This window comes from Pseudarthrobacter sp. NPDC058196, from assembly GCF_042882685.1.
Lineage (GTDB): Bacteria > Actinomycetota > Actinomycetes > Actinomycetales > Micrococcaceae > Arthrobacter.
In genome coordinates this window covers 225,887-281,376 of record NZ_JBHVVN010000007.1, presented here as the reverse complement: position 1 = coordinate 281,376, position 55,490 = coordinate 225,887, and the positions used below count along the sequence as shown (strand labels likewise).

Annotated in this window: 54 protein-coding genes and 1 pseudogene (2 of these 55 running past the window's edge); 27 read left to right on the top strand and 28 right to left on the bottom strand. The window is 65.8% G+C overall.

The annotated features are described in order from the left end of the window. The 5 genes in view from ACFVVC_RS12440 to ACFVVC_RS12420 are tightly spaced (each overlapping or abutting the next) and all read right to left on the bottom strand, a layout consistent with a single transcriptional unit that may run on beyond the window. Positions 1-77, bottom strand: partial view of a Gfo/Idh/MocA family protein gene (locus tag ACFVVC_RS12440; protein WP_387453391.1) — the 5' portion only. It extends 916 nt beyond the left edge of the window; 77 of the gene's 993 nt are visible here — the first part of the coding sequence; the start codon lies at positions 75-77; its stop codon lies beyond the left edge, outside the window. After that, the gene (locus ACFVVC_RS12435; protein WP_387453388.1) at positions 77-976 is read right to left on the bottom strand and encodes a sugar phosphate isomerase/epimerase family protein; all 900 of its coding nucleotides are present in this window, start codon (positions 974-976) and stop codon (positions 77-79) included. Before ACFVVC_RS12435 ends, ACFVVC_RS12440 begins: the two co-directional genes overlap by 1 nt. After that, positions 918-1,547 (bottom strand): VOC family protein, encoded by a 630-nt coding sequence (locus ACFVVC_RS12430; RefSeq protein ID WP_223994962.1) that lies wholly within the window; start codon positions 1,545-1,547, stop codon positions 918-920. The genes ACFVVC_RS12435 and ACFVVC_RS12430 overlap by 59 nt, the downstream gene beginning before the upstream one ends. Next, positions 1,544-2,539, bottom strand: a complete 996-nt coding sequence (locus ACFVVC_RS12425; protein ID WP_387453385.1) for a LacI family DNA-binding transcriptional regulator — start codon at positions 2,537-2,539, stop codon at positions 1,544-1,546. Before ACFVVC_RS12425 ends, ACFVVC_RS12430 begins: the two co-directional genes overlap by 4 nt. Further along, positions 2,532-3,518 carry a Gfo/Idh/MocA family protein gene (locus tag ACFVVC_RS12420; protein ID WP_387453382.1) on the bottom strand — a complete coding sequence of 329 codons (987 nt, stop codon included), beginning with the start codon at positions 3,516-3,518 and terminating at the stop codon, positions 2,532-2,534. Before ACFVVC_RS12420 ends, ACFVVC_RS12425 begins: the two co-directional genes overlap by 8 nt. Positions 3,519-3,654: 136 nt before the next feature. On the opposite strand from ACFVVC_RS12420, the gene ACFVVC_RS12415 reads away from it, so the two are divergent. The 8 genes and pseudogenes from ACFVVC_RS12415 to ACFVVC_RS12380 form a co-directional block, all read left to right on the top strand. Then, entirely contained in the window at positions 3,655-4,302 is a 648-nt protein-coding gene (locus ACFVVC_RS12415) for a bifunctional 4-hydroxy-2-oxoglutarate aldolase/2-dehydro-3-deoxy-phosphogluconate aldolase (RefSeq protein ID WP_223994957.1), read from the top strand. After that, positions 4,299-4,847, top strand: coding sequence for an AAA family ATPase (locus ACFVVC_RS12410; RefSeq protein WP_387453378.1), 549 nt, complete (start codon positions 4,299-4,301; stop codon positions 4,845-4,847). The genes ACFVVC_RS12415 and ACFVVC_RS12410 overlap by 4 nt, the downstream gene beginning before the upstream one ends. A 336-nt stretch (positions 4,848-5,183) precedes the next feature. Further along, the gene (locus ACFVVC_RS12405; protein ID WP_387453375.1) at positions 5,184-6,614 is read left to right on the top strand and encodes an MFS transporter; all 1,431 of its coding nucleotides are present in this window, start codon (positions 5,184-5,186) and stop codon (positions 6,612-6,614) included. Positions 6,615-6,773: 159 nt separating this feature from the next. Continuing rightward, positions 6,774-7,595, top strand: a complete 822-nt coding sequence (locus ACFVVC_RS12400; RefSeq protein ID WP_387453372.1) for a sugar phosphate isomerase/epimerase family protein — start codon at positions 6,774-6,776, stop codon at positions 7,593-7,595. A gap of 161 nt (positions 7,596-7,756) precedes the next feature. Further along, entirely contained in the window at positions 7,757-8,548 is a 792-nt protein-coding gene (locus ACFVVC_RS12395) for an SDR family NAD(P)-dependent oxidoreductase (RefSeq protein WP_387453369.1), read from the top strand. A gap of 394 nt (positions 8,549-8,942) precedes the next feature. Continuing rightward, positions 8,943-9,365, top strand: coding sequence for a DeoR/GlpR family DNA-binding transcription regulator (locus ACFVVC_RS12390; protein WP_387453366.1), 423 nt, complete (start codon positions 8,943-8,945; stop codon positions 9,363-9,365). Further along, on the top strand, positions 9,366-9,518 hold the full coding sequence (locus ACFVVC_RS12385; protein WP_387453363.1) for a hypothetical protein: 153 nt from the start codon (positions 9,366-9,368) through the stop codon (positions 9,516-9,518). 30 nt (positions 9,519-9,548) lie between these two features. Beyond that, positions 9,549-9,629, top strand: a pseudogene (locus ACFVVC_RS12380) (hypothetical protein); the annotation flags it as partial. A gap of 603 nt (positions 9,630-10,232) precedes the next feature. On the opposite strand, the gene ACFVVC_RS12375 reads toward ACFVVC_RS12380, so the two are convergent. After that, the gene (locus ACFVVC_RS12375; RefSeq protein ID WP_387453360.1) at positions 10,233-10,823 is read right to left on the bottom strand and encodes a TetR/AcrR family transcriptional regulator; all 591 of its coding nucleotides are present in this window, start codon (positions 10,821-10,823) and stop codon (positions 10,233-10,235) included. A 118-nt stretch (positions 10,824-10,941) separates the two neighbouring features. Here ACFVVC_RS12375 and ACFVVC_RS12370 point away from each other — a divergent pair, with 118 nt between their 5' ends. Further along, on the top strand, positions 10,942-12,051 hold the full coding sequence (locus ACFVVC_RS12370; protein WP_387453357.1) for an ABC transporter permease: 1,110 nt from the start codon (positions 10,942-10,944) through the stop codon (positions 12,049-12,051). Between the two features lie 149 nt (positions 12,052-12,200). Here the strand turns inward: ACFVVC_RS12370 and ACFVVC_RS12365 are convergent, their stop codons facing one another. Then, positions 12,201-12,380: a hypothetical protein gene (locus ACFVVC_RS12365; RefSeq protein ID WP_285246593.1), complete on the bottom strand. Its 180-nt coding sequence runs from the start codon at positions 12,378-12,380 to the stop codon at positions 12,201-12,203. A gap of 257 nt (positions 12,381-12,637) precedes the next feature. Here ACFVVC_RS12365 and ACFVVC_RS12360 point away from each other — a divergent pair, with 257 nt between their 5' ends. The 3 genes from ACFVVC_RS12360 (at position 12,638) to ACFVVC_RS12350 (ending at position 14,829) form a co-directional block, all read left to right on the top strand. Further along, positions 12,638-13,156, top strand: coding sequence for a hypothetical protein (locus tag ACFVVC_RS12360; protein WP_387453354.1), 519 nt, complete (start codon positions 12,638-12,640; stop codon positions 13,154-13,156). Positions 13,157-13,313: 157 nt separating this feature from the next. After that, the gene (locus ACFVVC_RS12355; protein ID WP_387453352.1) at positions 13,314-14,063 is read left to right on the top strand and encodes a hypothetical protein; all 750 of its coding nucleotides are present in this window, start codon (positions 13,314-13,316) and stop codon (positions 14,061-14,063) included. 34 nt (positions 14,064-14,097) lie between these two features. Continuing rightward, the gene (locus tag ACFVVC_RS12350) at positions 14,098-14,829 is read left to right on the top strand and encodes a class F sortase (protein ID WP_387453349.1); all 732 of its coding nucleotides are present in this window, start codon (positions 14,098-14,100) and stop codon (positions 14,827-14,829) included. Here ACFVVC_RS12350 and ACFVVC_RS12345 read toward each other — a convergent pair. Then, positions 14,804-15,172 carry a hypothetical protein gene (locus ACFVVC_RS12345; RefSeq protein WP_387453473.1) on the bottom strand — a complete coding sequence of 123 codons (369 nt, stop codon included), beginning with the start codon at positions 15,170-15,172 and terminating at the stop codon, positions 14,804-14,806. The genes ACFVVC_RS12350 and ACFVVC_RS12345 overlap by 26 nt on opposite strands. On the opposite strand from ACFVVC_RS12345, the gene ACFVVC_RS12340 reads away from it, so the two are divergent. Next, positions 15,063-15,398 carry a cupredoxin domain-containing protein gene (locus tag ACFVVC_RS12340; RefSeq protein ID WP_387453467.1) on the top strand — a complete coding sequence of 112 codons (336 nt, stop codon included), beginning with the start codon at positions 15,063-15,065 and terminating at the stop codon, positions 15,396-15,398. The genes ACFVVC_RS12345 and ACFVVC_RS12340 overlap by 110 nt on opposite strands. Positions 15,399-15,471: 73 nt before the next feature. Continuing rightward, the gene (locus ACFVVC_RS12335) at positions 15,472-16,002 is read left to right on the top strand and encodes a YbhB/YbcL family Raf kinase inhibitor-like protein (protein WP_387453346.1); all 531 of its coding nucleotides are present in this window, start codon (positions 15,472-15,474) and stop codon (positions 16,000-16,002) included. A gap of 25 nt (positions 16,003-16,027) precedes the next feature. Here ACFVVC_RS12335 and ACFVVC_RS12330 read toward each other — a convergent pair whose 3' ends face one another. The 6 genes from ACFVVC_RS12330 to ACFVVC_RS12305 all read right to left on the bottom strand — a co-directional run bounded on the left by ACFVVC_RS12330 (position 16,028) and on the right by ACFVVC_RS12305 (position 25,371). Continuing rightward, entirely contained in the window at positions 16,028-16,915 is an 888-nt protein-coding gene (locus ACFVVC_RS12330) for an SDR family NAD(P)-dependent oxidoreductase (protein WP_387453344.1), read from the bottom strand. Between the two features lie 87 nt (positions 16,916-17,002). After that, the gene (locus tag ACFVVC_RS12325) at positions 17,003-17,890 is read right to left on the bottom strand and encodes an AraC family transcriptional regulator (RefSeq protein WP_387453341.1); all 888 of its coding nucleotides are present in this window, start codon (positions 17,888-17,890) and stop codon (positions 17,003-17,005) included. A 12-nt stretch (positions 17,891-17,902) separates the two neighbouring features. Next, positions 17,903-20,257, bottom strand: a complete 2,355-nt coding sequence (locus tag ACFVVC_RS12320; RefSeq protein ID WP_387453338.1) for a beta-galactosidase — start codon at positions 20,255-20,257, stop codon at positions 17,903-17,905. Positions 20,258-20,268: 11 nt separating this feature from the next. Beyond that, positions 20,269-21,585, bottom strand: a complete 1,317-nt coding sequence (locus ACFVVC_RS12315) for a cellulase-like family protein (RefSeq protein WP_387453335.1) — start codon at positions 21,583-21,585, stop codon at positions 20,269-20,271. Further along, the gene (locus ACFVVC_RS12310; RefSeq protein WP_387453332.1) at positions 21,582-24,899 is read right to left on the bottom strand and encodes a DUF5107 domain-containing protein; all 3,318 of its coding nucleotides are present in this window, start codon (positions 24,897-24,899) and stop codon (positions 21,582-21,584) included. Before ACFVVC_RS12310 ends, ACFVVC_RS12315 begins: the two co-directional genes overlap by 4 nt. 85 nt (positions 24,900-24,984) lie before the next feature. Continuing rightward, on the bottom strand, positions 24,985-25,371 hold the full coding sequence (locus ACFVVC_RS12305) for a hypothetical protein (protein WP_387453329.1): 387 nt from the start codon (positions 25,369-25,371) through the stop codon (positions 24,985-24,987). 258 nt (positions 25,372-25,629) lie between these two features. Between ACFVVC_RS12305 and ACFVVC_RS12300 the strand changes: the two genes are divergently transcribed. The 3 genes from ACFVVC_RS12300 (at position 25,630) to ACFVVC_RS12290 (ending at position 28,978) form a co-directional block, all read left to right on the top strand. Further along, complete coding sequence (locus ACFVVC_RS12300) at positions 25,630-26,079, top strand: helix-turn-helix transcriptional regulator (protein ID WP_387453326.1); 450 nt, start codon at positions 25,630-25,632, stop codon at positions 26,077-26,079. Then, positions 26,076-26,495 (top strand): VOC family protein, encoded by a 420-nt coding sequence (locus ACFVVC_RS12295; protein WP_109044183.1) that lies wholly within the window; start codon positions 26,076-26,078, stop codon positions 26,493-26,495. The genes ACFVVC_RS12300 and ACFVVC_RS12295 overlap by 4 nt, the downstream gene beginning before the upstream one ends. A gap of 92 nt (positions 26,496-26,587) precedes the next feature. Beyond that, complete coding sequence (locus ACFVVC_RS12290) at positions 26,588-28,978, top strand: ATP-binding cassette domain-containing protein (RefSeq protein WP_387453323.1); 2,391 nt, start codon at positions 26,588-26,590, stop codon at positions 28,976-28,978. An 80-nt stretch (positions 28,979-29,058) separates the two neighbouring features. Here ACFVVC_RS12290 and ACFVVC_RS12285 read toward each other — a convergent pair whose 3' ends face one another. Further along, positions 29,059-30,030, bottom strand: a complete 972-nt coding sequence (locus ACFVVC_RS12285) for an alpha/beta hydrolase (protein WP_387453320.1) — start codon at positions 30,028-30,030, stop codon at positions 29,059-29,061. A 56-nt stretch (positions 30,031-30,086) separates the two neighbouring features. Here ACFVVC_RS12285 and ACFVVC_RS12280 point away from each other — a divergent pair, with 56 nt between their 5' ends. Beyond that, entirely contained in the window at positions 30,087-30,659 is a 573-nt protein-coding gene (locus tag ACFVVC_RS12280; RefSeq protein WP_387453317.1) for an MOSC domain-containing protein, read from the top strand. A gap of 131 nt (positions 30,660-30,790) precedes the next feature. On the opposite strand, the gene ACFVVC_RS12275 is transcribed toward ACFVVC_RS12280, so the two are convergent. The 8 genes from ACFVVC_RS12275 to ACFVVC_RS12240 form a co-directional block, all read right to left on the bottom strand. After that, complete coding sequence (locus ACFVVC_RS12275) at positions 30,791-31,771, bottom strand: cyclase family protein (RefSeq protein ID WP_387453314.1); 981 nt, start codon at positions 31,769-31,771, stop codon at positions 30,791-30,793. Then, entirely contained in the window at positions 31,768-32,025 is a 258-nt protein-coding gene (locus ACFVVC_RS12270) for a hypothetical protein (protein ID WP_387453311.1), read from the bottom strand. The genes ACFVVC_RS12275 and ACFVVC_RS12270 overlap by 4 nt, the downstream gene beginning before the upstream one ends. Positions 32,026-32,033: 8 nt before the next feature. Then, positions 32,034-33,371 carry a TRAP transporter large permease subunit gene (locus ACFVVC_RS12265; protein WP_387453308.1) on the bottom strand — a complete coding sequence of 446 codons (1,338 nt, stop codon included), beginning with the start codon at positions 33,369-33,371 and terminating at the stop codon, positions 32,034-32,036. Between the two features lie 79 nt (positions 33,372-33,450). Continuing rightward, positions 33,451-34,230, bottom strand: coding sequence for a DUF1932 domain-containing protein (locus ACFVVC_RS12260; protein WP_387453305.1), 780 nt, complete (start codon positions 34,228-34,230; stop codon positions 33,451-33,453). A 44-nt stretch (positions 34,231-34,274) separates the two neighbouring features. Then, positions 34,275-34,901 carry a methyltransferase gene (locus ACFVVC_RS12255; RefSeq protein ID WP_387453302.1) on the bottom strand — a complete coding sequence of 209 codons (627 nt, stop codon included), beginning with the start codon at positions 34,899-34,901 and terminating at the stop codon, positions 34,275-34,277. A gap of 22 nt (positions 34,902-34,923) precedes the next feature. Beyond that, complete coding sequence (locus tag ACFVVC_RS12250) at positions 34,924-35,931, bottom strand: tripartite tricarboxylate transporter substrate binding protein (RefSeq protein ID WP_387453299.1); 1,008 nt, start codon at positions 35,929-35,931, stop codon at positions 34,924-34,926. 48 nt (positions 35,932-35,979) lie between these two features. Further along, complete coding sequence (locus tag ACFVVC_RS12245; RefSeq protein WP_387453296.1) at positions 35,980-37,482, bottom strand: tripartite tricarboxylate transporter permease; 1,503 nt, start codon at positions 37,480-37,482, stop codon at positions 35,980-35,982. A 2-nt stretch (positions 37,483-37,484) separates the two neighbouring features. Further along, the gene (locus ACFVVC_RS12240; RefSeq protein WP_387453293.1) at positions 37,485-37,988 is read right to left on the bottom strand and encodes a tripartite tricarboxylate transporter TctB family protein; all 504 of its coding nucleotides are present in this window, start codon (positions 37,986-37,988) and stop codon (positions 37,485-37,487) included. 120 nt (positions 37,989-38,108) lie between these two features. Between ACFVVC_RS12240 and ACFVVC_RS12235 the strand changes: the two genes are divergently transcribed. Then, on the top strand, positions 38,109-38,909 hold the full coding sequence (locus ACFVVC_RS12235; protein WP_387453291.1) for an IclR family transcriptional regulator: 801 nt from the start codon (positions 38,109-38,111) through the stop codon (positions 38,907-38,909). A gap of 160 nt (positions 38,910-39,069) precedes the next feature. Here ACFVVC_RS12235 and ACFVVC_RS12230 read toward each other — a convergent pair whose 3' ends face one another. Both ACFVVC_RS12230 and ACFVVC_RS12225 read right to left on the bottom strand, forming a co-directional pair. After that, positions 39,070-40,428 (bottom strand): MFS transporter, encoded by a 1,359-nt coding sequence (locus ACFVVC_RS12230; protein WP_387453288.1) that lies wholly within the window; start codon positions 40,426-40,428, stop codon positions 39,070-39,072. 204 nt (positions 40,429-40,632) lie between these two features. Next, positions 40,633-41,505, bottom strand: coding sequence for an NAD(P)-dependent oxidoreductase (locus ACFVVC_RS12225; RefSeq protein WP_387453285.1), 873 nt, complete (start codon positions 41,503-41,505; stop codon positions 40,633-40,635). A gap of 139 nt (positions 41,506-41,644) precedes the next feature. Here ACFVVC_RS12225 and ACFVVC_RS12220 point away from each other — a divergent pair, with 139 nt between their 5' ends. Both ACFVVC_RS12220 and ACFVVC_RS12215 read left to right on the top strand, forming a co-directional pair. Then, positions 41,645-42,535 carry an AraC family transcriptional regulator gene (locus ACFVVC_RS12220; RefSeq protein ID WP_387453282.1) on the top strand — a complete coding sequence of 297 codons (891 nt, stop codon included), beginning with the start codon at positions 41,645-41,647 and terminating at the stop codon, positions 42,533-42,535. A gap of 130 nt (positions 42,536-42,665) precedes the next feature. Further along, positions 42,666-45,530, top strand: coding sequence for a glycoside hydrolase (locus tag ACFVVC_RS12215; protein ID WP_387453279.1), 2,865 nt, complete (start codon positions 42,666-42,668; stop codon positions 45,528-45,530). Between the two features lie 39 nt (positions 45,531-45,569). Here ACFVVC_RS12215 and ACFVVC_RS12210 read toward each other — a convergent pair whose 3' ends face one another. Next, on the bottom strand, positions 45,570-45,773 hold the full coding sequence (locus ACFVVC_RS12210; protein WP_387453276.1) for a hypothetical protein: 204 nt from the start codon (positions 45,771-45,773) through the stop codon (positions 45,570-45,572). Positions 45,774-46,077: 304 nt separating this feature from the next. Here ACFVVC_RS12210 and ACFVVC_RS12205 point away from each other — a divergent pair, with 304 nt between their 5' ends. Beyond that, entirely contained in the window at positions 46,078-47,421 is a 1,344-nt protein-coding gene (locus tag ACFVVC_RS12205) for a glycosyltransferase family 87 protein (RefSeq protein WP_387453274.1), read from the top strand. Between the two features lie 7 nt (positions 47,422-47,428). After that, on the top strand, positions 47,429-48,706 hold the full coding sequence (locus ACFVVC_RS12200; protein ID WP_387453271.1) for a glycosyltransferase 87 family protein: 1,278 nt from the start codon (positions 47,429-47,431) through the stop codon (positions 48,704-48,706). Here ACFVVC_RS12200 and mptB read toward each other — a convergent pair. Continuing rightward, a complete protein-coding gene (gene mptB, locus ACFVVC_RS12195) occupies positions 48,703-50,319 on the bottom strand; it encodes a polyprenol phosphomannose-dependent alpha 1,6 mannosyltransferase MptB (RefSeq protein WP_387453268.1) in 1,617 nt (538 codons plus the stop codon). The genes ACFVVC_RS12200 and mptB overlap by 4 nt on opposite strands. A gap of 297 nt (positions 50,320-50,616) precedes the next feature. Here mptB and ACFVVC_RS12190 point away from each other — a divergent pair, with 297 nt between their 5' ends. Both ACFVVC_RS12190 and ACFVVC_RS12185 read left to right on the top strand, forming a co-directional pair. Next, complete coding sequence (locus ACFVVC_RS12190; RefSeq protein WP_387453265.1) at positions 50,617-52,116, top strand: SulP family inorganic anion transporter; 1,500 nt, start codon at positions 50,617-50,619, stop codon at positions 52,114-52,116. A gap of 48 nt (positions 52,117-52,164) precedes the next feature. After that, positions 52,165-52,569: a DUF1003 domain-containing protein gene (locus tag ACFVVC_RS12185; protein ID WP_387453262.1), complete on the top strand. Its 405-nt coding sequence runs from the start codon at positions 52,165-52,167 to the stop codon at positions 52,567-52,569. 13 nt (positions 52,570-52,582) lie between these two features. Here ACFVVC_RS12185 and ACFVVC_RS12180 read toward each other — a convergent pair whose 3' ends face one another. Beyond that, on the bottom strand, positions 52,583-53,626 hold the full coding sequence (locus ACFVVC_RS12180) for a LacI family DNA-binding transcriptional regulator (RefSeq protein WP_387453259.1): 1,044 nt from the start codon (positions 53,624-53,626) through the stop codon (positions 52,583-52,585). Positions 53,627-53,867: 241 nt separating this feature from the next. On the opposite strand from ACFVVC_RS12180, the gene ACFVVC_RS12175 reads away from it, so the two are divergent. Together ACFVVC_RS12175 and ACFVVC_RS12170 are read left to right on the top strand one after the other, a co-directional pair. Beyond that, a complete protein-coding gene (locus ACFVVC_RS12175; protein ID WP_387453256.1) occupies positions 53,868-55,196 on the top strand; it encodes an extracellular solute-binding protein in 1,329 nt (442 codons plus the stop codon). Further along, positions 55,193-55,490, top strand: the 5' end (the start) of a protein-coding gene (locus ACFVVC_RS12170) for a carbohydrate ABC transporter permease (protein WP_387453253.1). 638 nt of this gene lie beyond the right edge of the window; the window shows 298 of its 936 coding nt (coding positions 1-298); its start codon is at positions 55,193-55,195; its stop codon lies beyond the right edge, outside the window. Before ACFVVC_RS12175 ends, ACFVVC_RS12170 begins: the two co-directional genes overlap by 4 nt.

The following is a 55,490-nucleotide window of genomic DNA, read 5'->3' as shown; positions in this document are numbered from 1 at the left end:
ACGAGGGTGGGCAACTGGGCGATGGTGGCGATGTTGCCTGCGCCGACAACTCCGACGCGGAGACGGTTGGTGTTCATTAGGAGTTCCTCACTTCGGCCAGGTCAGAAATCATTGCGCGCAGCACGGCGGCGGATTCCCTGAACCCATCCTCGGGTGCAGGCAGGTCTTGCGGGTGCCAACGGTATTCAAGCTCGATGCTCAGTACGTCGTCGTAGCCATGCTGCAGCAACGCGGCCAGGATTTGGGGCCAAGGAACGACGCCGCTGCCCACGACCCGGGACCGGACGGACCGCTCGGAGGCGTTGACCCGGGCTGTTTCCGTGGCGCGGAAAGCCGCGTTGGGATTCGTGAAGATGAGGTCCTTCACGTGCACGTGACCGATCAGGTCCCCTTGAACAGCAAAGGCCTGTTCGAACGATTCATCGTGCGTGAATGTCAGGTTTGCCTGGTCATAGAGAACGCGGACGGCAGGGTGGGCGATTTCGCGGACCAGTGCGGCGGTGTCCGCGGCGGTCTGGGTCATGGTGCCAAAGTGGTTTTCCACGCAAAGGCGGACCCCTGCCTGGTCCGCTTCAGGTGCGAGCGTTTCCAATGCCTGGCGCAGTTTCCCCCAACGTGCCGCGTGGTCGTTGTCCCCGGGGTGCCAGGAACCGGCGTAGACGCGGACCCGGTCAGCGCCGAGCAGGTGCGCGGTCTCAATCGCGCCACGGAATTCATTGATTGCTTGACGCCATTCCACATCGTCCAGTGAGTTGATGGCGGTTGTGTATGGTGTGAGACCGACGATCGGCAGGCCTTCGCCATTGGCTGCCTGCAAAGCCTCCGTGGCGGCGCGCCGGTCGCCTAACGGTAATCCGGACCTGTAGTCATCCTGGTAGATGACTTCGGCGGCGTCGAGCCCGGCGGCTCGGAAGAGTTTAAGTGCTTGGGGAACCGTGTGGTCCGGGGTGCCTAGTGTGTGACCCGCTAGCCGCATTATTCTTTGTCCTTTCAGAAGTGTTGTGGGCTGCCGTCCAGTCCGCGGGGCCGACCAGCCGGGGCGGGGCTGCGACGCGGGATCGATCCACGATTTCCATCAGCAGTCCCCATGGGGTGATGAAGTAGGTCCAGCGGTTGCCGGCCACGCGGGGGCTGTCGCCCGCGACTTCCTTGCGTTCTCCGAGCACGCGTACGCCAGGTGTTTCCTGCAGCACCGCGATCGCTTCATCAACGTCGTCCACGACGAAGCACAGGTGGTGCCCGCCGGCGTCGCAGTGCCGCGGCGGGGTATCACGCCGCTCAGCGCTGCTCCATTCGAAAAGCTCGATGTTGAGATTCGGCGGCAGGCGCAGCATGGCGAGCGTGAGCTTCGCATCTGCCGGGACCTCGAAGTTTGTTGGCATGAATTCTTCATCGGGCCCGCGCTCGGAACGGTAGAGCTCCTCGGCTCCGAGAACGTCGACGAAAAACCGGATGCCGTCCTCAAGATTCGGAACCGTCAGACCGACGTGGTCCGTGTGGCGGAGCCCTGGCAGGCGCCGGAGCGTTGAGTCCTGTCCCCGGGTCATTTGCGTGGTCCCGTGGTGGAGCCACGTACCAAGAGCTCAGGTTCGAGGACGATATGGTCCACGGAGCCGTCAAGGTTCTGTTTCTCAGCCAGTTCAATGGCAATGTGTCCCATGTCGGCGATCGGCTGTCGAACGGTCGTCAGTGGAGGGTTGAACCGGGCACCGAGAGCGAGGCCGTCGAAGCCGATGACCGACACGTCCTCCGGTACCCGTACGCCACGTTGGCCGAGCGCCGAGATGACCGCGAACGCCACCATGTCATTGGCCGCGATAATTGCCGTTGGAGGATTGTCCATCGCGAGGTAATGTTCTGCCCCGCGTGTGCCCGCATCAAGATCCGACCCGCTGTCCAGCACGACAGGTGCGCTCCCGCTCTCGGCGGACAGCTCCAAATAAGCGTCCATCCGGTCCTGGGCGGTGTGCGTTCCGGCGATACCGGAGACATAGCCGATCGACCTGTGGCCCAATGAATGAAGGTGATCCAAGGCCAGCATGATTCCGCGGCGACTGTCGACGGTGACCGTGGGGACGGCGTCGTCCCCTTCAACCCGGTCGATCACCACGACCTTGCGGCCGAAGTCGAAGCGTTTCATGGCCTCGGTGTCGACCTTAGTGGACGGGGCAACAATTCCGAAGGGGGCGTACATGGCCTGCATGGCGGTGAAGTAGCCGTCGGTTTTAGCCGGGTCCCCGTTGGTGACGCAGAGCAGCAGCTGGTAGCCGCGCTCGTCCGCTGCCTGTGTCATCGTCTTGGCAAGTTCGGCGAAAAACGGATTGGTGATGTCGGGGACGATCAGCGGGATGAAGGTACTGGTTTTCCGGCGCAGCGCCTGGGCGAGCGGACTCATTGTGTAGCCGAGTCCCTCGGCGACTCGAAGGATGTGCTCGCGTGTCTCGCTCTTCACCGCTTCAGGGCGTGAGAACGCCCGGGAGACCGTAGACCTATGGACACCAGCAGCTTTTGCCACGACGTCGATACTCAAGTCAGACATGTTCTTTTCCTCCGCGCTGGTTGTCATAGGCCCGCCAAATGGGGCGCATGACGTTTTCGAGCTGGGCCAGGGTCGTCAGGCCCCGGAATCCATCATCCAGCGTCCGGGCGACGCTCCGCACGAACGGATCGTAAAGCGGGTCGCTGTCCACATTGATCTTGTCGACCTCCGTGGTGCCGTCCAGTGCAGTGAACGTCGCTGTGCCGTCCGAATCAACGGAGGCGAATCCCGCCTCACCGACGGAGGTAAAGCTGCAGTAGCGCTTAAGCGGCGAACCAGGGAAGGCGTAGCCAACCTCCACAACGGCTTCGCGTCCGTCCGGTGTCGTGAGGATGAGACTTGCATGATCCTCAACGCCCTGGTGGTGAAGAGCCGATGAGAGCCGGGAGTCCACACGCGCCATGGTCTCACCCGTGCCCCTAAGGAACAGATCGACAAAATGTGGGCCCAGATTGGCCAGGCAACCCCCGCCAGCCTTAGCCGGATCGAGCATCCAGGGATTGGCATTGCCGCGATACCGGGCTGGCGGGCCGGCAATGAACGATGTTCGCTGGTAAGTCGGCCTGCCTGCCTTGGCAAGCCATTGCTCTGTAGGCCCACCGCGCTGGACCAACGGGACAGTGGCAGGCACGCCAGCTGCCTCGGCGGCTTTACGCACTGCGGAAAGCTCGTCAAGGGACGTGCCCAACGGCTTCTCAACGACAAACGGAATACCACGCTTGATCAGGGCAAGACACTTTTCGGCCATCCCGTCATGCGGGCCGAAGACATATGCGAGTCCGACGCCTGGGAGATCAACCAGTTTCCGCCAGTCGGCCTCAAGCGGCGCCCCCCATCCTTTCGCCAGGTCCTGCACCTGTACGCGGGATACGTCGTCGTCACCGACTCCGATGACCTCGTGTTCCTCGGCAATGGCCGGCGCGCAGAGCGGAACGTGCCAGTGGGAAGCACCCAGAATGATTGTGCGTACGTGAGTCAACCGCAATACCCCCTTGTATGAGATCGGTTGCTGAGATCGGTTGCAATAACAGTATGGATGGTGGGAAAGTTTGTCAACGACACTTCAACTTGCCCGGGCAATTACATCAACTCGTCGGGGCGCAAGAAAGGCAAACATGTACAAGAAACTTCGCACCCTGCAGACCATCGACGAATCCGGCGCCGTCCTGATCGTCCGCCTCCAGAACGCTGAGGTGGCAGAACGCGTGGCAGAAGCTGCCATCACCGGAGGCTTTCGAGCCCTTGAAATCACCCTCTCGATCCCCGGAGCCGTGGATGTCATCCGCCGTCTCGCCGCCAAGCACGGACCCAATGGAGTAGCGATCGGCGCCGGTACGGTACTGGACGAGCACTCAGCCTACGAATGCATCCGCGCCGGCGCCGAGTTCCTGGTCAGCCCTCAACTGAACCCCGCGATGATCCGTACCGCGAACCGGTACCAGATACCAACCGTCAGCGGGGCTTACACGCCGACCGAACTCGTCAACTCCGCCGAAGCCGGCGCTGACATCCTCAAGCTCTTCCCCACCGAAGCCGGAGGCATCCCCTACGTCAAATCCGTCCTTGCACCGCTCGCGCACCTGCCGATCATGCCGGCAGGCGGCGTGACCCTTGAGAACGTAGGCGAATGGTTTGCCGCTGGCGTCGCTGGTGTCGGCGTCGGCAGCTATGTGACAAAAGCATGGCAGCCGGACGGCGACTTCACCCGCGTCACCAAAGCCGCCAAGGAATTCCTGTCAGCGGTGGCAGAGGCCCGCCGATGACCGTCCCCAGCGTCTTCATCGTCATTGGCCCGGCCGGCTCAGGAAAAACGACAGTGGCCCAGAAGACGGCAAAAGACAACGACGCCACTTACCTGGACAAGGACAGGATATGCGGACGGTTTGTCGAGTTCGCCCTGAAAGTGACCGGACACGACCCCACCGACCGGGAATCCAACGACTACTATCGCGACCACCTGCTCCCCCTCGAATACGACACGCTTATGGACGTGGCTGGAGCGAACCTGCGCCTCGGCCGGTCGGTAGTGATCGATGCCCCTTTCGGCGCCTACTTTCAGGTACCCGACTTTCTGACCGGCGCGGCAGAGAAATTTCACTGGCCACCTTCGCAGACCACAGTCGTGCGGGTCAGGGTTCCCCAGAATCTTCTGCGGGAACGGCTTACCCGCCGCGGCCTGGAACGAGACCAATGGAAACTCTCGCACTGGGACGAGTACTGGTCCATCTACGGAAGCCTCGAATGCGCGTGGTCCGGGGTGGAGTACCTGGACTTCAACAACGAAACACCGCTCCCGGCAGATGCGTGACTTCCAGACCTGACCGCACCGCTTGCCTTCACAGACCCTCTGAGCGGCCCTCCTCAGGCCTGCTGCCCTACTTCTTGTCCGGCTAAGGCGGGAGGCCTGCCTCCATAGCACAGGCAGCGTGGCCGCCTGCCGGACGCCGACGGCGGGCCCAGCTTCCGGACGACCCCTTCCGCAAGACGTTGACAAGCGACTTTCATCACTCGTAAGGTTATTGCAACCGATCTCAGCAACCGATCTCATGATCGGGTCGCGAGCTGGAGAGCCGCAGTAAAGCAAGGGCCGGGCAAGCATCATGCGCCCCATATCCCATTACCCCTCCGCAGCAAATGTGAAAATATGGAGAGTTCAATGAAGACCTCAAAAGAAGCCGTTGGCAGGCCGGACACTTCGGAGTTTGCCGAAGTGTCCAAGCGTCCTCGCCGCAATGTGAATATGGTGGCAGGAACGATTGGCCACTTCGTGGAGTGGTACGACTGGTACATCTACGGGCTGCTTGCGGCGGTGTTTTCGTCCCAGATATTCCCAGGCGATTCCCCGTTCGCCTCGCTGGTGGCAGCATTGCTCACCTACGCCGTGGGGTTTGTTGTGCGACCGCTCAGTGGAGTCATCATTTCTCCGCTGGCGGACCGTTTCGGTCGCCGCCGCATCCTGACTCTGTCCATCTCCGGAATGGCGGTCGGCGCGCTGATCATCGGCCTCACACCCTCATTTGCGACCATCGGCTATGCCGCACCGATTCTTTTCCTGGTGGCACGCGTCCTCCAGGGCATCTCGGCCGGCAGTGAGGCGCAGAGTGCTATTGCCTTCATGGTTGAACACGCCCCGGCGAACCGGAGGGGCCTGTTCGGTTCATTTTCCAACACGGCGAGCGGCCTTGCGACTCTCGCAGCGACCGGCGCCGCGGCAATGGTGACGTCAGCGTTTGCCCCAGCGGACCTGGCCGCCTGGGGTTGGCGCATCCCATTCATTGCGGGCGGTATCCTCGGCGTCGTTGGCCTGATCTTGCGGTCCCGGGCCGAAGAGACTCCCGAATTTGAAGCAACTGCCCTCGTCGATCAGAAGTCCGCAGCGGCCCGTCTGATGGACCTGCTTCGGGAACATCCAAAGGCGCTGTTGCAAGCGGCAGCACTGTCTGCTCCGGCCGTAGCCTATTACACGTGGGCCACCTTCCTTCCCACCTACGCCAAGCTGACCACCGGCCGGGACCTGGCTTCCACACTGACCGGGAACGTCATTGGGCTTGCATTGCTCGTTGTTATCGTGCCGATCTGCGGCGCGCTGTCCGATCGGCTCGGCCGACGCAAGATCTTCCCCATCGTCGGCGCCATCGGCATGATCGTTCTCTTCTACCCTCTCCTGCTCCTGCTGAACCAGCCGGGGTTCGGTGTCTACGTTCTGGTATCGGCCTCGGGATGGGTGGTTCTCGGTATCTGGCAGGCTGTCTACCCGACCATTCAGGCCGAGCTGTTTCCGGCTTCAGTGCGAGTATCCGGAATTGGGTTCGCACACCAGATCGTCATCGCGGTCTTTGGCGGAACAGCGCCACTGATCGCCGCTGCGTTCGTTGGCGCCGGACAGCCCATGCTGGTCGCGGTTTACATGATTGTCGTCGTCGCCCTGTGCCTCGTCGTCTACTTCACCCTTCCGGAGACTGGCAGCCGTACCGGCCGTGCCACCGTGGCGCTGGCTGACGCTGAGGTAATTGAAGGCGAGCAGTTGCTGGTGGCTCCTTCTCATGCCACGCACGAGGCTAAGCGTTCCAGGTAGGCACGCCGGTACCACGCCGCAATGGCGGCTCGACCAGGCGACAGAGGCGTTTCCGCCCGAGCCTCGTCGAGCCGCCCGGCTCGCGCTCAGAGCCCTTTGCAGGGTTCGACATTCACGGCGCGCTGTACACAGGCGAAAAACAGAGAGAATTCCTTCACTATGAACCAAATGATCATTAACACGTTCTCCTATCTATGGTCAGCTACGGCAATTGATGCCATAGCCGAATTGACCGACCATGGGTACAGAAATTTTGAAGTTCCGATCAGCTCCCCACATTGCTGGCCGGATGAAATTACCGCCTTGGAGCGTTCGGCAACTCGCGCGAGACTTGATGAATACGGCGCAACGGTAAGGTCACTGAACGCCGGTGGATATGACATCAACTTGGCCAGCCCGGGCGCCAACATGCGTCGCAAAAGCATCGAGCACATTAAATCGGTGATTGAACTCGCTGCGGCATGGAATGTCCCCGACGTCGTGATATCCCCCGGCACAAGGCGCCCCATGATCTCACCATCACTCGAAAACACCTACGGGTGGATGTACGAGAGCATGGAGAACCTCATTCCGCTGGCCAGGCAGGCTGGCACACGACTGCTCTTCGAAAACACGCCCTATTGCTTCACCCCTACCATCCAGGACCTGGCAGGCGTTGTCAGCACTCTCAACGACGATGCAGTGAAGATTGTGTACGACGTCGCCAACGCCGCCTATATCGGAGAAGACCCCGTCGACAGCTTGCTCTCGCACCATCCATCGATCGGACTCGTGCACATTTCCGATACCGGCACCGAAACCTGGGGTCACGATCCAATCGGCACCGGAGTGATCGACTGGAAAGGATTAGGCAAAGCCGTAAGAGAAACCTGCGGCGTCAATAACGTCGTCCTTGAGATCATTCGCGAAGAAAACCCCGTGCAGGAATTCAATAAGGCCGTGCAGGATCTCAAAAATCAAGGCTGGGATCTGGGATCCTAACCCAAAGCCAAAGTTGCGGCCAGCCAGTCAATGTTTGTCTAACCATAGTGACATCAGTTTCCACTGCCACTTCTATGGGAAAGTCAGCCGGCTGTACAGGCCGAGACCCTTCTTCAGTCAAACGAATTCATGTGAACCCCCAAGTAAAAGGAATGTATGCAATGAAAGCTTTGGTAAGCGGCGGAAGCAGCGGCATAGGTGCGGCTACGTGCCTGAGAATCGCAGAAGCAGCCCTGGCCCGCGGTGAGCACCCAATGATTGCCGTGGCTGGACACGAATCGAACAACAGCCAAGACGAAGTCGTTCGTTCAATCCAGTCCATGGGTGGTACCGCCATCGCACTGGCGGGCGATCTCAGCGACCCCGACGTGCCACATCAACTCGTCCAGGCTGCTGTAACTGAATTCGGCGGCCTGGACGCGTTGGTAGCAAACGCCGGAATCGCCAACCCTGCAGCGCTCTGCGACGTATCACTTGAGGACTGGGACAACATGTTCTCCGTAAACCTCCGCGGCCCATGGCTCCTGGCCAAAGCAAGCTACCCGCACTTGAAGCAGAGCCAGGGCGCCGCTTGCTTTACCTCTTCCATGTCTGGCCAGCTACCCCACGCCGGATCCGGGGCCTACAGCCCGAGCAAGGCTGCATTGACGATGCTGGCCCAAACACTCGCGCTGGAATGGGCACCTGACGGGATCCGAGTAAATGTGGTATCCCCCGGCATGACTCACACGCGGATGACCGAAAAAATGTACGCTGATCCGCAAATCAAAAAGGCAAGGGAAAATATCATCCCGCTGGGGCGAATTGGCGATCCGATGGACATCGCCAACGTGATCGAATTCCTTGTGAGTCCGCTATCCGGTTATGTCACCAGCCAAGACATCTGTGTCGACGGTGGCTTCTCCAAGTCGATTCTTAGCCATATACCTGGTCGACCCAGCTCCAAATCCTGACGCCCGATCTGAATCGGCACCTCGAGAAGTGGACGTAAGCGCCGCCGCACCGGGGAAGACCAACGCTGCGGTGACCTCACCCAATCCGCCCGACGACCGCGCACCCTCGTGAGCGCCACGGGGGCCGTCCAGCGAGGTGATAATCCTGGAGACCGTCTGACAATTCGTTGGGTGCGGGTTACGAGTGAGCCCCCGGGGCGTGTCGCGTCAGCAGTTGCCTTCCGACGCTCGGTGGTCGTGGGTTGTTGCCTCGGCCTACAGCCGCAACGGCCTCCGACTCTCTGAGACCCGGGACTGGTCCAGGACTTCATTTACAGGTATCGCGTGGACTTCGGTTGAACGCCGCCGCAACCGATTCAACTATCAATGCGGCGCAGCACTTGAAAAAGAGAACGTGGCGCACGAGGAGCCCGACGTGAATCAAACAGGCATACCCCTTATCCCGGAGCAGCGACGTCAGGAAATTCTGCGGCTCCTGCGGCGGGAAGGTGTGCTCAGCATCCGCAGCCTCACGAACTACATGAACGTTTCCCACATGACCGTCCGCCGCGATGTCACTGCGCTGGAAGGTTCGGGACAAGTCCTCTCGGTACAAGGCGGGGTTCGTCTGGCGGAGCGGACAGGCCACGCCTCTCCCAAGAAGCTGGAGTCCAGGGCCCAACCCGAACTGCCCCTCAAGCAGGCCATTGCCCAACTAGCTGCCCGGCACATCGAGGACGGCATGGTCGTCTTCCTCGACGCAGGCACGACCTGCCTGTCGGTGGCGCCCCACCTCGGCGCACGCAAGAATCTCACGGTCGTTACCAACAACTTCTAGGTGGTTCCCAGCCTCTTCACCCACCCGCAGATCGAGGTCATTCACGTTGGGGGCGCCGTCGATCCATCCAACGGTTCCAGCGAGGGACGCATGGCAGCCGACGCAATCAAGGGCATCAATATCGATTTGTTCTTTCCCAGCACCGGAACCTGAAACTTGTCCCGAGGGGTCACAACGCCATCAATGAACAAAGCGGTAGTCAAAGTAGCCGCCCTCCAATCCTCCACCGCCTGCTTCCTTTCGGCAGACAGCACAAAGTTTGGAACGGTCTCGAAATTCCGGGTGGCCGCAATCGAGAATCTAAACGCAGTCGTCACCGATGAACAGCTCCCCCAGAAGATTAAGGACGACATCGTCGATCTCGGCGTTGCGGTCCATGTGGCCCCGACTGCGCACGCACAGCCTTTCGTAGGCGAGACCCTACGAAAGGGGTTATCAACATAGGGCACACCCCAACCGGACGTCAGGCAGGAACGAAACATGCGTCTGTATAGGGTCCAATCCGGCTCTCTCTGACAGGTCGCCCGCAGGGTCCTAGGCCCTAAACTGACGATTCGCATATCGAACTTCGTCGCAAACAAAGCCATCGAACCGCCCGCCACCAGCTCTCCGGCGCAGCGCCACGGCCTCCCTGCAGCGCCCGCACAACTCGCTGGATGGAAGCCGCAGGGCCAATGGTCACCGAGGGCGACTGCCGGCTGCGGCTCATGGAGCGGGATGGCACCAACGAGACTGCAACCGATACGACCGGCCGGGCAACCGGACGGCAAGGCTAAGACCCAGCCTGAGGAACTGGACAGACAACAAATGGGCCGGCCGTATCCCGCAACCCACGGCACCCCATCGCGGCGACCGCCAGGTGTTTTGCTAGAGAGCGGCGAGGAGGGTTCGGGCGGAGTCGAGGTATGCCGTTTCGGCATCCTCTCCGGCAAGGGCCGACTGGATGGCACAGCCCTGGATCAGGCCCATGACTGCCGGGGCAAGGCGTCGGGCCTGTAACTCCGCGTCTTCGGAGGGGCGGGAGGCACGCATCCACGCCTCCAAATAGGTCTCTATGTGCCCCCGAATTTGGTTAAGGATGCTGCGCGCCACCTCTCCAAGGCGCTCGTTGCGGACGGCTTCGCCCCACACCTGGACAGCGACCCCGGGGAAGAAGTCCATCCGCATCAGTCCGGCCATGAGCGCCACGATGGCCTGGTCGGGCGGCGGGACCGAGCCGTGCCCGTCAAGTCCCTCGAGCGCCCCCATCCGCTCGGCGAAAACCCGCCGGCCCGCATCAACAATCAGTTCCTCTTTGCTCCGGTAGTACACGTACACGGCACCAGCCGAGAGGCCCGCTGCCGCGATGATGTCCCCCATCGAGACGTTCGAGAAACCTTTCTCCGCCACGCACTCCAGCGCGGCCTGCTGGATGCGCTCCCGCATGGCAAGCCGGTGTTCTTCACTCACTTTCGGCATGGGTACATGCTACGACAAAAAGAAAACGAATGATCATTCTTGACGATTCAGCCCGGTAGATCCAAAATGAAGAACAAACATTCTTTTTCACCTTTGCACCTCGAAGGGCAGCAACTCCATGTCCACACTCATTGAACGCAGCCAGGCTCCCGGCCACCGGCAGGACCCCACGTCGGGCACTCACACCCCATGGCCGCACGCGCTGCGCACCGCCTTGCTCGCCGCAGCTGCCGTCTGCATCGTCCTGCTGGCCTTCTCCTGGCCGAGCGTCACGGCAAAGGTCCAGAACCTTCCCATCGCGGCGGTGGGAAGCCCAGACCAGATTTCCCAAATCACCGCCAAGGCTCCCGCCGGGAGCCTCAACGTGCGCACGGCTTCAAGCCGCGATGAGGCTGTAAAGCTCATCGAACAGCGCGAGGTGTACGGCGCGATTGTCCTGGGTGCTTCACCGGAGATCCTCGTCGCCAGCGCAGGCAGCCCGGTCGCATCGCAGGCACTGACCCAGGTGGGCGCCCAGATGCAGGCCCAGATCCAGAGCCAGGCAATCGCCAAGCTGCAGGAAGCCCTCACCCAGGCGGCAGCGAAGGCGCAGGGTGGCCAAACGGGGCAGGCCCAGCAAGGCGCACCGGTCACGGTCCCCCAGGTAACCATGACCGACGTCGTACCCCTTTCGCCTGACGACGCGCGCGGCACCGGACTTGCCGTTGCAGGCCTCCCACTGGCGATGGGCGGCATGATCGGGGGCGCGCTCATTTCGCTCCTCGTCTCGGGGACATGGCGACGACTCGGGGCGATCCTCGCCTACGGCGTTATCGCAGGAGCTGGGCTCGCCGGAATCCTGCAGGCCTGGTTCCACACCCTCCAAGGCAGCTACTGGACGAATGCAGGCGCGATCGGACTGGGAATCGTTGCAACGGCCGCCATCATCGTGGGCCTCAATGCACTCATCGGGCAGCCCGGCATCGCGATTGGTGCGATCATCACCCTCTTCATCGGGAATCCACTTTCCTCACTGACCCAACCCAAGGAGTTCCTCCCCGCACCATGGGGTGACGTCGGCCAATGGCTGGTCCCCGGCGCCTCCGGGACGCTTCTGCGCGACCTCTCCTACTTCCCCGATGCTGCCACCGCGTTCCCGTGGCTCGTACTGGCCGGCTGGGCCGCTGCCGGGGCGGTCCTGATCGCCGTAGGCCACTTTCGCAACGCTCCGGCCATCGCCGACATCTAGAACCGCCCACCCTGGCGTTGTAACGAAACCGGTTGAGTCAGAAGATTCAGGGTGGCGATCGTCTTTACCGGCCGCGATCCTATTGCAGTGGCGTCACAAGCCGGGCTCAATGGTTGCCCCGTAGAACGCCGGATGCACAACTCGTGCGACTATTCGGAACCGTCGTCTGCTGCTTCAAGATGTTTGGCCATGGCTTCAACTGCCTGGTTCCACCGTAGGGTGAGAGCTTGTCTGCTCAGTGGTTCGAACATGCCGGTCAGGACTTTCTCCAGCGCATCATAAGCGGCGTCTTTGACGCGTTCCTGAGCCGCCGGGCTGTAATAGTTCATACCAATGATTCGAGACCCCATCCGTAAAGGATGGCCGCTCGGGCCACCGGCCGGGGACCCGTCCGCGGAGGCGGCGGGGACGAATCACCAGTTGCAAGGGCGATACCGTATCGGCCAGAACCTTTTGGAGGGGCGTTCTCGTGACGCGACGACTAACCAAGGCGCCACCATCGCCCTCACGCCGTCCTATGATGACGGTGGTTGCAGCCGTGTCGATGTTCGCGTTGACAGGATGCGGTGCGGGCCCGGGTAATCCCGTGCCTGGTCCAGGTACGTCGGCAGCTGCCTCAGCCGGGGCAAGCTCCTCAGCAGCCGCAGCGCCCTCCGATATTCCCGCTGCGGACGCTGGTGGGCCATCGGCGGCTGCGTTGATGGTCTGCGGGGACGAAACCCGGGGCAATATCAGCCGGATCCTGGCCCTTCCCTCCGTTCCAGGGACCACGGCCTCCTGGGCGGACAAAATCTACACCTGCACCTACGCACTTCCCGCCGGGCCCCTCGTACTTTCGGTCAAAGAAGCAGCGGACCCGGATACCGCCCGAGCCGGCTTTCAGGACCTGCAGCAGACCACACCGGCGTCCGCACCGATCGAAGGATTGGCCAACCTCGGATTCCCGGCATTCCAAACGCCCGCCTCTGCCGTTTTCACGAAAGACAACTTTGTGTTGACCGTGGACGCGGCGGCGCTGCCGGAATCAGTGGGACCAAACCGAGTCACGCGGGCCGCGTTCGCGTACCAGGTGGCGACGACAGTACTTGCCTGCTGGTCCGAATAGCACCGCATTCCCCGGCAGGAACTCCATGGCCGCCTGTTGGGGAGAAGAGTTTCCCGGCAGTGACCAATCCGTGATCTGGGCCACAACGAATTGCTGAAGTCACAGTCATGGGCGTGCCCATCAGGGGAGCGTTCACTGTCAACGAAGGAAACACGTCATGAAGAAATCCGCTTTCCTGATTGCCCCGGTCCTGGCCCTGGGCGCCCTCGCGCTCTCCACCAGCCCGGCCCTCGCCGCAGACAACACGATGTACCAGGCAAACCTCGCAGCTATCAACGGCAGTAATGCCTCTGGAACCGTCATGATCACCGTCAACGGCGACCAGGCCACCGTGACAGAGAAGGTTTCCGGTCTCGCTGCGATGTTCAACGGCAGCCCCTACCCGCACGTCCAGCACATCCATATCGGTGCCAAGGGAACTTGCCCGGACATGTCAGCTGATACCAGCAAGGACGGCGTTATCAGCACCACCGAAGGCGCCCCCTTCTACGGCGGGATCGGTGCCACCTTGTCTACCAGCGGTGACACCAGCCCCGCTGCCGGGACCGACCTGAAGGTCGCCGGGATGGGCGCCTCCTACACCTACAACCGGACCTTCACGCTGGACGCGAAGACTGCTGATTCACTCAAGGCCGGGACCGCCGTCGTCGTCGTCCATGGCCTGGACCCGGCAACGCTGCCCGCCGCCGCGCAAAAAGAACCCAGCGATCTGGTCCCGTCCCTGCCCCTGGCCGCTACCTCGCCGGCCCTCTGCGGGACGCTGAAGGCAATGCCTGCCGGCGCCCCGGGCACCGGCATCACCGCCCCGGCCCCGGCCGGCCCGGACCTGGGCCTCCTCGCCGCCGGTGGCGGCCTCGTCCTGGCAGCCGGCGGAGCATACGCCCTCCGCAAGAAGATCGCAGCCTAAGGCCTGAGAAGGCAGACGGAATTTCAGGGCTCTGATGGGATCTGAAGCGAGCAGCCGCCGCGGACGCTTTATTGCTTCCGCGGCGGCCGCGCTGCTCCTGGCCGGCGGCATCACCACCATCGGCCTGGGCCTGCACGCCGCCCCACCCAGCCCCTCTCCAACGAGCAGGGTGACGGCTACGGCACCGTCTCCCGACCCGACCATTCAGACGCCGGCTGCGTCGCAGGCGGCTGTGGATCCGGCAGCGACCGGCTCGACCCTGCGGACAACGCTTCCTGCGCCGCCGGACGCCGCCCTGCCGGCCTCCGTCCCGGTCCGGGTCCAGGTCCCCTCCATCGGGGTCGATGCAGGCCTGATCCCGCTGGGCAAGCAGGCGAACGGCGAGATCCAGACCCCCACCGGTGAACCCGGCTCTCCCGGCGGCTGGTACCAGGACTCACCCACTCCCGGCCAAACGGGGTCCGCGATAATCCTTGGCCACGTGAACGCCACCAACAGCGATGTCGGGCTGTTCTACCGGCTTCACGAAGTCTCCCCGGGCCAGGACATCACCATCACCCGCGCAGACCACACAGCTGCCGTGTTCACCGTGGACAAGGTCGATGTCTACCGCAAAGCCACGTTCCCCACGATCGAGGTCTACCAAAACGCGGACCGCCCCGAAGTCCGGCTCATCACTTGCGGCGGCTACAACCCCGCCACGAGGGAATACCTGGACAACACCGTCGTATACGCACACCTCACCTCCAGCCACCCCGCATCCTGATGCCAGCACCGCCCGCCCGCTCACGGTCGGCCTCGGTCCCGGGCCTTCCGATGCCGATCCCAAAGGCCAACTCCATGAAGACCATCAAGACCAGCCAACGCCTCACCCTGACCCTGATAGGCGCAGCGACGATCATCGGGGCCAGCGCGTGCGGAACCACCAGCAGCGGCACAGGTTCGTCGCCGGCGTCGTCAACAGTGGCCGGGTCCGCCAGCGCCTCCATGGATCCAGGCATGAACATGGGCGCCTCCCCAATGGCATCGACAACACCGTCGTCAATGGGAGGGGCCACTGGCACCTCAAGCGGCTCCGCCGGGACGGCGGCCGAGAGGACGATCCACATCAAATCATTCGCATACACCGGCGCGGACAGTGTCCCGGCAGGATCGACGGTGACAGTGATGAACATGGACAACGTGGCCCACACCGTGACCGCGGACGACGGATCCTTCGATGCAGTCGTCAAAGCCGGGACCAGGACAACCTTCACCGCCCCGGCAAAGCCGGGCACCTACACCTACCACTGCACCTACCACTCCGACATGCACGGAACACTGAACATCAAATGAGCCACAGCTTGCCCTATCGCGGGGCCCTAAGCATACTGATGAAACACCACTGAATTAGTGCGACAGGAGACACATGAAGCTCGAACAGGACCCTTATTCCCGCCTGCCTCAACTTCCAGAGTTCACGCTGTCCAGCACAGACATTTCCGACGGCGAGACGCTTCCTGTTGCGCAAGCGAGCGGCAAAATGGGAATTCAGGGAGGCAAAGACCAGTCCCCCCAGCTCGCTTGGGAAGGATACCCTCCGGAAACCCGCAGCTTCGCGGTCACCGTATTCGACCCCGACGCTCCCACCGGCAGCGGGTTCTGGCACTGGGCGGCGTTTAATCTTCCGGTATCCACCACGACCTTGCCCTCGGGTGCGGCGGATTCCGGGTTGCCGGCCGGCGCCGTGCAGTTGGCCAACGACGCCGGCATGCGCGGTTTTGTGGGGGCTGCTCCCCCGCCGGGGCACGGCGTGCACCACTATCACGTCGTCGTTCACGCCGTTGACGTCGAACAACTGGACATTCCGGCCGATGCCAGCCCTGCCTACCTCGGTTTCAACCTCTTTACCCACGCCGTAGCGCGGGCCCGAATAGTGGCAACCTTCGAACAGCCCTAGCAGGGGGCCGGGCGAACGAAACAAGTCACCCTTGTGGGGCAGCCACCCAGCCCGCGGTCAGGCCGGTGACCCGGCTGCCGTCCAGGTCGGCCAGTTTGGTGGCCACGAAGTCGTGCGCCCAGGACGAGGTCTGGATCCGGAAGGCGGGCTCAGCGCCCTCCATGGTGGCCAGCACCACCGCTGCAACATCCGCCGGTTGCTGCGCGCTGCTGCTGGCGAACTGTGCGCTGGTTCGTTCCAGGTAGGCCGAGATGGCAGGGGTGTAGGAGCCGGCCGTTTCCAGCAGGGCGGGGACATCGATCCCGGCGTTCGCCACGAAGTTGCTTGACACCGCACCGGGTTCAATGACGTGCACCCCGACGCCAACGGTCCGTGCCACGGGTTGCAGGCTTTCCAGGAATCCTTCAACGGCGAATTTGGCGGCGCAATAGGCTTCGTTGAAGGGCTGGCCCACTATGCCGCCCACCGAACTGATGGTTACGACGCGTCCGCCGCTCTCACGCAGGTGCGGCAGGGCGGCGCGGGTCAGGGCCACCACGCCAAAGAAGTTGACTTCCATGGCGCTGCGGAAATCCTCCATGCCCAGCATTTCCACCGTACCCACCGCCGCACTTCCGGCGTTGTTGACCAGAACGTCCAGCCGGCCGTAGGAACTGATGCAGTACGCAATCTCACGGTCGATGTCCGCCGTGTCCGTGACGTCAAGCCGACGAATGTCCAGGGATACTTCTGCCTCATCGGCCGCGGCCCGAAGCGCGTCCGCGCGCTGCAGGTCGCGCATGGTGGCAATGGTGGTCCAGCCAGCCCGCGCGGCCTCCACCGCAGTGGCAAGGCCTATCCCCGTGGACGTTCCGGTAATCAGCACCACACCCTTGGCCGGCGTAGGTGACGGGGCAACGTTCTGTTCGCTCACGGGCGCTCCTTGGTGCTGCTGGTGCTTGGGCCATTGGATGCCTTCAGTTTCTCCGGCGTCCCCGGATCCAGCAAGGTGCAGGCTGCCTTACCCCTTCCGCTCCGCCCTGTACGCGCTGGGGCTGACCCCGTGCAGCCTGCGGAACTGGCGGGAGAAGTAGAACTGGTCCTGCAGCCCCACCTCGCGGCCCACCTGCGCGATAGTCAGGTCCGTGGTATCCAGCAGGTGCCGCGCCCGCGCCATTTTCAGGGCCGTGTGGTGTGCCAGCACTCCCCCGCCGGTCGCCTGCCGGAACAGCTTGCTTAGGTGCGACGACGAAACACCCACCAGCGCGGCCAGGTCAGCCAGCCGGATGGCACCGTCCGCCCGCTCCTCCAGGTAGTTCATGGCCTGCTGCAGCGGCGTCCCCTTCTCCGGAACGCGGCGGTCCACGGCCAACGTGGCCAGCAGCTTCCACGCCGTCCCTGCCGTGGCCATCAGGCGGGTGGGAGACTGGTCCTTCTCCAGGGCGCTGATGATCTCATCCAGCATCGCCGTCAGCCGGTCTGCCGCCACCACCGGAACAATGCACCGGCCCGGCCGGACCCCGGCGCCCTCAACCAGCTCCGCCGCATCCGTTCCGCGGACGTGGCACCACCAGATCGTCCATGGATCATCCGCGGCAGCACCGTACGCATGGGCCTCACCCGTACCGCCGGGAAGGACGACGGCGGTCCCCTTGCCAACGTCGGTCCGCGCACCGGCGGTTTCCACCCACCCGCGCCCGTCAACGCAGAGGATGACGATCGTTTCGTCCGCACCTTGCGGCCGGTAGCGGCCGTGGTCCGCGGCGGCGGGAAACAATCCTGCGTCGGTGACTATCAGGCGCCGGGTGATGGGACGGTGGAGGGCTTCGAGGACCAGGGGCCGGGGAACCACAACCAGCCGCTGGTTCTGGAATCCATGCGCCCGTTCCACTTCCGTCCCCTCCGTCACGAAACGTCCATACTACGACGGCGGGAGGGCTCGGCCCAGGTCTTCCCGCCAATCGGACCAGCACACCAGCTGCACCCTTTCAACGGCAAGCAAGTCCCCCGATGTGGCGTCCCGCAGGCGCTGGGCCGCGGCGGGCAGCCCCACCTCTGCATCCTTGGAAAGCGGCAGGACCTGGAGCAAGACTTTCGAGCCGGCGCGGATGCCGGCATCGCCGGTGTCGATGACCCACGCCGATCCGTCCCAGAAGCGGTCGGCCACCACCCGGCCGTCCACGAGCAGCCGGGCAACGTCACCCGCCCAGGTGACCTCCAGCTCGGTGGGCGCACCGCCGGTGGCGACGTCCGTCGTCGGAAGTTCAAGCCTGTACTCCGCGGAGAGCTCCGCCATCGCTTCCCGGCCCGGCGCGGCAGCCCGGCCCGCCAGCGAGCCGAAGGACGCCGGAATGGCGGCAGCAGCGCGGACCGGCACCAGGGGAACGTCGCGGCGGGCAGATGCCCTCAGCTGCACCGCGGCAGGCACAGCTTCAAACCGCCCGGTTTCGCTTGCATACCGCCGGACCAAGGGCACGCCCAGCGAGCGGCCCGCCAGCAAGCCGCCGGCGTCCATCCAGACCGGTTCGGCGGACAGCACCAGCTCCCGGCCGCGCGGCGTCTCCAGCACCCACGCCTGGTCCGCCAAGGAAGCAGGGAGGACCAGGATCTTCAGGGAACCACCGGAACACCTCGCCGTCAACGGAGCCAGGGAGGGGCGGACAGCCCAGGTATTCCCGCCGAGCGGAGCAGCCTCGCCTTCCAGGACCGTTCCCGCCGGCAGGCACAGCCGCGGTTCGATGTCCGCTTCTGCGGCGAGCACCAGCATCGGCGATCCCCCCGGATCGAGGACTGTCAGCGCGGACGCCGTGGCCCAAAGCAACCGGACGCCCCCAACCTCCAGGTTCACCGGCCAGGCGGCGATGGTGCCTGCGGGGATATCGACGGGCACGTCCGGAACCGTCACCGGCCCATCAGCCAGGCCAAGGCGGAACTGCGCACCACTATATGCCGGAAGCGGTATATGCGGCTGGTGCCAGGTGAGGAATACAAAGCCGGACGTCCCGTCGGAGCGCAACGCCCAGCGCAGCGTCTCCGTGTCCTCCACCCCGGACGGCTCCCGGTCCGGCAGGGTGGACGGCATCGGCGCCAGGAGCTCCCCGAACGCGGCGAGGAACGCGTGCTGCCGGCGCAGCAGGGCAAAGCCCGGCGCCAGCCTGCCGGATGCGCCGATGGGCGCATGGAAGTCGTAATCGAATTCCGGGAGGTCGTTCGGGTAGCCCGTCGCCTGGGACTCCTGCAGGCCGGCCGCGGGGTTCGTCCCGCCGGCGAACATGTAATAGCCCTGCCAGCCGGAGCCGCTGCCGATCTTGTTGTTGGCCACGGCCGCCACATCCTTGTCCCTTGGCCATGGCCGCCGTTGATAGGCCGTGGCCATGCCGCCGGCCAGCTCGCAGGTGGCCGCCGGATAAAGGTCGGAGGTGGACCGGGGCGGCCCGGCATCGCTTCCCGACAGGTGTTCGCGGAGGTCGGCCCCGATGCCGGGATCGTCCCACTGGTGGCTGAAGAAGTAGTGCTGGCGGAACGTCGGATCCCACGGCGCGCCGGCATCCACCCAGAATCCGTCCCCGTAACCGCCGAAGACCGGCAGCACGTCGGCCTCGGGGAGGTCCGCCCCGCCCCACGCGGTCGCGGTCCAGAGGGGGGCGCTGAGCCCGGCCGCCCGGGCCAGCTCCTTCAACCTGGAAAGATGGGCCGGCTGGTCGTAGAGCTCGTTTTCCAACTGGATGCCAATCACGTTGCTGTCCGGCCCGCACAAGCCGCGCAGTTCGGCCCCCAGCCGGTTGTACCAGCGCTCCACCATGGCCAGGTAGGCGGGATCATTGGTGCGGTGGCGGACGGGGGCCGCCTGGACCCAGTCCGGAAAGCCGCCGTTGCGGACCTCGCCGTGGGCCCAGGGCCCGATGCGCAGGACGACGTCCAGGTCCAGCGCAGCACAGAGCCGGACGAACGCCGCGACGTCGAGGTTGCCGTCAAAGCGCGGATCACCTTCCACCGGCTCGTGGTGGATCCAGAAGACGTAGCAGGCCACCACGGTGATACCGCCGGCTTTCATCAGGCGGAGCCTGTCCTCCCAGCGGTTCCTGGGCAGCCGGCTGAAGTGGATTTCCCCGGAGACCGGGATGGCCGGGCGTCCGCCACACTCCAGGTAGTGGTTGGTGACCCGCCACCTGCCGTGCGGATCCTCGGTGTTGCTCATGGCCGGCCGCAACAAGGCATTGCTGTGCGGCCGGTGGGTGGCGGTCAGGAGGTCAAGGGCCGTGTTCGGGGAGGGCATGGCGGCGTCTTTCAGGTCACGGGTGCGGTACGGATCAGGTGGTTCATGCGGCGCTGCCAGTCTTCGTCAGCCCACAGGGGGTGGTGCGGCGCAGCGTTGGAGCACAGCACCATGCCCCACACGCCGCGCTCCAGGGCGGTGCGGATGCCGTGTTCGGCGAGGTCGCGGCCCACCGGCCCCTCCTCGAAGGTGCCCAGCAGCGGTGTGTAGCCGATCCAGCCCTCGGCCACCACCGCAGGAACGTCCTTCCAGCGGGCCCACGCGGCGATGGCGGTCACCCGCGATTCAATCTCGCGCCGCATCACTTCCCGGTAGGGCCCGTATTCGTTGTACAGCCAGGTGTCCCACGCATCGGGATCGATCCAGTCGTAGCCGTAGATCATCTGGCCGGTGACCACGGTGGCTCGGTACTTCCATTCGGCCAGGCGGCCATACTCCGCAACCGACGGAGCACCAGGCTTCAGCAAAGCCCGCAGTGCCAGGTTGGGAAACCCGCGGCTCCCTTCGGAACGGATGTCGATCTGCTCCTGGAGGGCGTCCAGCACCCCGTAGCTGTACACGTGGAACTGCGCCGCGCCCAGGCCACCGGGCAGGGTATGCATGGCAAGGTGCGGCGGCTTGCCGTAGCTGGCCGTGATCAACAGGTCCGGATGCAGCGAGCGCAGCCGCTCCACCTCACCACTGCCGTTGGCGAGCGCCGGGAGGATGGAGAAGTCCACCTCGTTGTGCAGTTCCACCATGGCGATGCGGTCCCGGTGCCCGGCATCTGACACCTCGCCGATCAGCCGGTCCCAGGCGTCGGCCAGGACACGGTACCGGTCTTCCAGCGGGACGGCGTCGATGGCTTCGAACCATTCCGGCGATTCTGCAAAGGCGGGTGACTGCTGGTACTCCCAGCTGGCCAGGATCACCACCAGCCCGTGCCGTGCGGCGGCCTCGAACAGGTCCAGGAGCCGGGTCCGCAGGTTAATCCGGTACCCGCCGGGAACGTCATACCAGCGTGTCCCCCTGCCGTATATCCCGCCGTCGGGCGCCGTTCCCAGTCCTTCGATCATTAGGTCCTCCGCGAGCGCCTCCAGCCCCAGCCCGCCATGGAGCAGCAGCGGCGCAGCGCAGATGCGGACGGCGTTGTATCCGAGCCCGGCAGCCCGTGCGCAGGCGGCGTCCAGGTCCGCGTAGGGTCCGTCCGCCTCGGCGCGGGTGTACCAGGAGAAGTCCCAGAGGCTGATGGCCAGGCGGGGCGGAAGGTGCGACGGCGGTGCGCCCGTCAGGGAGCGCGTGTCGCCCAGCACCGTGCCGGACCCGAGATAGCGGGGTGCTTCCGTCACAGGGCACCGGTTCCTTCCAGCTGCGGGCTGCGGGTCAGCAGGCGGCCCCGCCCGGCTAACTCCCGGAGTGATGCAGCCGCCGTGCGGCGGGACGCCGCGGTATCGGTGGCGAACAGCAACAGTTCCGGCAGCGACGTAGCGAAGTAGTCGGGCGCGGCGGGGGCTGCTTCCAGTTCGTCGGCCCGTTCCTCCAGCCGGCGCCATACGTCTTCGGCGTCGCCACCCCTGCCCAGGCGGGACATGGCGACGCCGCGCCAGTAGTCGGCCGGGCCGGCCGGGCCGGGGTCGACGGCCAGGGGGCCAGCCTGCCGGCAGGCCCGAGTCCAGGCCTCCACCGCAGCCTGAGTGTCCCCGGAACGTTCCAGCGCATCGCCGAGGGCCACGGAGCGTTCAGCCATGCTGTCCCGCGGATGCCGGCCTTCGCCCAGGTTCGCGGGCGCTTCGATGCCCGTGCGCAGCAAGGTGGCGGCCGCCGTCGGGTCCTGCTCCATCAACGTCCGCGCATGCTGCACAACTGCCCGGTCGTACGCGGCGAGCACCAGGCCCTCGCCCCCCTCGAACGGCTGGAACGTGCGGGATCCCAGGAGCGTCAGGGCGTCCTGCGGCCGCCCCACGTCGGTCAGCAGGTTGGCGTAGAGCACGGCAAGATCATCCCGCGCCAGGACGGCCGGTCCATGCTGTTCGATGGCGGCGAGCCGCTCCTTCGCAGGCAGCCCGCGGAGCTCCGACAGGACGGACCGTTCGAAGACGAGCCGCGCGTCATCCGGGCTTAGTTCCAGGGCCCGGGCAAAATACGCATCAGCGGCGGCGGGGTCGCCACCGGTATTAACCGTGGCCAGCGCAGCATTGCGCCACACCACGGGATCGGTGGACCCGTGGATCATCGCTTTCTGCAGGTGGCCCAGCGCATCCTTGGTCCGTTCCGCGTCAAGCAGCCAGCAACCCAGCAGCCCGTGCGCCACGGGATCACGCGGGTCGGCTTCGAGGGCCCGGTGCAGCGCATCGAACTCGTCCAGGCCGTACGGGAAGGCGTGGGTGGTGTCCGCCCGCCGCGCCTTTGCCCGTTGCGCGGCGGCCTCCTGCGGGTCCAGCAGTTCTTCCAGCCACCCGGCGCGCAGGTAGTGGCGGAGGGGCGCGGAATTGCCGAAGGCCGGATCAGCACCTGCAGGCGGCGCGCTCTCGGTCAGGTCCAGGGCGAGCTGCCACTGGCCTGCGCGGGCCAGCCAGCAGGCGACGGCCAGGCCGGTCTTGGGGTCTGCGACGTCAAGGGTTCCGGCGAGCGCGAGGGCCACGGGATCGAGTGGATCCGCGGCCAGGATGTCCTGCAGCAGCCGGGCGCTGTCAGCCGTGCGGCCCAGGTTTTCCAGGGCCAGGTAGCGGAGATGCCTGGCTTCCGGGCTGGTTGATTCCAAGGCCAGCGCGGCATCGGCATGGCGGAGCCCGGTGGCCGGCTCACCTTCCCGGAGGGCCAGCCGGGCCAAGGCCAGGCGGGCAGGGTGCGCCCAGGCCCTGTCCCAGGCGGCCTTCCCGAAGCGTTCACGGGCCTCATCGAGCCGGCCCGTTCGTTCCAGGACCAGGCCCAGCCGGTAGCTTGCCTCCCCGCTGGGAGGGTTCAGGTTGCGGCCGGTCAGCCGGTCCAGGGCGGTTTCAAGGAGTTTCCGGGCCCCGGCATAGGCCCCGGTCCGGTACTGGGTGGCGGCAAGGGCGGTTGCGGCGCGGGAATCCCCGGGGTCCCGGCGGAGCATCTCCTCAAGGTAAGGCTGGGGCCTCCTGGTGGGGTGCCGGTTTTGGGCCAGGTGGGTCGCGGTGACATGGAGCTCGTCAGGGCTTTCGATCTCCCGCGGAGGCGCGGGTTCGGTGGCTGCCCAGGGCTCCGCGGGACGGTCCGTTGGTTGCCGTGGGGTCCAGCTAATGAGTTCCCTGGCGCCGTCCATGACGCGGAGGGTGAGGTCCGTTTCCTTGGCCGGGGCGGGCAGCTGAACCGTGGCGGTGAAGGGCCGGTCCGGGGACAGTCCGGCGGTCCACGTGTGGAGGGTTTCGCAGTGCAGGGCCAGGACCACCGTGGCATTTTCCGTATGGCCCGTGCCGGCAACACCCACCGTGGCGGTCCGGCCGGCGTCGTCAAGGGAAAGCGCGACGGCGGCCTCCAGGTTCGCCTGGTGCGCCGGGCCGATGTGCCGGATGGGGTACCAGTACTGGCTGAAGGTGCGCGTCTCGCCGGGGGCGAGGTAGCTGAAGTCCGGCTGGTTGTCGGTAAAGATGCCGGCCATCAGCTCGACGTACGGGCCGTCGTCGTCCGTTAGATGCTTGTCCCAGGTCTTGCCCACGGAACCGTTCCCCCACGTCCACTGTTTCTTGCCCGGCGCAATGCTGCGGTCCGCCCAATGGACGAAGCCGGCTTCGGCGTCGTGGTCGTATCCGCCGAAGAAGCTGTCAGCCGTGTCTGTGACCATGTAGGACGTAGGGACGGGGATGTTGGCGTAGAAATCGAGCCGGTCGGCATCCGGGGTTGCGTGCTGTCCGGCGAGCGCGGGGTAGTCCACGCCGTAGTAGGGCCGGTCGGCGAGGGGGAAGGCCGTGATGGCGCGACGCGCATGGTCCGCCACGTGGGACACGTCGGTGGGGAAGAAGGACTGGTAGTTCCCGTGCACGCGGGCGGCGGCGTTCGCCCACCACAGGAAGGTTTGGGGCTCGTCAGTGCGGTTGTGGAGCCGGGCCTCCACCTCGACCAGCGAACTGCCTGGCCGGAGGCGGACGCCATGGGTTCCGCGCATCCGCTGCAACGGGTCCAGGTCCGTGTGCCAGGCGGTGACGCTGCCGTCGCCGGCATGCTCCACGGCGGTTTCCACCGGCAGGAACGTGCCGGGCCGGTGGTGCTGGGGCCAGTTGAATTCCACCCCGCCGGAGATCCAGGGCCCGGCCAGTCCCACCAGCCCGGGCTTGATCACGTTGTTCCGGTAGAAGAAGTCGTAGCCTGCGGTTTTGTCATATCCCACGTGGATGCGGCCGCCGATTTCGGGCAGCAGCATCAGGCGGACGTACTGGTTTTCCAAGTGGATGGCCTGCCACAGCCTGGGCTTCTTCACCGGATCGATCCTGTCGATGAAGGGCATGGGGTACACCTTGCCGCTGGAACCCTGGTACACCCTCCGGTCAAGGAACAGCGGATACCGGTCCGGCTCCCCTGGCGCGTAGGTGTCGATAAGGACGGGTTCGCGCCAGCAGGCCACGCCGCCCGCATCAAGGATGTGCTGCTGGTCCTGCGGCGCATTGGGCAGCACAATCCTGCCCGGCCGGGTAAGTTCGTTGGTCACCCCCCAAGGCTATGAAGTGGCCGCGGGCGGTGACCATGGCAAAAACGCGCGGCTATATGGACGATCGTGTACGCACCCGATGCGCCTACAGCGCCAGCCGCGCTCCGTCCCCGGCGGGATGTACCGACGGGATGACCGGCAGGGACCCGGTAAGGGCTTCCACCACAGCGAGCTGGCCGGTGCCGTCGGGAATCCCCGGGTACTGGACCTGCGCCGGTTCGAGGGAGGGGCCGGGGTCTTCCTGCCGCATCCGGACCAGCGCCACCGCGGAGATCAGGAACCAGGCCACGTTCGTGACGACGGACGGCCATGCCCCGTGCAGGGTTCCGTTGATGATGAAGGCAACGGAACCGAACAGGTTGGCCGCCTGGAAGCCTTTGCCCGCCTTCAGCCAGCCCATGGAAACGGCCAGGTACGCACTGAGTATCGCAACCGCGCCTGCCCAGCCGGCAATTTCCCACAGCAGTTCCATGGCGTCCTTCCAAGGTGGTGCCTGCGCAGTATCCGGGCAGGGCTCAAGATGGTGAATCAAGGTTTGGTTTCGCCGCGTGCCGGCCCCGCAGGACCGCCCACATCCAGCTCTGCGTTGCCTCAAGCCCTGTTCGGGCGAGGACCTCATACGCTGGCCGGCGGCATAATCATACCCCGCACCCCGGGGCACTTTTGACGCCCGGTTCCCCTCCGCCGCGGAGGGTGGACAAGACCACCGCGGCGTAGCACGATCGGAGCTGTGACCAGCAGTCCAGCCGCCGATCCCTACCTCCGGGAACTCACCCAACTCCGCCGCGTCAAGGACCGGATGGACCGGGAGTACGCGCAGCCGCTGGACGTCGAATCCCTCGCCAGGGACGTGCACATGTCCGCCGGCCACTTCAGCCGCCGATTCAAGCTCGCCTACGGGGAATCCCCCTACAGCTACCTCATGACCCGCCGCATTGAACGCGCCATGGCGCTTCTCCGCATGGGGAACCTCAGCGTGACGGACGTGTGCTTCGCCGTCGGCTGTTCCTCGCTGGGGACGTTCAGCACCCGCTTCAGCGAACTGGTGGGGATGCCGCCCAGCGTCTACAAGCAGGAGGCGGCGCACTCGACGGCGGGGATCCCCGCATGCGTGGCGAAGCAGGTCACCAGACCGGTCAGGAATAGAGAAGCGCCAGCCCCTGAGCCGTTACTAGCATGACTGCCATGGACATCAACATTTCCTCAACCTTCCTTCCCGCCACCGATCCTGACGCCTCGCTGGCGTTCTACCGCGACGCCCTGGGCTTCGAAATCCGCAACGACGTTGGCAGGGGCACCATGCGGTGGATCACCGTGGGACCTGCCGGCCAGAAGGACGTTTCCATCGTCCTGCATCCGCCGGCGGTGGACCCCGGCATCACCGACGACGAGCGCCGCACCATCGCCGAAATGATGGCCAAAGGCACCTACGCCACGATCGTCCTCTCGTCCCCGGACGTGGATGCGGCGTTCGCCAAGGTCGAAGCCACCGGGGCTGACGTCGTCCAGGAACCCATCGACCAGCCCTACGGAATCCGCGACTGCGCCTTCCGCGACCCGGCGGGCAACACCGTGCGCATCAACCAGCAGCCTTAGGCATATAACCAGCAACGTATATAACGGACGACGCCGCGGGAGGCTGCCAGCGCAGCCTCCCCGCAGTGCCGCCCAGGACACAGGGGGACACCTTGAGCACCGACACCAGCACCGACCCCGGGCACACCGGAATGCATCTGGCCGACAGCCACGACCTCATCCGGGTGCAGGGCGCACGGGAAAACAACCTCAAGGACGTCAGCCTTGAGCTGCCCAAGCGGCGGCTCACCGCGTTCACGGGAGTATCCGGGTCGGGCAAGAGCTCCCTGGTATTCGCCACCATCGCCGCCGAATCGCAGCGCATGATCAACGAGACCTACAGTGCGTTCGTGCAAGGCTTCATGCCCAGCCTCGCCCGGCCGGATGTGGACCGGCTGGAGGGGCTGACGACGGCGATCATCGTGGACCAGGAGCGGATGGGCGCCAACCCGCGGTCCACTGTGGGTACCGCCACGGATGCCAACGCCATGCTGCGGATCCTGTTCAGCCGGCTGGGCCAGCCCTACGTCGGGCCGCCCACTGCCTTTTCCTTCAACGTGCCCACCCGCAAGGCCAGCGGCGTCATGAGCACCGAAAAGGGCGGCCGGGTGGAAAAGAGCGTGGTCCGCCAGGTGACCTACCTGGGCGGCATGTGCCCGAGGTGCGAGGGCATGGGCAACGTCAGCGACATCGACCGGACCGCCCTGTACGACGATTCGAAGTCCCTGGCCGAGGGCGCCCTCACCGTCCCGGGCTACTCCATGGACGGCTGGTACGGCCGGCTGTTCGAGGGCATGGGCCTGCCCATGGACAAACCGATCGCAGCGTTCACGGCGAAGCAGTTGGACACGATGCTGTACGCCGAGCCCACCAAGATCAAGGTGGAGGGCGTCAACCTCACCTTCGAAGGCATCATCCCCAAGATCCAGAAGTCCATGCTGTCCAAGGACGTGGAGGCCATGCAGCCGCACGTGAAGCGGTTCGTGGAGCGGGCGGTCACGTTCGCCACCTGCCCGGACTGCGGCGGCACGCGCCTCACGCCGGAGGTGCTCGACTCGCGGATCAACGGCAAGAACATCGCGGACCTGTGCACCATGCAGATCAGCGACCTCGCGCAGTGGATCCGCGGCCTGGACGAGCCCACGGTGCGCCCGCTGCTCGCCGGGCTGCGGGACCTCCTGGACTCCTTCGCGGAGATCGGCCTGGGCTACCTGTCGCTGGACCGCCCGGCCGGCACCCTGTCCGGCGGCGAGGCACAACGGACCAAGATGATCCGGCACCTGGGCTCATCCCTCACCGACGTCACCTATGTCTTCGACGAGCCCAGCATCGGCCTGCACCCGCACGACATCGAGCGGATGAACACGCTCCTGCTGCAGCTGCGGGACAAAGGCAACACCGTCCTGGTGGTGGAGCACAAACCGGAGATGATCGCGATCGCCGACCACGTCGTCGACCTCGGTCCGGGCGCCGGCGCCGGCGGCGGCGAGATCGTCTACGAGGGCGACGTCGACGGGTTGCGTGCCAGCGGCACCATCACCGGGCGGCACCTGGGTGACAAGTCCCGGCTGAAGGACTCCGTCCGGGCGGCCCGGGGCGCGCTGGAGGTGCGCGGCGCCTCCACCAACAACCTGCGCGACGTGGACGTCGACGTGCCCCTGGGCGTGCTGTGCGTGGTGACGGGTGTGGCGGGGTCCGGCAAGAGCTCCCTGATCCACGGCTCACTGGCGAAGCGTGACGGGGTGATCGTCATTGACCAGGGCGCCATCAAGGGGTCCCGGCGCAGCAATCCGGCCACCTACACCGGGCTGCTGGAACCGATCCGCAAAGCCTTCGCCAAGGCCAACGGGGTCAAGCCCGCACTGTTCAGCTCAAACTCCGAGGGCGCCTGCCCCACCTGCAATGGAGCCGGCGTGATCTTCACCGAACTCGGCGTCATGGCCACGGTGGAGTCCACCTGCGAGGAATGTGAGGGCCGCCGGTTCCAGGCCGCCGTCCTGGAGTACACCCTGGGCGGGAAGAATATCGCCGACGTCCTGGACCTGTCCGTGGACGCGGCGCTGGCGTACTTTGCCGACGGCGAGGCCAGGACGCCCGCGGCGCACAAGGTCCTGGAGCGGCTTGCCGACGTCGGGCTGGGCTACATCACCCTGGGCCAGCCACTGACCACGCTGTCCGGCGGCGAGCGCCAGCGGCTCAAGCTCGCCTCGCAGATGGCCGAGGCCGGGGAGATCTACATCCTGGACGAACCCACGGTGGGCCTGCACCTTGCCGACGTCGAGCAGCTCCTTGGCCTGCTGGACCGGCTGGTTGACTCCGGGAAGTCCGTCATCGTCATCGAGCACCATCAGGCGGTCATGGCGCACGCGGACTGGATCATCGACATCGGACCGGGAGCCGGGCACGACGGCGGCTCGATCGTTTTTGAGGGTACGCCGGCGGATCTGGTGGCCGGCCGGGCCACGCTCACCGGGCAGCACCTGGCGGCATACGTCGGAGCTTGATCCGGGCGGTGCCGGTGGTTGAGCGCCGGCGGTTGCGCCGGCCGGTGCTCGGGCATGCCGGTGGTTGAGCTTGTCGAAACCTAGCTTCGCTGGAGCTGCCCAAGGAAGGACACAGTAGCTGCCGCGATCTGCTGCTGCGCGGCCTGCCGGCTGATGCCGGGTTCGCCGTCGCCGGGCTGTGCCCCGTAGTCGCCAAAGAACGCGTGCACCCCGCCCTGGACCGCGGCGAACTCCGTATCCACGGGGACGAGGTCCCGGGATGCCTGGATCTTGGCGGGGGTGCTGAGTCCGTCCTGGCTGCCGGAGACGGACAGGACGGCCAGGCCGGTCCGCCCGCGCAGGGATTCGATCGGGTAGGAAGCGTAGAGAACCAGCCCGCTGACATCGGTGTTGGCCAGGGCGAAGGACGACGCTGATACCCCGCCGAGCGAGTGGCCGCCCACCGCCCACGTCCTGATGTCCGGGTTGTCGGCCATGGCGCTCCTGGCCTGGCTCCCGTCCAGCAGGCTGAGCCCCAGCGGTTCCTTCAGGATGACCACCCGGTACCCGGCCCCCACGGCGGGGGCCAGGATGTCCTGGTACGCCTTGGCGTCCACCCGGGCACCCGGGTAGAAAACCAATCCCCTGGTGGCAGTCCTGCCCTCCGGTGACATGGTGATGGCGGTGGCTGACTCGGTGACGGCGAGGTCCGACGTCGGGCCCGCCTCCGCTGCCTGGCCCGGCTGGTAGGCGAAGGGGCTAAGCCAGGCCAGGCCACCTGCGAGCGCCAACACGGCGATCCTGCCCGCCCAGGCGCCCACGGTCCGGACACGGGAGCGGGGCCGCGGAACGTCACGGCGCAGCCACAGCAGGATGGCCCAGAGGACACCCGCTGCAGCAGCAGCCAGCAGGATGCCCGGCAGCAGGGGGTGTCCGCCCAGGACCGCGGGATTGCCGGCAAGCATCCACGCGGGAACCACCATCAGGGCGGCGGCACAGGCCACCGACGCCCAGAAGAGAACGGTCCTGTGCCTGGCGGGCAGAACCCGGGCTGCGGCTGGTGAGGTATCCATGGGTCTGATCTTTCCACCGGGCGGCCGGATTGCGGTGAACGGCATACGCTGGCGGTATGGCTGAAAGCTTCCGGTACGACGTCGAGATCCTGCACCTGCTGGTGTCTCCCGCGCACGCCTACTTCGGCCGTGCCCGGGACGGTGCCGCCGATGTTCCCACCGAAGATGCTGCGCAGGCTGAGGTGGTGGCCGGGAAGGGCCTCGTGGGCGACCGGTTCTTCGGCAAGGCCGCCCACATGGACGCCGCGGTGACGCTGTTCGCCGTCGAATCCCTTGAGGCGATCGCCGCCGAGCTGGGCTCGCAGCCGTTCGATCCCCTGCTGACCCGGCGGAACGTGGTGCTCCGCGGGGCGCAGTTGGCGCCGCTGCTGGGGCAGGATTTTGCGCTGGAGTCTGGCGGTTCTTCGGTGACCCTGCACGGCGGCCGGCATGCCCAGCCCTGCGCGTGGATGGACGGGATGCTCGCCCCGGGCGCCCACCCGGCCATGCGGGGCCGCGGCGGCATCCGGTGCCGGGCCGTGACCGGCGGGTTCCTGCACCGGGGGCCCGCCGTGCTGGTCAGTCCAGTGCCGCTGGATCCGGGCCGGGCCGGGGAGTCAAGTTTCCTCCGGCCGTCGCGGCTTCCCTAGTAACGCGTACGACGGCGTCACGCACGGCACGCTTTCGGCCCACCATAGGTGGGGAAGCCCCGGAAACCCGGGGGGCCGCCGTCGTGCGCTGCCCAAGAGCGTGCCCCGCGTGACGCGGGTGCGGCCTCAGCTCACATGATGGCGGTTGCGTTGGCCGGCGATCCGGTGCCCCCGGTGATGTTCAGCGGCTTGATGGTGATGAAGGCATCCCACGTGGCCGTGCTGCGCATGTGCCGCGCCAGGGGCCCGAGCCGCCACAGCTCCCCGAGCGGCATGCCGAGCTTGGCCAGGAGCTGCTGGTGCATCATGCCGTGGTCGTTGAAGGCGGATTCCCGGTAGGGGCTGTCCGGGACGGCGGGGAGGCATTCCACGGCGAAGGTGTCGGCGGCGACGACGGCAAACCGGCTGTCCCAAGCCCAGGCCACGAACTCCTGCGACTGCGCCACGCCCGTTGCCTTCCGGCTCTCACGGAGGCTCTGCTTCTCGTCCGGATCCAGGGCAACGAACCACTCGCACCATCCGGTGTGGAGCAGGAGGACGTCACCGGGCCGGGTGCTGACCGACTGAGCCGCCAGGGCTGCATGGATCAGGTCCAGGGTGAGTGGCTCCCCGCCGGCGTGGTCGATCGGTTCGCCGGTGCCGTCCCGGTACCCCGCCAGGTCCACCAGGACCCCTCGTCCGGCGATTGGCTGCTCCGCCCATTCCTGGATGCCAAGGTCCGGCGTGCCCTCGGTGATGAGCTCATCCGCCGTGCCGTTGTAGAAGCCAACATCATCCGCCCGCCGGTGCCGGAGCCCGTCGATCTGGCTGGATCCCTGGAGGTAGTAACCGTCCAGGTAGTCGTCACGGTGGGCGGGATGCGAGGAGTAGATGGTGTGCCGGGGCGCGCCGCGCTTGAGTGACATCCCGGGGTCAAAGGCATCTGCCGGGTAGTCCAGGCCGAACACGGTCCCGCTCCTGATGCTGTGCCGGGCCTCCAGGATCGTGTCCGGGGTGGTGAAGGACGGGGTTCCCCGCGTCGCCTCCGAAAAGAGTCCCCAGGAGGTGCCCGACAGTTCGGCCGCCCTGCCGAGGAGCTCGGCGAACTGCGGATAGGTTTGGTCTCCGGTCATCGGGCGTTGGCTTCCTGCTGATGCTGCGACGGCTTCCTCGGACGTCCATAGCTGAGCAGGAAACCGGCCACGGCGCACACGGACGCCGCGATGCAGATAACCGGCTTGATGGATGCATTGAAGAACTCGAGCCAGGCGTTTTGCCCGGCCACAAGGCCCACGGCCTGGCCGGCGACGAACAGGACGCCTCCGACCAGGAGTGCTGCGAGGGTGGCGGCGAAGACGATTTCGGTGATCCTTCGGGGTGTTTGCATGGTTTTCCTTAGATGGGCAGGACGCCGAGGATGATCAGCACGCCGATGACCAGCAGGGGCAGCGCATAGTGGGTGAGCAGGCGGGCAAAGGTCTTGATGGGGTTGACGTCCGCGATGCCGCAGGCAACATAGAGCGGTGCACCCCCGGGCGGGACCGCCGCCTCGCAGGAGGAGAACACCAGGACGGCAACAGCCGCGGTGGTGGCCGGGACACCCGCGGCGACAAGGGCTGCGACGCCGACCGTTCCCACGGCGGCCATCGTTGCCGTGGCGGACAGCGGGGCTGCGACGGCGACGACGATCAACCCGATCAGGATGGCGAGGAGCCAGAGCGGCAGGTTCATTCCGTTCAGCAGCGCCGTCATCTGCTTGGGCAGGCCGGTAGCGGCCAACGCATTTGCTCCCGCGAACGCGAACAACACCGTCACCCCGACGATTCCAAAGCGCGGTGCCGAGCTCTTCAACAGGTCGTTCCACCCGCGGCCGGTGCGGGGCAGTTGCCTCCGGCCCAACAGTGCGCCGGTGATGAGCAGGACAACCGGGATCCAGACGATCACGCTGACGGACTTGCTGACGTCCCCGCCGGTCCAGTCGGAGAGGGTGGAGGTGAGGAACCCGGAGGTGATCGCCAGGGGGATGGCGACGACGACGAACAGCAGGAGGGTGGCCCAGCCTTGGCCGAAGGCGGCCCGGACGGACATCCGGTGGGCAGGATCCAGCGGTGCCATGCCGCTCTTCCTGATCAGCAGCCAGGTGACGATGAGCCTGTGCAGGAAGCACCACAGGCCGCCGAAGAGCAGGGGCAGGACAAGGGCGTTGATGTTCAACAGGGGACCCACCGTGGCCGAACCGACCAGGACGAACATGGAGGCGCTGAACGGGAAGGTAATGCCCATTCCCGCATTGCCGGCCACGAGGGTTGCGGCCGCCGGCTTGTCGAGCTTGGACTTCTCCATCCAGGGGATGGTCACCGAGCCGACGGTGGCGGCGATGGCGGCCTGGTTGTGGACCACTCCGCCCAGGCCGGCCGAGGCAACGGTGGAGACCCAGGCCGGCCCGCCCTTGACACCCCCGATGAGCGAATTGAGCAGGTCGATCAGCCGGTCCAGGACGCCGCCCTTATCCAGCAGGTAGCCCATGAAGACGAACGCCATGGTGGCGTAGACGATCTCGTCGGTCGCTGCCGAATAGAGCGCCGCCCAGCCAACCTGCGCCGCGGCGGCACCGGTGAACGGAAGCACCACCAGGAAGCCCAGGATCATGGCCTCACCCACGCTGCGCTTGATGGCCGTAGTCCAGAGAAGGATGACCGCAAGGTAGGCGCCGAGTGCCCAGATGCCGATCATGCTGCTGCTCCTGTCGGCCGAATGCCGTTTGCTGTTGAAATCACGTATTTCCCGTTCCTGATTGTGCCCTGCTGCGCTGTCAGCGCAAGGCAGGTTCCGTCGCCTGGGCCATGCGGGCAAGGGCGGCGGCGGAGGCGGTGGTCATCTCTGCCGGGACGCCGAGGTCCGAGAGGTAGCTTGCGGTGTCCTGCATCTCCTTGGAGCGGCGGACGGCGTGCTTGGCGCTTCCGGTGAGGAACCTGTCGATGACAGCCTGGCCGTCGCCCGCCAGCTGGTTCGTGATCTGGGCCCGGATCCAGTCCTCCAGGCCGGCTGCCTTCCCGGCCGTGACCGCTTCAACCACCACGGACGCCAGGCCCTTCATGAGGACGCTGCGGAGCAGCTTGTGGGCCATCGCCGCCCCAGGCTCGCCGTCGGCGATTTCCACCTGCACGCCGAGGGGTCGCAGCAGGTCCGCAACGGCCTGGGCTCCTGGACCGCTCACCATGAGCGGGGTCTTTTCCCCCAGCGCGGAGACGGGTCCAAGGATGGCGACGTCGGCAAAGCCGGCTTTGCTGGGAAGCTGTCCAAGTTCCTGCATGACGCCCGGGGAGGATGATGTGAAGTCGGCGTAGACGCTGCCGGCGCCAAGGACCGGCAGGCATTCCTGTGCCACGCTGCGTGCGGCGGCGGCGCCGGTCATCACCAGGACGATGTCAGCCCCCGTGCATGCTTCGGCCGTGGTGGACGCCCGGGTGACGCCATCCGGAGTCGTAGGTGCCAGGGGGTCGAACCCGGTGACCTGGTGGCCCGCAGCTGCGAGCGCTGCGGCGTAGGTGGCTCCGGCTTCGCCGAGGCCGATGACGGTGCAGGCTGTCATGGTTTGCTCAGTTCCTTCTCGTGACGATCTGGTGGTGGTGCGGTTCAGTTGCGGGCGGCGACGATTGCCTGGCGTCGGTTTGTTTCGTCAGCGAAGACTGCTTCGGCGGCTTCGGCGACGGCGGCGGCCTGGTCCCGGGGGATGACCACCACCCCGTCGGAGTCACCAACGATGACATCGCCGGGCAGGACCGGGACGCCGCCGAAGGCGACGGCGGTTCCCAGCCTGAAGGGGCCGTCCTTGTAGGGACCGGCGGGCGAAGTAGCCCTGGCGAAGACGGGCATGCCGATCTCGCCCAGCGCCTCGGCGTCGCGCGCTGCTCCGTCCAGCGCAAAACCCGCGACGCCAAGGTTGATGGCACGCTCCCCGATCAGTTCACCAAGGAGGGCGCGGGATTGATCGGCGCCGCCGGCGACCACAATGACGTCACCTGGACGAGCCAGCTGCAGGGCGGCGTGGATGCCCTTGTTGTCTCCGGGACGCGTCCACACGGTGAACGCCGGTCCGGCGAGCCTCGCCCCGGGCCAGACGGCCTGGATGGCGGAGTCCGCGACGCCGAGCCGGTCCATGGCGTCGCCAATGTTGGCGGCGGGCAGCTTGGCGAGCCGGTCCACGATGCCCTGGTCGGGGCGGGCGAAGTCGGCACTGGTGTCGATGGCTGGAGTTGTCATGGTCTTTCCTTAGGGGTGGAGGTCAGTCTTTTTTCTGGACCAGCGGAAGGACCTTCTTGAAGTCGCCCTCCTGGTCTGCCCAGAACTTCTGGTAGTCGGTGCCGTTGAGGTAGCTGGTCTGCAGGCCCAGGTCCTTCATCTTCTGCACCACTGCGGGGTCTTCGATGGCCTTCTCGATGGCGGCTTCGAGCTTCTTGGCCACGTCAGCCGGGAGGCCGGCGGGGGCGGAGTAGCCGCGGGCCGTCCCCGCGGTCAGGTCGTAGCCGGACTCCTTGAACGTGGGGATCTCCGGCAGCGAGGGGGCGCGGTCCCCGGACATGACGCCCAGCACACGTGCCTTGCCCTGCTTGCTGAGGTCGTTCACGTCGCTGACGTTGGCCACCAGGACGTCAACGTGCTTGCCCAGGAACGCGGTAGTGGCCTGCGAGGCCCCCTCGGAGAAGTGGACGGGTGCGAATTCCGAGCCGGTGCTTTCCTGGATCTGGGCCAGGGCGAAGTGTTCGCCGGTCTGGATGCCGGTGGTGCTGGCGGTGAGTGACTTCGGCTTGGCCTTGACCGCTTCCAGGAGGTCCTTCAGCGTCTTGTAGGGACTGTCCGGCTGGACGGCGATGACGGTGGGGTCGATCACCTGCCGGCCCAGCGGCTGGAAGCTGTCCCTGGTGTACTTCGCGCCGCGGGCCGGATCCAGGGGTGAGACCACCACCGAGGGGGATCCGGTGGCACCGATGGTGTAGCCGTCCGGCTTGGCACCGGTCAGGGCCGTGTAGCCGATCTGGCCGCCGGCACCGGGCTTGTTGATGACCTCAACGTTGGTGCCGAGTTCCTTTTCGAGGACCGGCTGGATGAGCCGGGCGGCAGTGTCCACGGCGCCGCCCGACGAGAAGGCCACGATCAGGTCGATTGACTTGCCTTTCTTGGGGAAGTCGCCGGCAGCCGCACCGGAAGTGCTGGCTCCGGCGTTGGCGCCGCAGCCGGTGAGGGCGAGCAGGGACGCAGCTGCGACAGCGGCGAAAAGCTTCTTGCGTGACATGGTTCTTCTCCTTTGAAGGGGTGCGGGAAATGCGGGTGTGGCGGGGAGTCAGGCCTCCGGGTCCTCCATGAGGGCCTTGGGCTTGCGGAGTTTGAGCAGCGGACTGCAGATGATGAGCAGGCCGATGCCGATCAGGACGGCGGAGATGGGACGGCTGGTGAAGACGGTGAAGTCGCCCTGGGAGATCTCCAGCGATTCGCGCAGGGAGCGTTCCATCAGCGGCCCGAGCACCAGGGTGAGCACCATCGGCGCCAGGGGGATGTCGAGGTTCCGCAGTGCCAGGCCAAGGAGGCCGAAGCCGATCATGACGTAGACATCGAAGACGCTGAAGTTGATGGTGTAGGCCCCGATGACCATGAACACGAGGATCACTGCCGTCAGGATCGGGGTGGGCACGCGGAGGATGGAAGTCCACAGCCCCACGAGCGGGACGTTGAGCAGCAGCAGGATGATGTTGCCGATGAAGAGGCTGGCGATGATGGCCCAGGCGATCTCGGAGTGTTCGGTGAACAGGCTGGGTCCCGGGGTGAGGCCCTGCTGCAGGAACGCGCCCATCAGCACGGCGATGGTGGGCGAGGCGGGAATGCCAAGGGTGAACAGCGGAATCAGGGCAGCGTTGGCGTGGGCATTGTTGGCGGTCTCCGGACCGGCGACGCCTTCGACGGCCCCCTTGCCGAGCTCGTGGCGGAACCGGGAGAACCTCTTCTCGGTGGCGTAGGAAAGGAGCGAGGACACGGACCCGGTCATGCCGGGAATGAGGCCCAGGCCGAAGCCGACGCCGGTACCGCGCGCCATGGCGGGTGCACTGCGGCGCCATTCCGTCCGTGACGGGAACAGCTGCCGGAAACCGGGGGCATGCACCACCGGGGTGGGCTCGTTCCGGCGGAAGGACAGGATCTCGGAGAGCCCGAAGACACCGACGATGACGGCAACGAAGCTGACGCCGTCCAGGAGGTTGTCGATCCCGAAGGTGAAGCGCGGGGCGCCGGCCACGGGATCGATGCCCACCATGGAGATCAGCAGGCCCAGGGCACCGGAGATCAGGGCCTTGACCATGGACTTTCCGGCGAGTGCGACCAGCAGCGAGATGCCCACCACCATGAGCGCGAAGAATTCGGGCGGTCCCACCAGCAGGCCCATCTCACCGAGCGGCTTGGCGGCGGCCACCAGGCCGACGGTGGCGATGGTGCCGCCGATGAAGGAGCCGACGGCGGCCAGCGTCAGTGCCGCTCCAGCCCTCCCCATTCTTGTCATGGCATAGCCGTCGATGGTGGTGATGGCGGAGGAGGCTTCGCCGGGAGTGTTCAGGAGGACGCTGGTGATGGTGCCGCCGTACTGGGTGCCGTAAAAAATGGCACACAGCATGATGATGGACCCTGCAGGGTCGAGGTTGAGCGTCAGTGGGATGAGCAGTGCCACGCCGGCGACGGGGCCGACGCCGGGCAGGACGCCGATGATGGTGCCTAGGAGGCAGCCGAGGAAGGCAAACAGCAGGTTTTGCCAGGTCATGGCGGTGGCAAATCCGCCGAGCAGTTCGTTGAGGGTTTCCATGCCTAAAGTCCGATCAGGTTCAGCGGAGTAAATGCCGACACGGGAAGGGCCACATTCAGGCCGTAGTTGAAGGCGTAGAAGGCACCGACGCTTCCCGCCAGGGCGATGATCAGTGAGGGCACCCATGCCCGGCGTCCGCGGATTTTCAGGTGGTAGAGCAGGAACGCGAACATGCTCAGCTGGAAGCCCAGCAGGTCCATGACGGATGCCAGGATGACCAGGCTGGTGACGACGGAGATGACCACCCCCTTGTCCACGCCCACACCCTTGGCGCTCGGCCGGCGGAGTTCCTGGAGGAGCCAGATGGCCGACATCGCCACCAGGAGAGCCCCCATTGCGAAGGGGAACAGGCCGGCACCGGGGCCCAGGGACGTCCAGAGCCCCAGGCTCACCGAACTGGCCAGGACATAGACGCCGACGGCGGCGAAGGCGCCGATCCCCGCCAGCACCCCGGGAGCGATCCGGATGGTGCTCCGTGCTTTCGTCGTGACTGACTCCGTTGTCATGGGTTTCCTTTTCACAGCGCGTCATTGCGTTTCATAGAATGAAACTATATTGCGTACTGAGAAATAGTGACAGGAGACACAGGGACTGTCAAGCGCAAAGAACGTACATAGAATGAAAGAATGGCGACGACGACTTCCACCACGGCCGGCACGGCAGAAGAGGGCCCCAAGTCCTCGAACATGCGCTCCCTCTCCAGGGCCATGGAGGTCTTCGCCGAGCTGCAGCGGGCGGAGCGGCCGCAGCGGCTCAGTGATCTGGCGCGGAATTGCGGCATGAGCCTGCCCACCACGCTGAGGATCCTGCGGGTGCTGCAGGATTTCGGGATGGTGAGCCAGACGGACAAGTCCTACCGGATCGGCCCCGCCGTCCTGCCCGCCGCACGGAGCTTCCTGGAGAACGATCCCCTGGTGGTCGCTGCCCGCCCCGTCCTGCAGCAGGTCGCATCGCAAACCGGGCTGACGGCGTCGCTGTACTCACGGCTCGGCTTCGAGCGCATCCTGGTGGCCCGCGTCGACGGCGAGGCGCCCCTCCGCTACGACCTCCCACTGGGCAAACGGCTGCCCCTGACCCTCGGCGCCGCAGGAAAGATCCTGCTGGCATCCGCGTCCGATGACGAACTCCAGCAGGCGGTGGCGGCAGCTGTTGCAGCCGGCCAGGAAGACGCCGACCTGACGGCAAAGGATCTGCGCGCGCGTCTCCCGGAACCCGGAACCGACTACGCGTTCTCCGCCGACGAGCGTGCCACCGGCGTCCTGTCAGTGGCGGTGGCACTGCCCAGGAGGTCCGGCCAGCCCACGGAATCGATTTCCCTGACCAGCCCGGTGGAGGCGGCGAGCGAGGAAACCCTGAGGGCAGGGGTTCCGGAGCTCAGGCGGGCGGCCGGACGGTTGGCTGAGCTTCTGGAGGGCTCGGTCTACTGAGCGGGCCCGGGACGTCGGGCCACCAGGAAACTATCCCCGTGAGACACCAACTGCCCGGCAGGGGCTCCCCCTGCCGGGCAGTTGGTGTGGCGGCCGACGCGGTGACCTCCCGCCGTCGTGCGCTGCCCAAAAGCGTGCCCCGCGTGACGCGGGTGAGGCCTCAGCTGGTCTTCAGGCCCTCGAGGTCCTCGAGCGACTTGCCTTTCGTGTCCGAGGACATCAGGGTGGCCACCGCGGACACCAGGCAGATCCCCAGCGTGGTCAGGCCGATGGTGAGCGGCACGTTGGTGGAACCGGGGGGAGCGATTGCGGTGAAGATGCTCGGGAAGAACGAGGCGATCATCAGCCCGATGTTCTGCGAGACGGCAAAGCCGGTGACCCGGATCCGCATGGGGAACTGCTCCTGGAAGAACGTGGCGAAGGTGGCGTTCCACATCTGGAAGAAGATGCCCTGCACGATCACGACGCACACGAAGACCAGCGGCAGGCTTCCCTGCTGGATCGCCCACAGGTACCCGGTCACCAGCACGCCGCCAATGACCCCGCCGGCCGCCATGAGCATCCGCCGGCCGATCCGGTCGGACAGTGCGCCGAAAAACGGGATGGTGATGACGGCAGCGATATTGGCCACCAGGGTCACCCACAGGAACTCGCTGCTGGAGAAGCCGTTGCCGTAGCCCTTCTGGGTGGCGTAGGAGACGCCGAAGATCAGGGTGGCCATGCCGATCACGTTGGTGAACGTCATAAGGATGCAGCGGACCAGGACGCCGGGGCGGGAGCGGAGGAGTTCATTGAGCGGGAAACGCTGCTTGGCGGGGGCCGCCCCGGACTGCGCGGCGTAGGCGGGGGGTTCGGTCACGCGGCGGCGGATCAGGTACCCGGCAAGGATGACGACGGCGCTGAGCAGGAACGGGATGCGCCAGCCCCAGGAGCTGAACTGGGCCGCCGGGAGGAGGGCGGCGAGCGGGAGGAGGACGGCCGTGGCCAGGATCGAGCCCACTTGCGTGCCTTGGAGGCTGAAGCTGGCGAAGAATCCGCGCTTTGCGTCCGGTGAATGCTCGACGATCATGGCGCTGGCACCGCCCAGTTCACCGGCAACGGCGAAACCCTGGATGAGCCGGAGGATCACCAGCAGCGCGGGTGCGAGCAGGCCCACCTGGCCGTACGTGGGGAGCAGGCCAACAGCGAACGTCGCGAAGCCCATCAGCAGCATCGCGAACACGAGCACCTTCTTGCGGCCGTGCCGGTCACCATATGCGCCGAGCACCACGGCACCGATGGGCCGGGAGACGTAGCCGACGGCGTAGGTGGCCAGGGAGGCGATGATGGCGACGGTCGGGTTCCCGGACGGGAAGAAGATGGCTGGGAAGACGAGGGTTGCCGCCAGCGAGTAGAGCGCGAAGTCGTAGTACTCGAGGGCGCTTCCGATCCAGCCGCTCATCGCGGCTTTCCTGGGGTCCCGGACGCCGGTTCCAGCCCCTTGGCTGGTGAGGGGCACGCGGGTTGGGGTGGTGCTCATGTGCTTGTCCTTCGTCTTCATTGGCAAGGAACCGGAACCGCTGGTCGTCAGCAGTGTTCAGGGTTTGGTGTACTTCGCCGCAGCAGCCGGATCGGGGCTGGAGCGGCTCTTGAATCGATTCATCAAATATAGGAGGTGATGGGGATAACGTCAATGGCAAGCGCTATCCCGGAGGGCCGGGCAAACCCTGGACCGGAGCCCCTGCTACCGGCTGGCGTGATACGCCGCGGCCATGTCCTGCTTGGCGTGGCCCTGGCCCGCCACCCGGTCCAGCCGGGCGGCAGCGGCTTCGGCGCCGTCGAGTTTCAGGCCCTCGGCTGCGGCGGCGGCGACAATGAGGTGGGCGTCCTTGCGGGCGGTGTCGACGGCGAAGGATGCCGGCTCCAGCCCGTCGTCCAGGATGAGGCCCATCTTGGCGCGCAGGTAGGGCAGATCCAGCGGACCGCCGTCGAGCACGTTGAGGAACTGCCCGGGATCGACGCCGAGCGCCTGGGCAAGCGCAACCACCTCGCCCGCGGCGTTGGAGGCGGCAATGACCCAGCTGTTGACCACCAGCTTGAGCCGGGCGGCCGAACCCTTGGCGGGGTCATCGCCGGTCCAGACGGTGCGGGCGCCGATGGCATCGAGGACGGGCGCTACGCGGTGGCGCATGGCTTCGGGGCCGGCAGCGAGCACCAGCAGCTGGCCAGCCTCCGCGGGCGCGCGGGTACCGGAGACAGGTGCCTCCACCAGGTCCAGGCGAAGCTCCCCGGCCAAGGCGGCGAGGGCGGGAACGTCCTGTACTCCCACGGTGGTGGACTGGATCCAGGCCGTGCCGGGGCGGATGCCGGGCGCCGCCTGCCGCATGACCTGCACCACCGCGGCGGAGTCGTACAGCATGGTGAGGACAACGTCGGCGGCTTTCACCGCTGTGGCAGGGCTGGACGCCCGCACGGCACCTTCGGCGGCCAGTGGCTCGGTTTTGGCCGTGTCCCGGTTCCACACCGTCACCTCGTGGCCGGCCCGGAGTAGGTTGCGTGCCATGGCCGCTCCCATGATGCCGGTCCCCAGCACCGCCACTTTCAGCCTCGTGTCCATCACATCATTCTCCTGTTCCAGTCCTCGCGTGTCTGTCGGCAGGTACCCTTGCACCGGCTCCCCAAACCAGGTCTATCGCTTCCGGCGCCCCGCGCATGCCCGCATCTGGAGAATTCAATGAATTTGCTACCTTGGCGTCATGACGGCACACGGCGGCTTTCCCGGCCAGCGGCTGCGGGTGCTGCCCCGGCCCATGGTCCGCACTGCACTGGGCGCATCCATTACGGGCCGCCTCCTTGTGACGGATGCCGGCCATTTCCCAAGAGCGGCCGGCCACCTCCGCATGCGCCCCCGCGGGGCGGAGGAGTCCATCATTGTGGTCTGCGCGGCCGGCGCAGGACAGCTGGAGGCGGGCGGCGGGCCGCCCATCCCGGTAACCGGCGGACAGGCGTTCGTCATCCCGGCCGGAACAGCACACCGGTATGCCGCCGACGGCAACGATCCTTGGAGCATCTGGTGGCTCCACGTCAGCGGGCCGGACGCCGACGAGATGGTCGGTGAAATCGCCAGGTCCGGGAGCGAGGCCGTCTTTGCACTCAGGGACGTGTATTCGGCCATCGACCTGATCAACGACACCTTGGGAGCCATGGAACGCGATGACGCGAGGTCCTCCCTCCTCCTCGCCTCGGGTTCGGCCTGGAGGCTGCTTGCTGTCCTGGCTTCAGACCGCCTGCGTGGTCCCGCGGCTTCCAGGGACCGCATCGGAATCGTCCAGGACCACCTCCGCGGCAACCTGCGGTCCAACGCCGGCGCCGTTGAACTGGCGCGCCTCGCCGGGCTGAGCGTTTCCCACTTTTCGGCCCTCTTCAAAGCTGCCACTGGAATGGGACTGGTGGAATACACCACCCGGCTTCGCTGCGCACGGGCCCGCGAACTGCTGCTGACTACCGACGCCACGGTGGCAGACATAGCCGCAACGGTCGGCTACACGGACACGTTCTACTTCTCCCGGAAGTTCAAGGCGGTCAGCGGCGTGAGCCCGCGTGAGTTCCGCCGGCGCGAGCGGCTCAACTGGTCCAGCCAGCCCTAGCCAGGCTCAACCCAACGCACCGCACTCCATCAGAGAATCCTCCAGGTTTGCCATCGAAACCGCTATTCCCGGAGCGGCCCTCCTGTTCCTAGAGTTGGCGGGAGATCCCCACCCAGCAGCCAGGAGAACCATGCATCAGCACGCCCCCGCGCCCCTCGACCTGTCAGGCACCTGGCACCTGAGGCTCGACCGGGATAATGCCGGCGAAGCCGGCCACTGGCATGCGGCGGACTTCGCCGCAGATCCCGCCGGGAGTCCCTTGATCCTCCCCGGTTCGGTCCAGCACCAGGGGTTCGGCGACGACGTCACCATGGACACGCCTTGGACCGGGCTCGTCGTCGACACCTCCTTCCACACCGATGACCGCTACGCGCGGTACCGCGAAGAGGGGAACATCAAGGTGCCCTTCTGGCTGCAGCCGGAGAAGTACTACAAGGGGGCCGCATGGTTCCAGCGGAAGGTCACCGTGCCCGCTGAGTGGGCGGGGCGGCCCAGCGCGCTGGTCTTGGAGCGGGTGCATTGGGAATCGACAGTGTGGGTGGATGGGAGGCGGATCGGAACGGATCGCAGCCTGTCCACTGCCCACCGCTTCGCCCTTGGCGAGCTGGCGCCGGGAGAGCATGTCCTCACCCTCCGGATAGACAACCGGATGGTGGTGGACGTAGGTCCGAACGCCCACAGCGTCTCCGACCACACCCAGGGAAACTGGAACGGAGTCATCGGAACCCTCCGGCTTGAGGCCGTACCGGCGGTGGCCGTGCGGAAGGTGGCGCTGTTTCCCGACGCCGCTGCCAGGACGGTCAGGGCGAAAATCGACCTGACCGGTGGAAGCGCCGGCCTGGGCAGAGGCACCGTCACGGTGAACCTCCGCCGCTTCAACGTACCCGGGGCCCATGAGCCGGCGCCTGCGAGTGCGCACTTCGACCTCGAGTACCCCGAAGGCCTGTCCCGCCGGGGCCTGACCTCCAGCAGCGGGCATATTGACCTGGACATTCTGCTGGGCCACGATGCCGGCCTCTGGGACGAATTCAACCCGGCCCTGTACGAAGCGGTCACCACCGTTGTTTCAACCGTGAATGGCACTGTCCACCGTGACGAGCACCGGACCACGTTCGGTGTGCGGACCGTCACCGCCCGGGGAACACACGTGGCAGTGAACGGACGCAGAACCTTCCTCCGCGGCACCATCGAGTCCTGCGTGTTTCCACTCACGGGCTATCCCCCAACGGACGTGGCGTCATGGCGGCGCGTCATCACAACCTGCAAACAATTCGGCCTGAACCTCCTGCGGTTCCACTCCTGGTGCCCTCCCGAAGCGGCTTTCATCGCCGCGGACGAACTCGGTTTCTACCTTCAGGTGGAAGCCCCGGTGTGGGCCAACCAGGGCACCCGCCTGGGTGAGGGGGCACCGGTAGACGCCTTCATTTACGAGGAGAGCCAGCGGATCATCGACGCCTACGGAAACCACCCTTCCTTCCTGCTGATGGCACACGGCAACGAACCCTCCGGCCGGGACAAGGAATTCCTGGGCGAATGGGTGGGCTATTGGCGCAGGCGGGACCGGCGGCGCCTCTACACCAGCGGCGCCGGCTGGCCGGCGATCGACGAAAACGACTTTGACAACATCCCCGACCCGCGGGTGCAGCGGTGGGGTGAAGGACTCTCGTCCCGCATCAACGCGGCCGTGCCTGAAACGGAGACGGACTACAGCAACTGGGTCCAGAGCCGGGAAAAACCCATCATCAGCCACGAGATTGGCCAGTGGTGCGCATACCCGGATTTTGCCCGGGCCAGTAAATACACAGGGCTCATGAAACCGCGGAACTTCGAGATCTTCGCCGACTTCCTGGCCAATTCAGGGCTTGAGGACCAGGCCCACGAATTCCTCATGGCCTCCGGACGGCTGCAGACCCTTTGTTACAAGGAGGAGATCGAGTCCGCGCTGCGCACCCCCGGTTTCGCCGGTTTCCAGCTGCTGGCGTTGAATGATTTCCCCGGGCAGGGGACCTCCCTGGTGGGAGTCCTGGATCCCTTCTGGGACGAAAAAGGCTACGTCACGGCCCGTGAGTTTTCCCGTTTTTGCAGCCCGGTGGTTCCGCTGGCCCGCTTGGCCAGGCGCGTCTGGCAGGCAGGGGAAACACTGACGGCGGACCTGCAGGTTGCGAACTTCAGCCCGGGGGCGTTCCACGGATCCATCTCGTGGAAACTTCTGGACGGACAGGGGCATCCCCACGCCCAGGGTGAACTCCCGCCCACCGCAATCGCGATCGGAAACGACGTCCGCCATGGTTCCATCAGCGTCGCACTGCCAACGGGCAACGCGGCACAGCGCCTCACCCTGGTGGTGGCGGTGAGCGACGGCCAAGGCCAGCGCGGCGAAAACGACTGGGACGTCTGGGTTTTCCCCGCGTCGGCGCCCCGGAAACCGGCTCGCCGGGAGGCAGGCAGCCTGCTCGTGACGTCAGACCCGGACCTCGCCGCCAGGCGGCTAGCCCAGGACGGCACGGTGCTCCTGCTGGCTGATCCAGCCAGCATCGAGAACGACGTCCAGTTCGGCTTCTCCACCGTGTTCTGGAATACAGCTTGGACGCGGAACGAGCCGCCCCACACGCTCGGCATTGTCTGCGACCCGCAGCACCCCGTCTTCGACGGGTTCCCCACCGGCAACCATACGGACTGGCAGTGGTGGGACCTGCTCCAAGGCGCCAAACCGTTGGTCCTTGACGCGGTGCGCCCCGCTCTCAAGCCGCTGGTGCAGCCGATTGATACCTGGTTTACGGCCCGCAGGTTGGGGCTTCTGGTGGAGGCGCGGGTGGGCAACGGCCGGCTGATGGCCTGTTCCCTGGACCTCGCGGGCGACTTGTCCGGCCGGCCGGCAGCACAACATTTCATGCGCGGACTGGTCAGGTACCTGAAGAGCCCTGAATTCGAACCGAAGGTCCAGCTCGAAGCCGGACAACTCCGCCCGCTCCTCAACCTGCCACAGGGGGCCTAATCAGCCAGGAGAGCCCACTACCTCAGGCGGGACGGGACCCTACCAGGCCTGATGTTCCCGGGTGAGGCCGAAGGGGACCGTCTCGCTGAGGGCAACGGTGAATTTGTCCACGCCGTGCCGGGTGACGAGGATGCCGTGGCTCTTGCCGGTGAGGGCGTGGGCCTTGGCGGCTGCGACGGCGGCGTCGAGTTCGCTGTCCATGCTCTGGCGGTCGGACACGGTCAGGGTCAGGGGGAAGTTCATGTGATGGTGCCTTATGTCTTTCGTGGGGTGGGGTGGTCAAGCGACGCCCTGCGCTCCCCCTGGCTGCATCGGCGGTGGGCACTCACGTGCCTCGCACCATGGTGCCTGAGCAAAAATGTGCCAGCAACTTTAGATAAATGCCGCAGGTCAGGCGCGCGGAGTCCTGGATTTGTCCTGACAATTACTGGCAGAGATGCGCCGTGAATTAGAGTTGAACGGGACTGGATCCCGAAATCCAAGGCCTCCAATTCCCGTGAGACCGGCTTCGGGACATGACCCGAGACATTTTGCGCCGCCGCTTACTGTGCAACGACCTGACAAGGAATCCGCCATTTCCACCGACGCCCTCTTCGGCAACCTCACCCGGATCCGCGACGTCATCCTCCCCGCGAGGGTGCGGGCGGCGCTGAACAGCGGGCGGGGGCTGCTGGGCGGCTTCATCGTGGTGCACCTGGTCTTCCTGGTGTTCGGCGCATCCCTGTCCCTGCGCGGCGAGGCCTTCAGCGACACCTTCATCTACCGCGAATGGGCCATGGCCGGCTTCAACGACGCGAACCTCTCCGGCGGCCCCAGCCCCTGGGTCTACCCCATCCTGGCCCTGATCCCCATGGCCATCGCGGGCGTGGCAGGCCCGGGCCCGTTCTTCTTCCTCTGGGTCCTCATGACCACGCTCCTTAACGGCTGGGCGCTGCTGAAACTCACGGAGCGGGGCCGCAACACCAACGCCATCCCCGCCGGCTGGTGGTGGCTGGCATTCACGTTCCTGATGGGCTGGCTGGGATTCGCCCGCGTGGACGGCCTCACCGCCCCGCTGGTCCTGGTAGCCCTGGCGTACGGGGTCCAGCGCCCGTTCGTGGCCTCGGTCCTGCTGGCCATCGGCACCTGGGTGAAGGTGTGGCCTGCGGCCATTATGCTGGCCCTCTTCGCCGTCGTAAGGAACCGCCTGCTGGTGGTGGTGGCAGGAATCGCGACGACGGCGGGCGTCGTGGCGCTGGCAGCCGCCCTGGGCAGCGTCCCCAAGCTCCTGAACTTCCTCACCCAACAGGGCGACCGCGGCATGCAGCTCGAGGCCACCTTCACCACCCCCTGGCTCTGGCTGTCCGTCCTGAACGTTGGCGGTTCCCGGATGTACATGAACACGGACATCAACTCCATGCAGGTGGACGGCCCCGGCACCGCCACCATGTCCGTGCTGATGCAGCCGCTCCTGGTGCTGGCCGCCCTGCTGGTGGCAGGCCTGGCCTTCTGGGCGCTCCACAACGGCAAGCAGCACAAGGTGGCCGGCGGCGTTGACCGCACCGAACTGCTTCTCGCCGGCGCCCTCGCACTCGCCGCCGCCTTCGTGGTCTTTAACAAAGTGGGCTCCCCGCAGTTCATGGTGTGGCTGGGACCCGCCGTCGCCGTCGGCCTGGCCCACAGCTGGCGCGAATGGCGCGTCCCGGCAGCGATGCTGATCGCCATCGCCGTGGCCACGTACTTCATCTACCCGCTGTTCTACGACGCCCTCAGCCACAACAACCCGTGGATGGCCCTGGTCCTGACCATCCGCAACGTGCTGCTGGTGGTCCTGTTCCTGTGGAGTGTCCGGCGCCTGTACTCCCTGGGCAAGAAGACCGCAGCAGCCGCCCCCGCGCTCAAGGAGACCTGAGATTTCCATGAGGTTCTTCGACCGCCTGGTGACGGTCCGCAGCAAAGTCCTCCCGGCCGCGGTGGTGGACTGGTTCGCCCGCCCGTCCAGCGTCTGGTGGGGCTTCGCCGTCGTGCACGTGTATTTCCTGGGCTGGATGGCGTCCTTCTTCCTGAACGGCAATACGTTCAGCGACACCGAGCAGTACCGGCAGTGGGCCATGGCCGGCTACAACCCGGCGGACCTGACCGGAAAGATCAGTCCCTGGGTCTACCCGGTCCTGGCGCAGATCCCCATTTTCCTGGCGAACATCGCCGGGCCCGGCCCCTACCTGCTGGTCTGGTTCCTGATCATCACGGTGCTGAACGCCGTCGGCCTGCTCTACCTGACCCGCGGTCCACGGACCGTGACCGGTGTTGCTCCCGCCTGGTGGTGGCTGTTCTTCACGGTCTTCATGGGGTACCTCAGCTTTGCCCGGGTGGAAGGGATCACCGCTCCGATCGTGCTGATCGCGCTGCTCTATGTGGCGGAGCGGCCGGTGGTGGCGGGCGTCCTGCTCAGCATCGCCACCTGGATCAAGGTGTGGCCCGCCGCCGTGCTGGTGCCCATCGTGATCGCCAGCCACAAGCGCGTCCAGGTGGTGCTCGCCGGCGCCGCCGTGACCGCCGTCGTCTGCCTGGGAACCTGGCTGACCGGCGGCCTGCCGCACATCATGGACTTCCTCACCAACCAGGGCGAGCGCGGTATGCAGCTCGAGGCCACGTTCTCCACCCCCTGGGTCTGGCTGAGCGTCTTCCACATCGCCGGCTCGAAAATGGCGGACAACACGGCCATCAACTCCACCGAGGTCTACGGCCCGGGAGCCAGTACCGCGGCGTTCCTGATGCAGCCGCTGCTGGTCCTGGCGGCCGTCACCGCTGCCATCCTGCTGGTGCGGGCCTTGCGGCGCGGCGCCGAGCGGGAAGAGTTGTTCCTCGAAGGCGCCCTGATGATGGTCACCGCGTTCATCGTCTTCAACAAGGTGGGCTCCCCGCAGTTCATCATCTGGCTGGCGCCGGTGGTCATCGCCGGCCTCACCCACGACTGGGAGCGCTGGAAGGTCCCGGCGGCGTTGCTGATGGGCATCGCCATGACCACGTTCGTGATCTACCCGCTGTTCTACACGCCGCTCATCCACGCCCACCCGGTCATGGCGGCCATCCTGACCACCCGCAACGTGCTCTTGGTGGTGCTGCTGTGGTGGTCGGTGAAGCGAACCGCGGAGCTGGGCCGGAAAACCACCGCGCAGGTACCGGCAGGAGCCTAGGGGGCCTCGGAGCGGTCGACGGCGGCGCGGGCGGCGGCCCGGCGCGCAGCCCGGCGTTCCACCGCCCACGTCCACGCCCGCCGAGCCACATCCAGCGGCCTGCCTTCAATCAAGAGTTTCCGGGTGTGGACATCCAGGACCAGCAGGTAGAACGTGAAGGCCAGGGCGGTGAAGAACGCCATGGATGATGCGTCGATGGGCAGCTCGACGAAGGACCAGACCGAGAGCTGGTCCTGGGCACCGAACACCACGAAGAACGTCACGCCCACATAAAGCGACCGGATCTGCCAGTCGTCCCGGATGCCGGTGACAGCCAGGAACGGCAGGAACCACAGGATGTACCAGGGCTGGATGATGGGTGAAAGCATCACGACGGCGGTGAACGCCAGGGCCATCCGGCGCACCGCCCGCGAGTAGTCCCCGCGGAACATCAGCAGCAGGACCAGCCCGATGGCCGCCCACTTCATGCCGGTCCGCAGGAGGGTGGCCAGGGTCCCGCCCGGCAGGCCCAGGGCGTTGGCGAGCATCTCCACTTGCTGGCCCAGGAAGCCGGAGGGGGAATAGCCCGTGTAGCCGGGTGTGGGGTCCATGATGGCCCAGGTCCACCCGATCCCCAGGTTGAACGGGATGCCGCTGAGGGCCAGGACGCCAAAGCTGATGCCCGCCGTCGCCGCCCACATGAGGAACTTCCGCGGCCAGGTGGCGCCCGGGCCGGCCCACATCAGGCCGATGAACGGCAGGAGCAGCACGGTGATGGGCTTGATGCCGATCGAGGCGGTCACGAGGAGGATGCCCAGGAGGTACCTGCGGGTTGCGGCCAGGTACACGCCGGCGACGGCGAGCCCCACCATGAGGGCGTCGTTGTGCGCGCTGGCGATGAAGCTGATGAGGAACAGCGGGTTGGCCACGGAGACCCAGAGTGCGCGCGCCCCGTTGATGCCGTGCAGCTCGGCGAGCTTGGGCACGTAGATGACGCAGAGCAACACGCCGACGCCGGCCAGCAGCCGGAACAGCAGGACCGATGCGTCGGGTTGGGCGCCGGTCAGTCCCACCACCCCGCGCGCCAGCCACAGGAAGTAGGGGCCGTAGGGTGTCCGGTTTTCCGCCCAGGCGGGGTCGGCGCCAAGGGCGAACCAGTTGTTGAGGGTGGAGATGCCAACCTCGTAGGGGTTTTGGCCTTCCATCACCAGCCGGCCCTGGCCCGTGTAGGCGTAGACGTCGCGGGAGAAGACCGGGACACAGAACAGCAAGGGCAAGGACCAGGCGGAGATGGCTGCCACCACGGACCGCAGCGACGATTGGCCCCAGTCCCCCAGCCGCTGGCCCAGCCTCAGCCAGGAGCGCATGAGCAGCATGGCCCCGGCGGTCAACAGGATCGTGGAGACCGCCACCCCCCACCCCTCGGTGCGGAGCGCGATCACCACGGGCTGGCGGATCATGGGCGAGCCGTTGGCGATCCAGCCGGTGCCGATGGACCCGACGAACATCATGAGGGCGCCAATGAAACCTTCGATGATTGCCAGGTAGGCGCGGCCCTTGGCAGGCACGGAAGCGTCGGCCGGTTCGCCCGGCCGGCTGTCCGAAGTCCTGAGGTGTGACCCGCCTGCCGTCATGATGTGTGTGGTCCCCTACCTTGTTACGGCCTTGGCTGCACCAGCTCCAAGGCCGCCCTGCAACCCGGCCATTTTATCAGCCATGCTTATTGCTGCCCCGGGCCGTCCTGCAGGGCGCGGAACCGCAGGGTGGCACCAGGGCTAGGGTAGCCTTGGACCCGCAGCCGGAGCTCGCCGGCGCATTCTTTCTCCACCCCCATTGTCGTCCATGACGGGGCTGGACCCGTGCGCACCGTGGCGCGCAGACACGTTGCCCGCCGCCCCTTCCCCACGGGGCCAAGTCCTTGGAGCCGCCCCTTGTCCGTCGCTGCCACCCCCCGACCCCTCCGGCATCCGGTCACGGTCCTGACCGCCCTGCGCTCCCCGCGGCAGCTTTCCCGTGAGGTCCTGGCGGGCATGGTCACCACCCTCGCGCTGGTCCCGGAAGTCATTTCGTTTTCGATCGTCGCCGGCGTCGACCCGATGGTCAGCCTTGTTGCCTCCATCGTGCTGGCAGTGACCATGTCGGTCCTGGGCGGCCGGCCGGGCGTGGTGACGGCGGCGGCGGGGTCCGTGGCCCTGGTGATCGCGCCGCTCGTCCACGAGCACGGCGTCGAGTATGTCCTGCCCACGGTGCTGCTCGCCGGGGTGATCCAGATCGTCTTTGGCTTTGCCGGGCTCGCCCGCCTGATGCGGTTCATCCCGCGTTCGGTGATGATCGGGTTCGTCAACGCCCTGGGCGTGCTGATCTTCCTGGCCCAGGTGCCGCACGTCCTCAATGTGCCGTGGCTCGCGTATGCCCTGTTCGCCTTGACGCTGGCGATCATCCTCATCCTGCCGCGCTTCACCAAGGCGGTCCCGTCGCCGCTGGTGGCGATCGTCGTCGTCACCGCCATCGCCATCCTTGTCGGCCTCGCGGTTCCCAACGTTGCGGACGAGGGCCCGCTCACCGGCAGGATGCCGGGAATCACCCCGTTCCTGTTTCCCGTTGACCTGGAGACGTTCCAGCTGGTGCTGCCCACAGCGCTAAGCGTGGCGTTCGTCGGCCTCATGGAGACCCTGCTCACCGCCAAGCTCGTCGACGACATCACGGACATCCCGTCACACAAAGGCCGCGAGTCCTGGGCTCTGGGTGTCTCGAACATCTTCGCCGGCCTCTATGGCGGAATCGCCGGCTGCGCCATGATCGGCCAGACCGTCCTCAACGTAAAGACCGGGCAGGCCCGCACCCGCATCTCGACGTTCGTGGCCGGAATCTTCCTCCTGGCCCTGGTGACGGGGCTCAGTTCGATCATGGGCCAGATCCCCATGGTGGCCCTGGCCGCCGTGATGATGGTGGTCGCCGTGACCACCGTGGACTGGCACAGCGTCAAACCGTCCACCCTGAAGCGGATGCCGGTCCCCGAGACGCTCGTCATGGGTGTCACGGTCGCCGTCGTGGTCCTGACCGGAAACCTCGCCTACGGGGTCGTGGCGGGAGTCATCCTCGCGATGGTGCTGTTCGCACGCCGCGTGGCCCACGTCATCACCGTTGAGCGGAAATTGGCGGCCGACGGCGGGAGCGTCCGCTACGAGGTGGTGGGGCCGTTGTTCTTCGGCAGCAGCAATGACCTCGTGGAGCACTTTGCGTACGCCGACGACCCCGCCTCCGTGACGATCGACCTCAGCCGGGCCCAGATCTGGGATGCCTCAACGGTGGCTGCCCTGGACTCGATCGAAACGAAGTACGCGGACCGGGGGGCCGCGGTGGCGATCGAGGGCCTGGACGAGCGCAGCACCGGGTTCCACCGCCGCCTTACGGGGCATTTGGGCGCCTGACCAGCCCGGTCCTTCCTGACGCATGGCTTCATGGGTCTACCCTGAGCCATGAGCCCCCAACAGAAGACCTGGCACGAGAAACACAAAGCTTCCCTGAGCAAGGGACAGCGGGCCGCTGACATCATGCGCAACGGAATGGGAAGCTGGCCCTTCGTTGCCAGCTTCATCGGCTTCATGCTCATCTGGGCCGCCATCAATACCGTGGCACTGGCCGCCAACGCCTGGGACCCGTACCCCTACATCCTGCTGAACCTCTTGCTTTCAATGCTCGCCGGGCTGCAGGGCGCCATTCTGCTCATCGCCGCCAAGCGGCAGGACGCCATCGCCGCAGCCATGGCCCAACACGACTACGACACCAACGTCGAGGCGAAAAAGGAGATCGAGCTGCTGATCTCCATGAACCGGGTCCAGCTGGAAATCCTGCAGGAATTGAGGAAGGCGGCCACCCCGTAGGCCCGGGCCTCCTTTACTCCGCGGGAGGTGCAGTGGATTCCCGGACGATCACCTGCGTGGCCAGTTCGACGCGGTGCGAATCCAGGACTTCACCGCGTGCTTGCCGCAGCAGCGACCTCAGGGCAGCCCGGCCCATCTCCTCCAGCGGTTGGGCCACGGACGTCAACGCCGGCACGGACTCTTCGCCCTGGATGGTGCCGTCGAACCCGATGAGGCTGATGTCCCCCGGGACCCGGAGGCCGTGGTGTGCAGCTTCGGACAGAACCCCCAGGGCAATGCTGTCGCTTCCGGCGAAGATGGCCGTGGGTCGGTTTTCGAGGCGGAGCAGTGCCTTCAGGCCGGCAACTCCGCTGTCGCGGCGGAACCTGCCGCCGGCGACGATGTATTGGGGGTCCACGGGCACGCCGTGGGCCGTCAAGGCTGCCATGTAGCCGTGCAGCCGGGCCTGGTTGCACTCCGCCCGCTCTGTTCCGCCGATGTAGGCAATGCGCCGGTGGCCCAGTTCCAGCAGGTGCTCGGTGGCGGCTTTCCCGCCGGCCCAGTTCGTGGCGCCGATGCTGACCACGTCCGCCGGCGGCGGATTGAGCGGATCGATGACGACGACGGGAATGTGGCGCCGCCGGAAGGCAGGCAGCTGCGCCTCGCTGAAGGCCGAGGTCACCACGATCATTCCCGCCCTGCCTTCGTCGACCAGGCGCTGGGCCCGGCGGTCAGCGCTTTGGGCGGAAGGTGCCGTTGGGCCCGTAACGCTCAGCATGACCTCGACGTTCTCGGATGCGGCGAAGTTCAGTACTCCCGCCAGGACCTCGGAGGTGTAGGCGGATGTGAGGACATCCACCACCACTTCAATCACCGTGCCTGCCCTGGTGGCGGTGCGCCGCTGCACCGGCGACTGGTATCCGGCTTGTTCAAGTGCCCGGAGGATCCGGGCCCGGGTCTCCGGCGCCACGTCCTCACGGCCGTTGACCACTTTCGAAACCGTGGGTGTCGAAACCCCGGCCTGCGTGGCAACGGTAGCCAGCGTTGGCTTGGCCCGCCCCTGCGATTTTGTCCGCATAAATTTTCGCAATCTTTCGAAAATGCTGAGGTTCATCATTGTGCAGGGGCTTTATCGGCCAGTCAAACCATATGGACGAAAGATCCAAGCGCGTCGAAAAATATCCACATTGATCCCTTGACCGTCCGCGCTTTTCGGGATTTAGTTTACACCGTGACTTATATCACTCGCTCGAAATGTTTCGGGTGAGATCGGAGCGGATGCCCCGGACCTCGACAGTAATTTCACAAATGGAGAAGCAATGAAGCAACCCCAGACATCACGGCGCTCTTTCCTCGCCCTCGCTGCCCTCACGCCCTTTGCCGTCGCTGCCACTTCCGCGTGCGGGACGTCCGGTCCGGGCGCCTCCAGCGGCAACGGGGGTGCCAGCATGTGGTTCCTTTCCGGCGAACCGAACCAGACCACGATGCAGAAGGCAGTGGACACGTTCAATTCCGCCAACGCAGGCGACAAGATCGCAGTCACTTACTTTCAGAACGACGCATACAAAACCAAGATCAAAACCGCGATTGGCGCCAACCAGGCGCCCACCATCATCTACGGCTGGGGCGGCGGCGGCCTGAAAACGTATGCGGAAGCGAGCCAGGTTGAGGACCTCACCAGCTGGTTCGACCAGAACCCGGACCTCAAGAAGAAGTTCTTCCCAGCCTCGTTCGGCGCCGCCACGATCAACGGCAAGATTTATGCCCTCCCGAACCAGGCTGTCGCTCCGATCGTCCTGTACTACAACAAGGAGATCTTCCAGAAAGCCAATGTCCAGCCGCCCAAGACCTGGGACGACATCATGTCGCTGGTGAAGACATTCAATGGCATGGGTATTGCTCCCTTCTCCTTGGGCGGCCAGTCCCGCTGGACGTCGATGATGTGGCTTGAGTACCTGTTGGACCGCATCGGCGGCTCGGACGTGTTCAAGGCGATCTTTGACGGCAAGCCCAATGCCTGGAAGGACCCCGCCGTGATCGAGACCGGCACGAAGATACAGGAACTCGTCTCCGCGGACGGCTTCATCAAGGGTTTCTCGTCCATCACCGCCGACTCGCAGGCAGACCAAGCCCTGCTGTTCTCGGGCAAAGCCGCCATGATGCTGCACGGTTCATGGACTTACGGCTCCATGAAGAAGGCGGGCCAGAACTTCGTCCAGGATGGAAAACTTGGTTTTGTCCAGTTCCCCACGGTTGCCGGCGGCAAGGGCGACCCGAAGAACGGCGTCGGCAACCCTGCCCAGTACATGTCGATCTCGGCAAAGGCCAGCGACAAGGAAAAGGAATCGGCCAAGAAGTTCTTCAAAGACGGAATCATGACGGACGCCGTGATCGATGCTTACATCAATTCCGGCTCAGTGCCTATCGTCAACGGCATCGAAGAGAAACTGAATACCTCCTCCGACAAGGATTTCCTTAACTTTGTCTACGACCTGGCCAAGAACGCCCCCAACTTCCAGCAGTCTTGGGACCAAGCGCTGAGCCCCACTGCGGCGGAGGCGCTGCTGAACAACATTGACCAACTGTTCCTGAAGTCGATCACTCCCCAGCAGTTCGCGGAGAATATGAACGGCACCCTCGGGAAATGACCAGCACACTCTCCACCGCCCCGCATGCCACCGCAGCTGTGGCCGGTTCGACTCCCACTGAACAACGCAGGGCCGCCCTGGCGTGGCTTACGGTACCGGCCCTGTTCTTCTTCCTGGCGTTCGCCGTCGTTCCCCTGGCCGGTGTCCTGGTCCTCAGCTTCACCAGCTGGGACGGCATCGGCGCAATCGGCGCGGCCGGCATGGACAACTGGCTCTCCGTGCTGGCCGATCCGGGCCTCTACAACGCCTTGGGCCTGACCTTCCTGATCATGATCGTTTCCTGGCTGGTCCAGA

Excerpts from the sequence above, each read along its gene's own strand:
- ACFVVC_RS12395 (WP_387453369.1), top strand. The coding sequence starts at position 7,757 with ATGAAAGCTTTGGTAAGCGGCGGAAGCAGCGGCATAGGTGCGGCTACG.
- ACFVVC_RS12335 (WP_387453346.1), top strand. The coding sequence starts at position 15,472 with ATGAAGCTCGAACAGGACCCTTATTCCCGCCTGCCTCAACTTCCAGAG.
- ACFVVC_RS12305 (WP_387453329.1), bottom strand. The coding sequence starts at position 25,371 with ATGGAACTGCTGTGGGAAATTGCCGGCTGGGCAGGCGCGGTTGCGATA.
- ACFVVC_RS12435 (WP_387453388.1), bottom strand. The coding sequence starts at position 976 with ATGCGGCTAGCGGGTCACACACTAGGCACCCCGGACCACACGGTTCCC.
- ACFVVC_RS12295 (WP_109044183.1), top strand. The coding sequence starts at position 26,076 with ATGACTGCCATGGACATCAACATTTCCTCAACCTTCCTTCCCGCCACC.
- ACFVVC_RS12320 (WP_387453338.1), bottom strand. The coding sequence starts at position 20,257 with ATGCCCTCCCCGAACACGGCCCTTGACCTCCTGACCGCCACCCACCGG.
- ACFVVC_RS12220 (WP_387453282.1), top strand. The coding sequence starts at position 41,645 with ATGACGGCACACGGCGGCTTTCCCGGCCAGCGGCTGCGGGTGCTGCCC.
- ACFVVC_RS12210 (WP_387453276.1), bottom strand. The coding sequence starts at position 45,773 with ATGAACTTCCCCCTGACCCTGACCGTGTCCGACCGCCAGAGCATGGAC.
- ACFVVC_RS12175 (WP_387453256.1), top strand. The coding sequence starts at position 53,868 with ATGAAGCAACCCCAGACATCACGGCGCTCTTTCCTCGCCCTCGCTGCC.
- ACFVVC_RS12240 (WP_387453293.1), bottom strand. The coding sequence starts at position 37,988 with ATGACAACGGAGTCAGTCACGACGAAAGCACGGAGCACCATCCGGATC.
- ACFVVC_RS12230 (WP_387453288.1), bottom strand. The coding sequence starts at position 40,428 with ATGAGCACCACCCCAACCCGCGTGCCCCTCACCAGCCAAGGGGCTGGA.
- ACFVVC_RS12365 (WP_285246593.1), bottom strand. The coding sequence starts at position 12,380 with ATGAACTATTACAGCCCGGCGGCTCAGGAACGCGTCAAAGACGCCGCT.
- ACFVVC_RS12400 (WP_387453372.1), top strand. The coding sequence starts at position 6,774 with ATGAACCAAATGATCATTAACACGTTCTCCTATCTATGGTCAGCTACG.
- ACFVVC_RS12245 (WP_387453296.1), bottom strand. The coding sequence starts at position 37,482 with ATGGAAACCCTCAACGAACTGCTCGGCGGATTTGCCACCGCCATGACC.
- ACFVVC_RS12265 (WP_387453308.1), bottom strand. The coding sequence starts at position 33,371 with ATGATCGGCATCTGGGCACTCGGCGCCTACCTTGCGGTCATCCTTCTC.
- ACFVVC_RS12375 (WP_387453360.1), bottom strand. The coding sequence starts at position 10,823 with ATGCCGAAAGTGAGTGAAGAACACCGGCTTGCCATGCGGGAGCGCATC.
- ACFVVC_RS12370 (WP_387453357.1), top strand. The coding sequence starts at position 10,942 with ATGTCCACACTCATTGAACGCAGCCAGGCTCCCGGCCACCGGCAGGAC.
- ACFVVC_RS12410 (WP_387453378.1), top strand. The coding sequence starts at position 4,299 with ATGACCGTCCCCAGCGTCTTCATCGTCATTGGCCCGGCCGGCTCAGGA.
- ACFVVC_RS12355 (WP_387453352.1), top strand. The coding sequence starts at position 13,314 with ATGAAGAAATCCGCTTTCCTGATTGCCCCGGTCCTGGCCCTGGGCGCC.
- ACFVVC_RS12405 (WP_387453375.1), top strand. The coding sequence starts at position 5,184 with ATGGAGAGTTCAATGAAGACCTCAAAAGAAGCCGTTGGCAGGCCGGAC.
- ACFVVC_RS12285 (WP_387453320.1), bottom strand. The coding sequence starts at position 30,030 with ATGGATACCTCACCAGCCGCAGCCCGGGTTCTGCCCGCCAGGCACAGG.
- ACFVVC_RS12260 (WP_387453305.1), bottom strand. The coding sequence starts at position 34,230 with ATGACAGCCTGCACCGTCATCGGCCTCGGCGAAGCCGGAGCCACCTAC.
- ACFVVC_RS12185 (WP_387453262.1), top strand. The coding sequence starts at position 52,165 with ATGAGCCCCCAACAGAAGACCTGGCACGAGAAACACAAAGCTTCCCTG.
- ACFVVC_RS12275 (WP_387453314.1), bottom strand. The coding sequence starts at position 31,771 with ATGACCGGAGACCAAACCTATCCGCAGTTCGCCGAGCTCCTCGGCAGG.
- ACFVVC_RS12250 (WP_387453299.1), bottom strand. The coding sequence starts at position 35,931 with ATGTCACGCAAGAAGCTTTTCGCCGCTGTCGCAGCTGCGTCCCTGCTC.
- ACFVVC_RS12280 (WP_387453317.1), top strand. The coding sequence starts at position 30,087 with ATGGCTGAAAGCTTCCGGTACGACGTCGAGATCCTGCACCTGCTGGTG.
- ACFVVC_RS12430 (WP_223994962.1), bottom strand. The coding sequence starts at position 1,547 with ATGACCCGGGGACAGGACTCAACGCTCCGGCGCCTGCCAGGGCTCCGC.
- ACFVVC_RS12270 (WP_387453311.1), bottom strand. The coding sequence starts at position 32,025 with ATGCAAACACCCCGAAGGATCACCGAAATCGTCTTCGCCGCCACCCTC.
- ACFVVC_RS12215 (WP_387453279.1), top strand. The coding sequence starts at position 42,666 with ATGCATCAGCACGCCCCCGCGCCCCTCGACCTGTCAGGCACCTGGCAC.
- mptB (WP_387453268.1), bottom strand. The coding sequence starts at position 50,319 with ATGACGGCAGGCGGGTCACACCTCAGGACTTCGGACAGCCGGCCGGGC.
- ACFVVC_RS12235 (WP_387453291.1), top strand. The coding sequence starts at position 38,109 with ATGGCGACGACGACTTCCACCACGGCCGGCACGGCAGAAGAGGGCCCC.
- ACFVVC_RS12415 (WP_223994957.1), top strand. The coding sequence starts at position 3,655 with ATGTACAAGAAACTTCGCACCCTGCAGACCATCGACGAATCCGGCGCC.
- ACFVVC_RS12425 (WP_387453385.1), bottom strand. The coding sequence starts at position 2,539 with ATGTCTGACTTGAGTATCGACGTCGTGGCAAAAGCTGCTGGTGTCCAT.
- ACFVVC_RS12200 (WP_387453271.1), top strand. The coding sequence starts at position 47,429 with ATGAGGTTCTTCGACCGCCTGGTGACGGTCCGCAGCAAAGTCCTCCCG.
- ACFVVC_RS12350 (WP_387453349.1), top strand. The coding sequence starts at position 14,098 with ATGGGATCTGAAGCGAGCAGCCGCCGCGGACGCTTTATTGCTTCCGCG.
- ACFVVC_RS12180 (WP_387453259.1), bottom strand. The coding sequence starts at position 53,626 with ATGCGGACAAAATCGCAGGGGCGGGCCAAGCCAACGCTGGCTACCGTT.
- ACFVVC_RS12255 (WP_387453302.1), bottom strand. The coding sequence starts at position 34,901 with ATGACAACTCCAGCCATCGACACCAGTGCCGACTTCGCCCGCCCCGAC.
- ACFVVC_RS12340 (WP_387453467.1), top strand. The coding sequence starts at position 15,063 with ATGAACATGGGCGCCTCCCCAATGGCATCGACAACACCGTCGTCAATG.
- ACFVVC_RS12225 (WP_387453285.1), bottom strand. The coding sequence starts at position 41,505 with ATGGACACGAGGCTGAAAGTGGCGGTGCTGGGGACCGGCATCATGGGA.
- ACFVVC_RS12345 (WP_387453473.1), bottom strand. The coding sequence starts at position 15,172 with ATGTGGATCGTCCTCTCGGCCGCCGTCCCGGCGGAGCCGCTTGAGGTG.